General features: G+C 64.0%; 41 protein-coding genes and 2 pseudogenes (2 of these 43 cut by a window edge). 18 read left to right on the top strand and 25 right to left on the bottom strand.

What is annotated here, in order from left to right; genetic code table 11:
- Nucleotides 1-328, top strand: partial view of a SapC family protein gene (locus AC27VL_RS01220; protein ID WP_100554115.1) — the final stretch only. 428 nt of this gene lie to the left of the window's left edge; the window shows 328 of its 756 coding nt (coding positions 429-756); the start codon falls outside the window, past its left edge; the stop codon is at nucleotides 326-328.
- 1 nt (nucleotide 329) lies between these two features.
- On the opposite strand, the gene AC27VL_RS01215 is transcribed toward AC27VL_RS01220, so the two are convergent.
- The 3 genes from AC27VL_RS01215 to AC27VL_RS01205 form a co-directional block, all read right to left on the bottom strand.
- Nucleotides 330-2,657, bottom strand: a complete 2,328-nt coding sequence (locus tag AC27VL_RS01215) for an ATP-binding protein (RefSeq protein ID WP_488765346.1) — start codon at nucleotides 2,655-2,657, stop codon at nucleotides 330-332.
- The gene (locus AC27VL_RS01210; protein WP_488765345.1) at nucleotides 2,654-3,346 is read right to left on the bottom strand and encodes a response regulator; all 693 of its coding nucleotides are present in this window, start codon (nucleotides 3,344-3,346) and stop codon (nucleotides 2,654-2,656) included. The genes AC27VL_RS01215 and AC27VL_RS01210 overlap by 4 nt, the downstream gene beginning before the upstream one ends.
- Before the next feature lie 300 nt (nucleotides 3,347-3,646).
- Nucleotides 3,647-7,021, bottom strand: a complete 3,375-nt coding sequence (locus tag AC27VL_RS01205; protein ID WP_488765344.1) for an autotransporter domain-containing protein — start codon at nucleotides 7,019-7,021, stop codon at nucleotides 3,647-3,649.
- Between the two features lie 893 nt (nucleotides 7,022-7,914).
- Here AC27VL_RS01205 and AC27VL_RS01200 point away from each other — a divergent pair.
- The gene (locus AC27VL_RS01200) at nucleotides 7,915-8,739 is read left to right on the top strand and encodes an RES family NAD+ phosphorylase (RefSeq protein WP_488765343.1); all 825 of its coding nucleotides are present in this window, start codon (nucleotides 7,915-7,917) and stop codon (nucleotides 8,737-8,739) included.
- A 219-nt stretch (nucleotides 8,740-8,958) separates the two neighbouring features.
- Here the strand turns inward: AC27VL_RS01200 and AC27VL_RS01195 are convergent, their stop codons facing one another.
- Nucleotides 8,959-9,402 carry a hypothetical protein gene (locus tag AC27VL_RS01195; protein ID WP_488765342.1) on the bottom strand — a complete coding sequence of 148 codons (444 nt, stop codon included), beginning with the start codon at nucleotides 9,400-9,402 and terminating at the stop codon, nucleotides 8,959-8,961.
- 475 nt (nucleotides 9,403-9,877) lie between these two features.
- On the opposite strand from AC27VL_RS01195, the gene AC27VL_RS01190 reads away from it, so the two are divergent.
- Entirely contained in the window at nucleotides 9,878-10,234 is a 357-nt protein-coding gene (locus tag AC27VL_RS01190) for a hypothetical protein (RefSeq protein ID WP_488765341.1), read from the top strand.
- Nucleotides 10,235-10,702 carry a hypothetical protein gene (locus AC27VL_RS01185; protein WP_488765340.1) on the top strand — a complete coding sequence of 156 codons (468 nt, stop codon included), beginning with the start codon at nucleotides 10,235-10,237 and terminating at the stop codon, nucleotides 10,700-10,702.
- A 26-nt stretch (nucleotides 10,703-10,728) separates the two neighbouring features.
- Here the strand turns inward: AC27VL_RS01185 and AC27VL_RS01180 are convergent, their stop codons facing one another.
- The 9 genes and pseudogenes from AC27VL_RS01180 to AC27VL_RS01140 all read right to left on the bottom strand — a co-directional run bounded on the left by AC27VL_RS01180 (nucleotide 10,729) and on the right by AC27VL_RS01140 (nucleotide 23,465).
- Nucleotides 10,729-11,460: a hypothetical protein gene (locus tag AC27VL_RS01180; protein WP_488765339.1), complete on the bottom strand. Its 732-nt coding sequence runs from the start codon at nucleotides 11,458-11,460 to the stop codon at nucleotides 10,729-10,731.
- A 101-nt stretch (nucleotides 11,461-11,561) separates the two neighbouring features.
- A pseudogene (locus AC27VL_RS01175) lies at nucleotides 11,562-12,110 on the bottom strand (aldo/keto reductase); the annotation flags it as partial.
- A gap of 259 nt (nucleotides 12,111-12,369) precedes the next feature.
- Entirely contained in the window at nucleotides 12,370-12,690 is a 321-nt protein-coding gene (locus AC27VL_RS01170) for a hypothetical protein (protein WP_488765338.1), read from the bottom strand.
- Complete coding sequence (locus AC27VL_RS01165; RefSeq protein WP_488765337.1) at nucleotides 12,687-17,264, bottom strand: RHS repeat-associated core domain-containing protein; 4,578 nt, start codon at nucleotides 17,262-17,264, stop codon at nucleotides 12,687-12,689. Before AC27VL_RS01165 ends, AC27VL_RS01170 begins: the two co-directional genes overlap by 4 nt.
- 295 nt (nucleotides 17,265-17,559) lie before the next feature.
- Entirely contained in the window at nucleotides 17,560-18,324 is a 765-nt protein-coding gene (locus AC27VL_RS01160; RefSeq protein ID WP_488765336.1) for a hypothetical protein, read from the bottom strand.
- Between the two features lie 152 nt (nucleotides 18,325-18,476).
- Nucleotides 18,477-18,869 carry a TonB-dependent receptor domain-containing protein gene (locus AC27VL_RS01155; protein ID WP_488765335.1) on the bottom strand — a complete coding sequence of 131 codons (393 nt, stop codon included), beginning with the start codon at nucleotides 18,867-18,869 and terminating at the stop codon, nucleotides 18,477-18,479.
- Entirely contained in the window at nucleotides 18,776-19,864 is a 1,089-nt protein-coding gene (locus tag AC27VL_RS01150; RefSeq protein WP_488765334.1) for an alpha/beta hydrolase, read from the bottom strand. The genes AC27VL_RS01155 and AC27VL_RS01150 overlap by 94 nt, the downstream gene beginning before the upstream one ends.
- 327 nt (nucleotides 19,865-20,191) lie before the next feature.
- Entirely contained in the window at nucleotides 20,192-20,704 is a 513-nt protein-coding gene (locus AC27VL_RS01145; protein ID WP_488765333.1) for a hypothetical protein, read from the bottom strand.
- Between the two features lie 109 nt (nucleotides 20,705-20,813).
- Nucleotides 20,814-23,465: an excinuclease ABC subunit UvrA gene (locus tag AC27VL_RS01140; RefSeq protein WP_488765332.1), complete on the bottom strand. Its 2,652-nt coding sequence runs from the start codon at nucleotides 23,463-23,465 to the stop codon at nucleotides 20,814-20,816.
- Nucleotides 23,466-23,669: 204 nt separating this feature from the next.
- Between AC27VL_RS01140 and AC27VL_RS01135 the strand changes: the two genes are divergently transcribed.
- The 3 genes from AC27VL_RS01135 (at nucleotide 23,670) to AC27VL_RS01125 (ending at nucleotide 34,114) form a co-directional block, all read left to right on the top strand.
- Nucleotides 23,670-32,381, top strand: coding sequence for a glycoside hydrolase family 94 protein (locus AC27VL_RS01135; protein ID WP_488765331.1), 8,712 nt, complete (start codon nucleotides 23,670-23,672; stop codon nucleotides 32,379-32,381).
- A gap of 20 nt (nucleotides 32,382-32,401) precedes the next feature.
- On the top strand, nucleotides 32,402-32,638 hold the full coding sequence (locus AC27VL_RS01130; RefSeq protein WP_488765330.1) for a hypothetical protein: 237 nt from the start codon (nucleotides 32,402-32,404) through the stop codon (nucleotides 32,636-32,638).
- A gap of 228 nt (nucleotides 32,639-32,866) precedes the next feature.
- Complete coding sequence (locus tag AC27VL_RS01125) at nucleotides 32,867-34,114, top strand: arsenic transporter (protein WP_488765328.1); 1,248 nt, start codon at nucleotides 32,867-32,869, stop codon at nucleotides 34,112-34,114.
- A gap of 24 nt (nucleotides 34,115-34,138) precedes the next feature.
- Here AC27VL_RS01125 and AC27VL_RS01120 read toward each other — a convergent pair whose 3' ends face one another.
- The 3 genes and pseudogenes from AC27VL_RS01120 to AC27VL_RS01110 form a co-directional block, all read right to left on the bottom strand.
- The gene (locus AC27VL_RS01120) at nucleotides 34,139-35,488 is read right to left on the bottom strand and encodes a chloride channel protein (protein ID WP_488765327.1); all 1,350 of its coding nucleotides are present in this window, start codon (nucleotides 35,486-35,488) and stop codon (nucleotides 34,139-34,141) included.
- Nucleotides 35,489-35,719: 231 nt separating this feature from the next.
- Nucleotides 35,720-35,907 (bottom strand): annotated as a pseudogene (locus AC27VL_RS01115) (RcnB family protein); the annotation flags it as partial.
- Between the two features lie 37 nt (nucleotides 35,908-35,944).
- Nucleotides 35,945-36,907, bottom strand: coding sequence for a GlxA family transcriptional regulator (locus AC27VL_RS01110; protein ID WP_100552538.1), 963 nt, complete (start codon nucleotides 36,905-36,907; stop codon nucleotides 35,945-35,947).
- A 94-nt stretch (nucleotides 36,908-37,001) separates the two neighbouring features.
- Here AC27VL_RS01110 and AC27VL_RS01105 point away from each other — a divergent pair, with 94 nt between their 5' ends.
- The gene (locus tag AC27VL_RS01105) at nucleotides 37,002-37,457 is read left to right on the top strand and encodes a tautomerase (RefSeq protein WP_100552539.1); all 456 of its coding nucleotides are present in this window, start codon (nucleotides 37,002-37,004) and stop codon (nucleotides 37,455-37,457) included.
- Between the two features lie 41 nt (nucleotides 37,458-37,498).
- On the opposite strand, the gene AC27VL_RS01100 is transcribed toward AC27VL_RS01105, so the two are convergent.
- Nucleotides 37,499-38,038 carry an NADPH-dependent FMN reductase gene (locus AC27VL_RS01100; RefSeq protein WP_100552540.1) on the bottom strand — a complete coding sequence of 180 codons (540 nt, stop codon included), beginning with the start codon at nucleotides 38,036-38,038 and terminating at the stop codon, nucleotides 37,499-37,501.
- Nucleotides 38,039-38,161: 123 nt separating this feature from the next.
- Here AC27VL_RS01100 and AC27VL_RS01095 point away from each other — a divergent pair, with 123 nt between their 5' ends.
- The 4 genes from AC27VL_RS01095 (at nucleotide 38,162) to AC27VL_RS01080 (ending at nucleotide 42,335) form a co-directional block, all read left to right on the top strand.
- Nucleotides 38,162-38,857 carry a response regulator transcription factor gene (locus tag AC27VL_RS01095; protein WP_488765326.1) on the top strand — a complete coding sequence of 232 codons (696 nt, stop codon included), beginning with the start codon at nucleotides 38,162-38,164 and terminating at the stop codon, nucleotides 38,855-38,857.
- 9 nt (nucleotides 38,858-38,866) lie between these two features.
- Entirely contained in the window at nucleotides 38,867-40,123 is a 1,257-nt protein-coding gene (locus AC27VL_RS01090) for a sensor histidine kinase (RefSeq protein ID WP_488765325.1), read from the top strand.
- A gap of 60 nt (nucleotides 40,124-40,183) precedes the next feature.
- A complete protein-coding gene (locus AC27VL_RS01085) occupies nucleotides 40,184-40,576 on the top strand; it encodes a diacylglycerol kinase (RefSeq protein WP_488765324.1) in 393 nt (130 codons plus the stop codon).
- 67 nt (nucleotides 40,577-40,643) lie between these two features.
- Nucleotides 40,644-42,335: a phosphoethanolamine transferase gene (locus tag AC27VL_RS01080; protein ID WP_488765323.1), complete on the top strand. Its 1,692-nt coding sequence runs from the start codon at nucleotides 40,644-40,646 to the stop codon at nucleotides 42,333-42,335.
- A 13-nt stretch (nucleotides 42,336-42,348) separates the two neighbouring features.
- On the opposite strand, the gene AC27VL_RS01075 is transcribed toward AC27VL_RS01080, so the two are convergent.
- From AC27VL_RS01075 to AC27VL_RS01060, 4 genes are all read right to left on the bottom strand, one after another.
- The gene (locus tag AC27VL_RS01075; protein ID WP_100552545.1) at nucleotides 42,349-42,930 is read right to left on the bottom strand and encodes a hypothetical protein; all 582 of its coding nucleotides are present in this window, start codon (nucleotides 42,928-42,930) and stop codon (nucleotides 42,349-42,351) included.
- 70 nt (nucleotides 42,931-43,000) lie between these two features.
- Nucleotides 43,001-44,134, bottom strand: coding sequence for a serine hydrolase domain-containing protein (locus AC27VL_RS01070; RefSeq protein WP_331273758.1), 1,134 nt, complete (start codon nucleotides 44,132-44,134; stop codon nucleotides 43,001-43,003).
- A 153-nt stretch (nucleotides 44,135-44,287) separates the two neighbouring features.
- On the bottom strand, nucleotides 44,288-46,231 hold the full coding sequence (locus AC27VL_RS01065; protein ID WP_191078022.1) for a MacB family efflux pump subunit: 1,944 nt from the start codon (nucleotides 46,229-46,231) through the stop codon (nucleotides 44,288-44,290).
- 2 nt (nucleotides 46,232-46,233) lie between these two features.
- The gene (locus AC27VL_RS01060; protein WP_488765399.1) at nucleotides 46,234-47,415 is read right to left on the bottom strand and encodes an efflux RND transporter periplasmic adaptor subunit; all 1,182 of its coding nucleotides are present in this window, start codon (nucleotides 47,413-47,415) and stop codon (nucleotides 46,234-46,236) included.
- A 236-nt stretch (nucleotides 47,416-47,651) separates the two neighbouring features.
- On the opposite strand from AC27VL_RS01060, the gene AC27VL_RS01055 reads away from it, so the two are divergent.
- The 3 genes from AC27VL_RS01055 (at nucleotide 47,652) to AC27VL_RS01045 (ending at nucleotide 50,511) form a co-directional block, all read left to right on the top strand.
- A complete protein-coding gene (locus AC27VL_RS01055) occupies nucleotides 47,652-48,368 on the top strand; it encodes a response regulator (protein WP_100552548.1) in 717 nt (238 codons plus the stop codon).
- A 3-nt stretch (nucleotides 48,369-48,371) separates the two neighbouring features.
- A complete protein-coding gene (locus AC27VL_RS01050; RefSeq protein ID WP_100552549.1) occupies nucleotides 48,372-49,448 on the top strand; it encodes an ATP-binding protein in 1,077 nt (358 codons plus the stop codon).
- 130 nt (nucleotides 49,449-49,578) lie between these two features.
- On the top strand, nucleotides 49,579-50,511 hold the full coding sequence (locus AC27VL_RS01045; protein ID WP_100552550.1) for an ABC transporter six-transmembrane domain-containing protein: 933 nt from the start codon (nucleotides 49,579-49,581) through the stop codon (nucleotides 50,509-50,511).
- On the opposite strand, the gene AC27VL_RS01040 is transcribed toward AC27VL_RS01045, so the two are convergent.
- Both AC27VL_RS01040 and AC27VL_RS01035 read right to left on the bottom strand, forming a co-directional pair.
- Complete coding sequence (locus tag AC27VL_RS01040) at nucleotides 50,462-51,409, bottom strand: methylenetetrahydrofolate reductase (protein WP_488765322.1); 948 nt, start codon at nucleotides 51,407-51,409, stop codon at nucleotides 50,462-50,464. The genes AC27VL_RS01045 and AC27VL_RS01040 overlap by 50 nt on opposite strands.
- Complete coding sequence (locus tag AC27VL_RS01035) at nucleotides 51,409-52,323, bottom strand: LysR family transcriptional regulator (protein WP_100552552.1); 915 nt, start codon at nucleotides 52,321-52,323, stop codon at nucleotides 51,409-51,411. Before AC27VL_RS01035 ends, AC27VL_RS01040 begins: the two co-directional genes overlap by 1 nt.
- 175 nt (nucleotides 52,324-52,498) lie before the next feature.
- Between AC27VL_RS01035 and msuE the strand changes: the two genes are divergently transcribed.
- The 3 genes from msuE to AC27VL_RS01020 are packed head-to-tail and all read left to right on the top strand — an operon-like array spanning nucleotide 52,499 to nucleotide 55,196.
- Nucleotides 52,499-53,080: an FMN reductase gene (gene msuE, locus AC27VL_RS01030; protein ID WP_100552553.1), complete on the top strand. Its 582-nt coding sequence runs from the start codon at nucleotides 52,499-52,501 to the stop codon at nucleotides 53,078-53,080.
- A gap of 57 nt (nucleotides 53,081-53,137) precedes the next feature.
- Nucleotides 53,138-54,115, top strand: a complete 978-nt coding sequence (locus AC27VL_RS01025; protein ID WP_488765321.1) for a DUF1852 domain-containing protein — start codon at nucleotides 53,138-53,140, stop codon at nucleotides 54,113-54,115.
- Nucleotides 54,116-54,155: 40 nt separating this feature from the next.
- The gene (locus tag AC27VL_RS01020; RefSeq protein WP_100552554.1) at nucleotides 54,156-55,196 is read left to right on the top strand and encodes a methionine synthase; all 1,041 of its coding nucleotides are present in this window, start codon (nucleotides 54,156-54,158) and stop codon (nucleotides 55,194-55,196) included.
- A gap of 117 nt (nucleotides 55,197-55,313) precedes the next feature.
- On the opposite strand, the gene AC27VL_RS01015 is transcribed toward AC27VL_RS01020, so the two are convergent.
- Together AC27VL_RS01015 and AC27VL_RS01010 are read right to left on the bottom strand one after the other, a co-directional pair.
- A complete protein-coding gene (locus tag AC27VL_RS01015; RefSeq protein WP_100552555.1) occupies nucleotides 55,314-56,318 on the bottom strand; it encodes an extracellular catalytic domain type 1 short-chain-length polyhydroxyalkanoate depolymerase in 1,005 nt (334 codons plus the stop codon).
- A gap of 87 nt (nucleotides 56,319-56,405) precedes the next feature.
- A protein-coding gene (locus AC27VL_RS01010) for a GntP family permease (protein ID WP_100552556.1) crosses the window boundary here: on the bottom strand, nucleotides 56,406-57,671 show its 3' portion. Its footprint extends 138 nt past the window's final position; the window shows 1,266 of its 1,404 coding nt (coding positions 139-1,404); its start codon lies beyond the right edge, outside the window; its stop codon occupies nucleotides 56,406-56,408.

Genomic DNA, 57,671 nt, shown 5'->3' with positions numbered 1-57,671 from the left:
TGGCAAGGCCACCGACATGGTGCAGCAGGCACTCGAGTTCTGCGGCCAGTTCACCCGCGAACACGAACAGACCCAGGCGTTCTCCAAGGCGCTGGTCGACAACGGCCTGCTGGTCGAGCGCAACGCCACCGTGCGCTTGCCCGATGGTCGCGAGTTCAACCTCAACGGCTTCTTCGTGGTCGACGTGGAGAAGTTCATCGCGCTTCCGGACGCGACCGTCGTCGAATGGCACCGCAACGGCTGGCTGGCGCTGATCCACCAGCACCTGATGTCGCTGGGTCGCTTCAACGACCTGACCCGCCGCCAGGCGGGCCGCAACGCTGCCTGATTCAGGCGGCCGGCGTGGCTTCCGTACTCCGGGAGCCGCGCCAGCCTTGCATCTCGGCCAGCACCTGGCGCGCATCGCCCCATCCGGGTGGCGTGCGGTCGCCCAACTCCCAGAGTTCACCAGCAAGTGCCGCCATGCCGCCCGCGCCGAGCATCTGCAGCACCCCCTGCAGTCGATGCGCGTGATGGCGCAACCGCACGGCATCGCAATGACCGATCGCTTCATGCAGGCATTGCAGTTCATGATCGATATCTTCTTCGTAGGCGGCCACCAGTTCCTGGGCAATGCCCTCGTTGATACTGGCGGCCACAGGCTGATCGAGCGCCTGCAGCAGCGCATCGATCTGCAGCGGCTTGACCAGCACTGCATCGATGCCGGCCGCCTGGCAGCGCAGTGCATGGTCGCCGCCGGTGAAGGCGGAAAGCGCAAGCAGCCGGGCACGAGGCGCTCCTTCTGCCTCATGCAATCGCAATTGCCGGGCCAACGCATAGCCATCCATTCCCGGCAGGCCGATATCCAGCATCACCAGCGGGCAGGGCACCTCCTTCTGCAGTGCCAATGCATCGCCGGCGTTGGCAGCCTCCTGCACCGTCGCGCCCCAGCACCGCAGCTGGGCTGCAATGACCTGTCGGTTCAGCGCGTGGTCCTCGACCAGCAGGATGCGCAAGCCGTCCAGCCGGGGCAGGGGGGCCGCTGTTGAAGCGGTCTGCGCATCATCCTGCGCCGGTTGCACGGGCAGATGCAGAATGAAGCGGCTGCCACGTCCATGCACGCTATGAACATCCAGGGTGCCGCCCATGGCTTCGGCCAGCGTGCGACAGATGGACAGGCCCAACCCGCTGCCACCACGCTGCCTGCCGGCGTCGGCCTGCTGGAAGGGCTCGAACAGTCCAGCCATCTGCGCTGGCGTGATGCCGATGCCGCTGTCGATGACTTCCATCAGCAGTGCTGCGGGCTTTGCTGGCGCATCCAGCTGCAGGCGCAGCTCAATGCCGCCTACATCAGTGAACTTGACGGCATTGCCGAGCAGGTTGTCGAGCAGTTGCCGCAGGCAGTCCGGGTCCGTCGCCAGCAGCGGGAACGGCGTCTGCGGCACGCAGAGCTGCAGGGTCAGCGCTTTCTTCTGCGCCTGGGGTGCGATGGCCTGCAGTGCCTGCGTGCAGAGCGCGGGGACGTCGCAGGGCTCTCGCTTTGGCCGGAAAGTGCCGCTGGCCAGGCGGGAGAAATCCAGTGTGCGATTGAGCAGTCCGCGCAGCGCGTGGCCCGCATTTGCAGCGGCGGCCACCAGCTCGCGCTGGCTGGCCGGCAGTGGCGCCTGTCCCAGCAGGTCGATTGACGCCATGACGGCCTGGGCGGAATTGCGCACCTCATGGCTGATCATGCCTGTCATCTGTGCGTGCTTCCGATCACGGCCCTGCTGCTGGCGCAATCTGCGCACAGCCAGCAAGGGAAGCGTCAGCAGCAGGGCAGCGGCTGGCAATAGCCAGAGCGTGGCACCATCGAAACCTCCGCGGGCCTTGTGGCCGAACGCGGTTGGCAACGCCTGCTGGGCCCAGCGCTGCAGGAGCTGGGCATGTTCTTCGATGGTGATGTCATCCAGTGCTGCCTCGATGCGCTCAAGCAGTTCCTGGTCTTCGCGCCTGGCAAGCAGGTGCAGCTGGGTCGGGAAACTGGCGTCGAGCACTTGCAGGCGCAGGCTGTGGGAAAAGTAGCGCCGCGTCATCGCGCGCGCGGTGGATTCAAGGCCGATCGCTGCGTCGGCAATGCCGGCATCCACCGCAGCCAATGCCGCCCGCATGCTGGGCTGGGGCAGCACGGGCACTGCGGGATAGTGCTCGGCCAGCCACGCCGGATAGGGGCCGCCGTCAACGGCAGCGATCCGCAGCGTGCCGGCATCGGCAACTTTCCGCGGCAAGCGTTCACCGATGCGGCCGGCGAGCACGCTCGCGCCGCCATGAAAGCTGCGCGATGGCGCCAGGCTGGGGCAGGGCAGGTGCGCCCCATCGCCAGCACCCTGCACCAGCACCAGATCAGCCCGTCCCTCGCAGACGGCACTCATCGCTGCCAGGGTGCTGGGGAAGGGGACTTCAACGAAGGCCAGGCCGGAATGGCGGGCAACGAGCGCAGCATAGCCATGCGCCAGCGTCTGCAGCACTTCCGTGTCGGCAGCATCTTCGGGGGCAGGGTGCAGCGTGGGCCCTGCAGCCACCCGGACCTCGCGCCCAGCCGCCCATTCTCCGTGCTGGATATCGCCGGCGGACGTGCAAGGAAGCAGTGTCAGCAACGCCAGCAGCAGGGATTTGCGGGCGCGCTTCAACAGCGCGGTCACAGGGCCTCCAGCTGCTGCCCCATGGCGAAGATCTCCGCGTCGTTGCGCAGCCCCAGCTTGCGCAGGGCGGCAATCTTCTGCGTGCTGACGGTCTTGACGCTGCGGTGCCGGTGCAGGGCAATCTCGGAGACGGTCAGCCCGTCCAGAACCAATCGAATGACCTCGCGCTCATTCCGGCTCAGGGAATCGCAGGGCGTCAGCAACTTGCACGAGGGCGGTATCCGGCAAAGTCCTTGCGAGACGCGCACAACCGCGTCGGAGAGTTCAGCCAAAGGCTCGGATTTGCCGACAAAGCCGCTGATTCCCGCATCCAGCAGGTGGTTGATGATCGCCACCGAATTCTGCCCGGCGAAGCCAAGCAGCGTTACCCGCGGCAGCGCCTGTCGAAGATGCTGGACGAGATCGGCGCCGCTGATATCACCCGGCGCCAGGGTGATGTCGATGATCGCCACATCCGCGCGGCACTGCTGCAGGGCCAGCACGAAGGCCTGGCTGTCACTGTGGCTGGCGACGATCTCGAAGCGGCTGTCGTTGCCGAGGTGAAAGGCCGTACCGCGGCGGACGACGTCATGGTCATCGAGCAGCGCCAGGCGAAGCCGGCGCGGTGCAGGGAATCCGTTCATGCGCAGCAGTGTTGTCAGCGCCGAGTGGCGTGGCGCCCATTCTGGCGCTGCTGTCGCGTCGAGCATCGAAAACGTTCGATTTTTGAGACTTTTCCTAGAGCGGAGTTGGTAAAAGCTGGAGCTCTGTGTCGGGAATGGCGCTACGCGGGGCCGTCAGCGCAGCCTGTTGCGTCTTTGATCATCGCAATATTCGTGAAGCGCTCGTTGCCGTTTTCGCATGCGGCGCTCCTGAATCCGGGCGTGGCGGCGACCATTAACGTGACGCGTCACGCTCGACAGGCACGCCAACGACAGCGGATCCTCCATGAACTTAGAAAAGGGGCGGCCGCAAGGCCGCCCCAATGCCACTCAATGTGCGTGCTGCAATCAGAACCGCACCGACCACCGCGCGTTCGCGCCATGGTCGCGGCTTTCACTGCCGAACTGGCCGCTGTAGCCCAGTTCCAACTGCTGGCGCGGGCTCAGCCATGCCGACACGCCCAGTTCGGCGACCACCGCGCTGTCAGCAATGGGAGCGCCGCTGACTGCAAACGCGGTGCCACCGTTGACGAAGGCGAGGTTGGCCACCTGGCTGCGGTCGCCAGTGGCCCGCCGATAGCCCACCGCACCGCGCAGGTGCAGCCAGCTTTCCTGCTGGAACGAGGCCTTCAGTCCCTTGTCGAAACGCAGGCCGGCGGTGGCCACGGTGGTGCCGGTGTCGTCGACCTCGCCCCGCAGCGCCGCCGCACCTCCGTGCTCGTTGACGCGCTTCAGGTCCACTTCCACCCGCGCAACCTGCAGATACGGCTCCAACCCGCCCTCGGGCCCGCCAAAGCGATAACCGGCTTCAAGGAAGGCTTGACGCGTGCGGCCGTCATAGCGCGCGCTCAAGGTGTCGCTGAAGCCCGCGAATGCCACCTCGCGGGTGCTTTCCACTTCGTGCTTGCTCCAGGCCACGCCGCCGCGCAGGCCGAAGCCACCCCAGTTGTGGCTGGCGTAGGCGCCGAAGTGGGCGTTGTCGATCTTCGACTTGGCACGCCGACCATCCTGCTGCTTCACGTCGGTGCGGCCGGTGCCGGCCAGCAGGCCGACCTGCCATCCATCGAACTCACGGTCGATGCCGACCAGCAGGCTGTTGCTGTTGGCTTCGGTGCGTGCCGTTCCGGCATTGCCATCCAGCTTGCCGTTGCCGCCGATCGCCTGCACCCAGACCCCGGTGGCGTCGTTTCCACCGGCGCCTGGTGCGGCTACGCCGGCGCGGCGCGACAACGCCGCATCACGCACATAGCGACTGCTTTCGACCAGCGCCAGCGGCGTCGCAGCGTGCAGTTCGCCACTCAGGCCATCCAGTACGGCCGCCACCTGCTGAGGGAACAGCTGGGTCAACGGCTTGGGAAGGCCCTGGTTGATCGCGAGGGTATCGGCAGCAGCGGCCACGGCGCGCTGGTTCGGCGTACTGGCCGCGGTTGCCAGCAGGGCGCCGCGAGCCACGTCGATGCGCGTGGTATTGGAGGCGTAGGCCACACTGAACTGCAGGAAAGGCGAGAACGCGCTGAAATCGGTCTTCGCGAACTGGCCGCTCACGCCGCCATCGGCGCGCAGCACGTTGAACTGTTCGCCCAGGTAATACACTCCCGGCTCGGGTAGTGCCAGCAAGGTTCCGCCCAGCGTCGCAGTGCCGGTGACGTGCAGCTGGTCACTGCGGCTGCCCGGTGCGAGCTCGGCCGCATAGGTGCCGGTAGCGCCCTGCACGTAGTTGCCGTTGATGGTCAGCGTGCCGATGGAATTGCCTGGCGCGATGATGCCGTCCACGCGGGTGTTGCCGAGCGTGCCGATGCCCTTCAGCAGGCCGTTGGCGCCGACCGTGGTGGTGCCGCCGGTCTGCGTGCCGTTGAAGGAGACTACGCCGCCGTTGACCACCAGGTTGCTGTCCTTCAGTACGCCGCTGGCGCTGATCGTGCTGACGCCGCCGATGGTGTTCAGTGCGGTGGAAACCAGAGTGCCGTTGAGCAGGAGCTGGCCATTCTGCACCTCGACCGCTGAGGTGAGGGCGTTGCTGCCGTTCAACTCCAGCGTGCCCTCGCGCAGCACCGCACCGTTGAAACTGTTGTCGCCGCTCAGGCGCAGCCAACCGATGCCGGACTTGGTCAGCTTGCCGGGGCCTGCGATGTCGTTGGTCCAGTCGTCCCAGGCATCACCTTCCCAGACTTTCAGGCCGCCGGCCTTCTGGTTCATTGCCACGTCGGTGTCCACGCGCAGCGAGCCATAGCCCTCGATGGCCTTGCGCAGATCGACCATGCCCCAGCCATAGACATCGTCCACCCCCGGCGCGCCGAGGTCACGCGCCGTTGTCAGCAGGACGTCACGCACCTGCGCGTTGTCCAGATAGGGGAAGCGCTCAAACAACAGACCCAATGCGCCCGTGATATGCGGAGCGGCCATCGAGGTTCCGCTCTTCTTGACGTAGTCGTAGTCCGGCAGCAGGCTCCGCGTGTCAATCGTGACGTTGCCAGCGCTGTCCTTGGAAAGCGTGGCGTCAAGCTTGGTTTTGGCGCCATAGGTTGTGGAAAGAATTGCCGTGCCAGGTGCTGCCAAGCACCAGTTTGCGGCCAGCCCGCAGCGCATGGAGCGATTGCTCAGCTCCAAGGCTTCATTGACGTTCACGACAGCCAGCCAATACGGCTCAACATCCTTCTGGGCGCGCGGCAGCGTGGCGTACATGCCTGCGATCGGCGCCTGTTGTGGAGATGGATTGGGCGCGTCGGTGTTGCCTGCAGCCCATACTTGAATGAGGCCGGTCCTGCGCGAAGCGGTGGCCATCACGGCCAGCCTGTCGGCGAAAACCGTATGCGACAGATAGACGTCCATCTGCTGGGCCGTGCTCGGCTCGGTAGCAAGCCCCCAGCTGTGGTTGATGGCCCGGATCTGCTGTTGTTCGAGCTGTTCGTACAACTGGCTGAAGGCCGCTGTAGGGGCGCTGACGGATTTGGAGTTTCGCTCGAGCGTCATTCGTGGCGAAACACTGAGATGCGCCACACTGTTGGAAAACAGGCGGGCGACACTGAGGTCGGCACCGAAGGCTACGCCGTGCATGCCGGAGCCATCCCGATTGGCAGCGATCGTCCCGGACACATGGGTGCCATGTGTTCCATAGGTGACCCCTTCAAAATAGTTGTTTCGATTGAGCAAAGCGGCGTATCGAGGCTCAAGGGTCTGATAGGTGAGCTGGACCTGATCGCCATCGGTCCTGAAGCAACTGTTGGGGCCTTCGATCACTTCTGCCGGGCACAAGCTGCCATCGGCAAGAACGCCCGCCAGGCGGATGCTCCGATGGTTCTTGCCTGCGAACTCTGGATGTCCAAGGCCGGCGCCATCGTCGAAAACACCCAGCCGGACGCCTTTGGCGGTCAGGCCGCGAGCGTAGGCGAACTCGGCGCCCATGGCAGCCAAACCCCAGTCCGCTTTGAACTCATCGGTGCGCCAGCTTCCTGGATCACCAGCATTGCCAAGAATGGCAGTGCTGGCGTCCGCTGCCGGCGCAAGCGTCGCCGAGGCGGGGCCGGCAACGGATGAAACAGTAACGCTACTGATCGTCGGCTGCGCCCATCCTTCCTGCAGCTGGCGCTGCTGCTGCCAGGCATCCAATGATTCGGTGGCCATCGCGGGCAGCGCCGTTGCCAGCAGCAGCGAACTGATTACGGCAATCGCCAAGGGGTTGGGCGAAGGGGAGGGCGGCGAACGGTCGTGCAGCAGTCGAGTCATCATGCAGCTTCCTTGATTGGGTGACGGGACGAGGTGAGCGATTTGCGCCGGGCTTACGGGCCAGGTGCTGTAGAGCGTGCGGAAGCGGGGCGTTTGGACGGGGGGTGTGGGTCGCTCCAAGTGGTAACGTCGGCAAGTGCGCATCCCCCCAGTGCTCGCTGATGCGATGCACGCCAGCCTGCTGGTGCCACTGGCCTGTTGCGTTCGCCGGACCCGTGAGCAGAATCTGGGTGCTCGGTTGCAGCCCAGGCGCGCAGATTTGATGGACGGGCCGGCGTCAGTTGAGGCTCAGCAGCTGATTGCTGCCCGGCGCGATATCTGGGTGAGAAAGCTTGTGCGAGCTCGGCAGATCTATCGGGAGACGATCGCTAGCTTCAACGGCGCGGGCATGCTGATGCAGCGTTGGCCGAGGGCTGACCGCGGGGCTGGGGTTGGTGGCGAGCCAGGTAGACGAACTCCGGGCGTCAACCTGGGAGATCGGCCTGGGAAGTGGTTGCAACTCAGTAGTGGGCCTGGGCAGGAGCAAGTGGCAGCCAAGTCAGCCGGCTAAGAACATAATATACATTATGCGCAATGCAGTATCCGCCGTGGTTGGGTTCGTGGGCACCGCATGGCAATGTGTCAGTTTTCTTGGTTCTTGTCCTTTTGCTTAGGATCGTGCCCCTTGTTGATTCTATTGAGAATTTTGAGGCGCTCAGGGACACGATCCTAAGTAAGCAAGTATGTGTCCGCTGTCGCTGCCTTCGATCTTGTTCCTAATGGCGCTTCCCTCAGCTTGCCACCGGGTCTGCTGTGATTCTATGCATCAGACAGTTGGAGTACGCTCTTTCCATGGTCAAGACCAATTCCGGCAGTTCCGAATCTGAGTCACCTGAAGTGGCCGAGAGCTACTCTTGGAAATACGCGATCAAATCCCTGACCACACATGGTGCGAAATCGATCCTTATCGCCTCAACAAGAATGCCGCGCTCTTGATGAGCTGGGATAAATTCTGCCAAACCATCAAGTATGAAAGGCGGTTCTTCTTCCATGATGCTGACGAGGATGGTTACGACTCCTACGCACCCATTTCTCTGCTTCAGACAGTGGCTGACCTGGGAGACAAGGCTGGCCTGATCTCGACGCTGGACGTCGGAACCAAACTTTGGCGAGTTGGCCTGGATAAGTGCGGCAATCCTTCAGCTGCTGACTTCGGTCCGCCGCCTCCTGAGTGCTCCCTACAGAGCAATCGAATGAACCCGCCAGGGATTCCCATGATGTACCTGGCTTCAGACGTACAGACGGCGTTGCGAGAGACTAGTCAGGCAATGGCAAGAGTTGGGCGATGGAGGGTGGCTCGCTCGCTTCGCATCCTTGATCTGCGCAGCCTTCCACATGTTCCAGGCTATTTCTCTAACGCAGAAAGGAGTTATAGCCTCGGGATCCTGTTCATGCGCAGTTTCTGCCGTAGCATCATGCAGCCGATTGAGCGTGACGAGCGCATCAACATCGACTACTTACCCTCTCAGGTTGCGACTGAATTCTTTAGGCACTTCAATTTCGAGGACGGCCCCATCGACGGGATCGCATATGGCAGTACGGTTACTAGAGGTTGGAACGTGGTCTTTTTTGCAAGCAGAGCGGATGTTGGCATTGTGCCGGATGCTGGCGCAATTCAGTCGAGCGATCCATGGCTGTCCTTTGAGGGCGCCAAGCGTGCGCGGCAAGGCACTCCCTAAATAGCAGGAGCATTATCCGCCGCCTCCAGCGAACCTAAATCGGCCAGCTCCCACATAGAAGAGGTTGGCATGCACCTAGCTCTCGAATCGATTCCGGTGCACGCGTTGCTCTTGTGGGACGTCTGGGACACTCGCTCCGTCACCCTGCTCTACCGTGCGCAGTGTGGGATGATGGACAGAAATCAAGCTCTGAGATTGCGAGCACTTGGTGTCATTGAGTCAGACACCTGCCACTTTGCTTAGGAGATTGACCATGACACCCTCGCCCATGCGTTTTGCAGCGCGAACCGCTGGGTGGGCAGGCTCTCTCAGTTGCGGAAGGTAAACATGACAACCGGTCTTGAAGTTGAAGTGCTCGGTCATAAAGTACAGCTCAGCAGCAATGGTCTCCTCGTCTGCACCGACGCAATGCAGTCGCACATATCGCTCCAATGCGAGCGCCGTGAGGTCTGCACCCAGAACCTCGATCTTTCGCTGGGGATCACCTTGCCAGCAGACTTGAATCCAACCCTCATCTTCCGTGTCATCGTCCGTATTAAAAGGCAAGATGAGTGTTCCGTCATGCAGGCTGCGAGCGCACCAGAATTCGCCGTGGCGCTCCCCTAAGTAGAGGGGAGCCAGATTGGCGATGAATCCGACGATTGCAGTGCTTCTGTTGCCCAAGGATTCTTCTCCGCTTATTGATGGTTGCCCATACTGGAGTGTCGCATTAAGCTCGCTTTACGAGTGGGTTCGCAAAGAGTTCTCGTAGCCGGGAAATTTTGAACTGGATGTCTCTATCCTTTGTGCGACCTGCCTCTTGCCCCCTTCAGCGCCTATGCAATAATGCCAAAAGCGTCGTGGGATTTGGCGGATTTGACCCCAACCCCTAGCCACAGCGCACAACCGGGCGTATTCCTTGCCGTGCCACCGAAACGGGTGGCCGGGCGTCGAAAACCCGTGTCTTTGTGCTTGATTACGCTTGCCAGCCGGTACCACCATCGCGTGGTGCCGGCTGGCAATCCGTCTGCCGGCTATGGCGGACGGTGCGTGGGGGCCTTGCGCTCGCCGGCTTTGCACGAAGACCCGGTTTTCGAGCCACGCATCGTCCGCCACCTTTATCGGTGGCGGCTTCTGCCTGCACGCAAGGAGCCCTGCCATGACCAAGCCCCACTCCCCTGCCCCTCACTCGATCCACGACGCCCCCGCGAACGGCCCGGTGCTGGATCCCAACACGCTCATCGCCCTGCTGCACAGCATCGGCTCGGGCGCCGCGTCCGATGGCCAGCCCTGGCCAGAGCGCCATCAGATGCCCGGCCGACGATTGGCCTTGGCCGATGCCGATTGCTCATTGGCGGGCCTTCGCGTGGTGCTGGAGCTCCTGCTGGCCGCACAGCGTGCCCGCGAGAACGGCGAAGTGGAGCAATACGTCGGCCCGCGCGTCATGGAAGGCCTGATCATGGCTGCGCTGGGGCTCACAGCACACGCCAGCACGCGGCTGCAGCCTGAGGGCTGAGTGGCATGGCACCGCTGGGCGACCACAGCGCTGGGCCTGGCGGCGGTGGTTGCGGCGCAGGCGCAGTGGCCAGAGCCGCCCGTGCCCGAGCTGCTCGCGTTCCAGAGTGTTTCCGTCGATCGCTATCTGCGGCAGCTGCGCCGCCAGGCGATTCAGTTTGTGGAAGCCCGGCCACGACAGGGCTTCCAGTTTGTCGAACAGCACCGAAATGCCGCTTTCCAGATTCATTGCAGAGGCGTGCCGGTGCTGTCGCTGGCGATGCGGCCGCAGCATCTGCTGCTGCAGGTATCACTGGATGCGAAGCAACGGGCACCTGCCGTTCTGGAGTTTCAGGCAACCCTGCAATGGCAGCTGGAGCCGTTGGGCTATCTGGAACAGGTTCTTATGGACCTGGCGGAGCCTGTTTTGATGGATCGGGTGCTGCTGATGCTCGCTGGCGGGGTGCGTGATGGGGCGCGATGTAGTTGACGGCGTTAGCCGAGCATGGCCCAGCTCTACTGAGGAGCTGCCTGCGACGGCTCGGGTTCGTGGACGGAGCCTTCAAGCAGGGCGACGTAGGTGTCCAAGCGCGTTCGCAGACCTATCAACATCCAGCCTGCAAGGTACAGCAGCACCAGCGCGTAGATGAGGAATGCGCCAAGCAGCCCAACATCAAAGGCGCTGGTCCAATCGCCCCATTTCCATTCGCGGAACTGCAGGTAGAGGGCAATCAACAGCGGAAATGGCCCAAGACGTTGCAGGCCGCCGTACATCAAGCCCATACGCTCGATCATGCTTGTGCGTAGGTGGCTAACGTACTTGAGACGGCGCTCGCGCTCGACTCTGGGGAAGCATCGAAGGTCGGCAATCACAGCTTGCCAGTGGGCAAACTCGCCATCCATCTCCTGCGCATGGGACAGCCGTGGCTGGATGAACTGGCGGATGCAACGGCGCGCTGCAAGGAGGCCCCCTACTAGGAAGCCACCGATCTCCACTGCTAGGCAAACCCGGACCAACAGCAGCGTTGCCGTCAGGGGGAGCCATTGATCTGGCAGCTGACTGCCGAGAATACCGATGGCGGTGGCCAGCACGGCCATGCGGAATGACCACTTCTCCAGCCAACCCGCCTTGGGGTAGATACTGCGCTCGACCAGACCCTGCACCCGCTGGTAGAGCCAGTGGAACGTCAGCTCCTGCGAATGATTCTTTACCGGCGAATCAAATCCGCTCCCTGCTTGCATATCCATTGCGCCCCCTGACCCGCCGGCGCAGATGCCGACTGCGGTCATCGTAGCGGAGTGTCACCACACTTGCTCTGCGCCGGATCAGACGCCTGGCTGGGCATCCCCTACCTTCCGGTCATCTTCAATGCCGCCTCCGGCAAGCGCGCTCCGCTGATAGGTATCTGCGCCACCTCGTCGTTGATGCGCGCAAGATCGCGGTCATCCAGCACCAGATCCAGCGCGCGCAGGTTTTCATCCAGGCGATGAAGCTTGGTCGTGCCTGGAATCGGCGAGATCCACGGTCTCTGTGCCAGCAGCCAAGCCAGAACGACCTGGGCCGGCGCGGCCCCCTTCCCTGCCGCCACCGCCTTCACCACGTCCACCAATGCCATGTTGGCGCGGCGTGATTCAGCCGAGAAGCGCGGCACCACATTGCGGAAATCCGTTGCATCGAACTGCGTGTTCTCGTCGATCCTTCCGGTCAGAAAACCGGCGCCCAGCGGGCTGAAAGGTACGAAGCCAATGCTCAGCTCTTCCAGCAAGGGAAAAAGCTCTTCCTCCGGCTCACGCCAGAACAGCGAGTACTCGCTCTGCACCGCCGTCAGTGGTTGCACCGCATGCGCTCGGTGAATCATCTGCAGACCCGCTTCAGACAGGCCGAAGTGCGCAACCTTTCAATAAGGTGGGCCGTTTTCATGCATCCATTCGGCCGCTCAACTCTGGCATCAAGGGCCGGCACGCCGGCCTTCCTGGCTACCACGGCCCCTGCAATACAACTGTGACGCGACCTGCCACTCCCCTCGGTAATCCATGCACCACCTTCCTCGTCTACATAGCCATGGAGTTGCGAGCAGGGCCGGCAGCATCGCAGGATACATGCCCATCGGTGACGCTTCTGCGCCCCCGATGGACCATATGTAGCGCGCCTCATCCTCAATGCGCACTACGTTGCTGTTTGGGAAGGAAAGTCAGCTTAATGTTCTCGTAGGTCGCCTTGTCCTGCTCATTGCCCTTTTCGGCGGCGAGCTTCCCCCAGCGTAGCGCCTCGGCTGCGTTGTCGTGCAACAGGCAGTCAAGGCTGTAGTCGCGCATCTGCCTGATGGCCGAAAGATCTCCATTCTCGGCTTTGGTGCGACTGGACACCACATCAAGGGTTCGGCAGCCGGACTCTCCTGATACTGGCTCACCATCTGAACTCTGCCCACAGGCTACCAGCAACGCGACGACTACGGCGAAGGCGGTGCATCTAATCACGGCCTGACGCTCCTGTACTCACCGGGGTCACTGAGATTCATGGGGCCGTGAATGTCGCCCTTGTGGCCATAAGGAGTTGCCATTGGTCCTCGAGGGGTGTACCAGACAGACCTTGTCGGTGCATCCACCTCAGTTCGTCGGGCCCTCGAGAGTCCGGTCATTACGTTGGTCATGCCCTTTACCTCGGGGTTCGCGCCGGTATTGCAGGCCTTCAAGATGACCGGCTCCTCTGGCTTGCAGCCAGACCGACTGAGGAGATCATTGAACTTGGACATCGACGCTTCATTATTACCGAAGTAGCGCACCTTATTGGCGGTGCCGGCTCGGGTGTCAGATATGTGGGTCCACGCGCCATGCGCATAGACCACGCAGTATCCAACCATCTCCACGTCGGCCAGGGCGCCCTTGTAAATGATGGCGTCATCCTTGTTCTGCGCCCCAACCAAAACAACCTTCTTCAGGCCGAATGGGTCGATGAAGGCAAGCGGGCCGCCATCTACGTACCCATAGGTAGCGTTCCCCCCGGCAAGGCCGATGGGATCACTCTGGACGTAGCGCCCCACACTCGCATCGTAATCTCGGAGGTAATTCTGATTGAGTCCAGTCGCACTGTCGTAGCGTTGCCCTGGGAAGCGCAGGTTGAAAGTAAAAGACGCCCCGTCTCGATCCGGGTCTTCATTTGGTGCCGTACCCCCAAATGCCTCCCCTCTGATGTCCCACGTCCAAATTGCTTTGTCACGGTCAGCGCTGATTACTGCACGCGGGGTGCCGAGATGGTCGGGCTGTATGTAATTCAACGTGGAACTTGCCAAAACTCCAATCGGCAGATCCTCCAGCCAGATCACTTGCTGTATCGATTGCCCGTTCTCATCGTATTCGCCCATCCAGTGCCCTGATTCGTCGTAGAGACTATAGGTGCCGGATGAATCGATGGCGCGATATACCTGCTCCCCCCGCCAGTTGTGGCTGTACTTCATCGTCAAGACCCCCTCGCGCCAGACCTGACTCATGCGACCAGTGGCGTCGTAAGAAAAGGTGCGCTCCGTGCCATTGATCGCCGTTGTGTTGCCCGAAGCATCGTAGCGGCGTGACACGCCACCCACGCTCGACAGGCGATGACTGTCGACGGCATAGTCGTAGGTCTGGCTCTGACCATTGACTAAGGCGTTGAGTCGATTACCTGTAGCATCATAGTTGTATCCATCGATCACGACTCCAGTTGCACCATCTTTGAATGCGGTCATTCGGCCTAGAGTGTCATAGCCCAAGCTGATCGTCGGCACCGTTCCGCCGGGCGCGGTCAACGCGACAAGGTTTCCAACCTGGTCGAATGCAAAACCTACGTTGAGCCCATCGCTCCTGCCATCCTCTACGGCCAGCGGCCGGTAGTCCAAGTCCAGAGTTCGCATCACAGTGCGGCCATTGCCATAAGTCCAGCCGGCGTTCGGCCCGAACGGATAGTAGCCAGATGTCCTGAGCAGCTTCTGGCGCAAGCTGCCAGTAAGGGTGACGCCAACCTCAACAACCTGCCCCAGCGCGTTGCGCACGTAGTCGACCACTGCACCATCCGGATACGTCACGCTCTTCAGCCGACCTGCCTTGCTATAGGTGTAACGCAAGATCAGGGCCTTGCCGTTATTAGTCTGAACCTTGCGCACCACCCTCCCATTATGGTCGTAACAGAACTGGGTTGAGCCGCTAGCGTCTCCTACCTTGCTCAACCGCCCCGTCGCGAACGATTCAGCTTCCGCGCATACAGTCTGGCTAACGTCATATGTGTAGAAGGAGTCCAGTGCGGCATCAGAATAGGCGGATCTGGTCAAGCGCCCCAAAACATCATAGGTATAATCGGTCTTGATTCCGCGTGCATCAATATGAACGATGCGATCGCCTGCACTGCTGTACGCACTGCTGGACGTTCCTCCATCTGGGCTGACCTGCTTCACCAAGTCGCCGAGACCATTGTATTGGTATGTCGTCGCCAAACCCTTGGGATCAGTTACCTTGATGATGCGGTCCAAGGGGTCGTAATCATACGTGGTCCTTGCCGCCACACCGCCAATGTCTTGGATTGTCTGGCTGACACGATTTCGCGGATCGTAAGTAGCCTGCATCTTGCGTTTGAGTGCGTCAGTGATCAGCTGAGCATTGCCAACTACATCATAGCCAATGTCGGTGGCGTGGCCGCTTGCGGTCTTTTGGCTAAGAAGCTGACCCAAGGCGTTATAGACGCGGGAAAGCGAGCGCTTCATCGTGCCGCCGGCATCGACGACGTCCTCCTTGATGCGATTTCCGGCGGCGTCCAGAAGATAATTAATGCTGTTGCCTTCCCCGTCACTAATTTTGATCAGGCGATGCGCGTCGTCGTAACTGTAGTTGAGCGCCATTCCATCGGGATCGACAATAGAGGTTACATTTTCCGTTGAATCAAAAGTGATCGTAGTGACACTGTCTTCAGGTGAAGCCGATCCATCCTGAGTAGCCCGTTCTGTGAGAGACGTCAATTTGCCTCGAGGCGTATAACTCAAGTCATGAATTTTGCCGAAACCGTCCCTCAGCCTGGCAACTCGCCCGTTGCGATCATAGGTCAGCCACGTCGTCTTCTGGCCCAGCGCGTTAGTGGCCTGATATAGATCGCCGGCACGATGGCATGCACCACCGACAGTCCCGCATCCCGACTCATCAGTGGACTGGTAGTAGCTGTATACGGTGACATCCTGAACATCGGTTCTCGGACCGTCTTCCGTAAGCATAAGTCCCAACTGCGGGCACTGGCTGGCATCGACACTAGTGCAATAGCTGGTCGACCATTGGCGAACCCCTTCCGGGGCGTTGAGCATGCTTCCGCATGCGTATCCAGCTGCTGCCGGAATTGTTGTATCAACTTCGCATCGCGCAACCTCAAGGCCGACGGCGTTGTACTTCCACGAAGTGCTGGAAACAGTGACACCCTCCGAATCCATTACAACTCGGCTGAGGGGTACTCGTAATGTGGCATCCCAAGTGGTCGTCGTGGTTCTCTGCTGCGATGTCCCTGCGGCTTCAATTTGCTCCGCAAGCAGGCCGCTTGGCCCATACGCTGTACGCGTGATGTTACCTTTGAAGTCAGTGACCGAGGCTGGATACCCATTGGCATCGTAGGTCATGGCCTTATAGGGTTGGTTGCACTGGTTGCCGCAGGCCGCAGATCCACCAGCAGGCATTAGGCGGCCTTTGCCAGTGTCTACAAATCCAAGCCTAGATGCCGCCCCCAACGGCCCTTTTACCGTCACCGGCAGCGTGCCCTTCCATGTGGAGGCTGCATAGTCCAGCGTCGTCGTGTCGACTCCGCCAGCGAACTCTGCGTGATAGGCACGATTATTGTAGTTGTATTTGATCGTCTCGTAACGGGCGCCCTTCTCATCTACTATACCTGTCAAGAACGATGTGCCAGCCGCGGCCGGACTGTTGGCGGGTTCATTGTAGATGTAGCCTTTGACCGTGAAATCCGGATAAGTTACCGAGGCGAGTTGGCCTGATGCGTTGTAAGTGAACGTCTGGACTCCGCCGTCGGGCAGTAGAATCTTGGTCAATTGAGACGCTGAGTTGTATGAAAATATGAGTGAACGCCCACTCGAGTCCGCAACGCTCAGCAACATGTCTGGACCTGGTGCAGTTTCCGTAGGCGTCACTGCGTCCGAATATCTCAGCACCAGCGTCCGCTGCCCCGAGGTATCATAGACCTCCTGAAGCAGCCCGGATGAATCGTAAATCTCGGTTTGCCCGTTGGCGGCCAACTGCAGTGCGTAACCAGCGCCCGCCTCGCGATCCACTAATACGTCGGCGACGTCGGAGTCGACAGTCCAAGTACTCTCCGCACGCGTAAAAAGTTCCGAGGCACCGTCCGGCCTGGTAGCTCGAATGAAGGTCCGCTCTCCGGCTACGCCGGTATTTGATGCCAGGATTTCCAAGCGCCGATCAAACAGGTGGCGCCACTGCGGCCCCAGTGAAGAGCCTGGGGCGCGTACTGAGCTGTTGTAGAATCGCCGGAACATCAGCCCGGAAGGTGAGTCATAGTCAGTTTCCTGCCTATAGAAGTTGCCCGTTGAGGTGTTAATCGGGTCTCCCTCAAAGGGGCTGCCAGGATCGCGAGAATTGGCGTAGGCGCTGCTGTCGGCCGAACCTCGCGCGCCCGTCCCATCTGTGGCCGAACCAAGCCCGGCCGAACATCGTTTCTGACAGCCGCCAAGATTCTTCTGGGGCTGTCCGATAGATATCTCGGAAGCAAATACGTTATCGCTAGACTTCCCATTTACAAAGATCGTTGCAGCCCATCCATCAGTGCCATACCTCACCGTGACGACAGGCGGTTTGGTACACTTTGGGTCCTGCTGGCAAGGAGCCTTGATCTTCTGGACGAGAAAGTTGACAGCAGCACCCACGCTCTCGAAAGAGCCAACCCCTCGAAACGATTGAACTTTATAAGGGGGGCCATAATACGTGGCTGCATTGGCAGTTTGCACCACCCCCAGCGTGAAACAGAAGATGACAACCGTCGCGGTGATCCGGCCGCGTATAGCCCTAACCAATGCCATTGGTACACACTCCATGTGAACTGTAGTTGGTAAAACCCGGCCAAAAGGCGAATTCCGATATCAACCCCTAATGCTCGGAACAAAAATCTTCCGCGCCTTTCTGGCGGGGCTGACGGATGATACGGCAAGCGAGCAAATTGTATATGAGCGACTGCTCACAGTTGATTTCGTACGGACGCGACCTTCCACCAGCACTCGGCGCGAGCGGGACAGCATGTTGGAGCATGTGTCCAGCGCGCACCTAACAGCTTCAATCAAGATGTGCCCGATCGAGGCAGCGACAGCAAGCTCGGCACTACACGCAGAATGGCGGCGAGGCCCGAGGCGCATGCATTATTGCGGGCTTGTCCAGCTCTGGCTCTTGGATGGAGCCCTCAAGCAACGCCACATAGGTGTCCAACCGAGTGCGCAGTCCGATCAGCATCCAGCCCGCAAGGTAGAGCATCACCATCCCGAAGATCAGCAGTGCACCGAGTAGGCTGACATCGAACGCTCCCGCCCAGTCGCCCCATTTCCATCCACGGAACTGCAGGTAGAGCGCAATCAGCAGCGGGAAAGGCCCAAGACGTTGCAGTCCGCCATACATCATTCCCATGCGCTCAATCATGTTGGTGCGCAGAGTGCTGACGTACTTGAGTCGCCGCTCGCGCGCGATCCTGGGGAAGGCGCGAAGGTCGGTGACTACTGCTTGCCAGTGCGCAAAATCGCTGTCCATTTCCTTCGCATGCGACAGCCGTGGCTGGATGAACTGCCGAATTCCTCTCTGCGCCGCGAGGATGCCTCCCACGATGAAGCCGCCGATTTCCACCGCCAGGCATAGCTTGACCAACGCCAACACCACTTCGATGGGAAGCCACCGGTCTGAAAACTGGCCGCTGAGAATGCCAATGATGCCGGCCCCCAGGCCCACCCGGAACGACCACTTCTCCAGGCGGCCCGCCTTCGGGTAGATGCTGCGGTCGACAAGCCCCTGCACACGCTCGTAGAGCCAGTGGAAGGTCAGTTCCTGCTGTTCGGTCTGTACCGACGGATCAAATCCGCCCTCTGCCTGCATGTCCATTGCGCCCCTGCCCCTCCGGCATCAATGCCGACGGCATCATCGTAGCCGAGTGCTGCGATGGGTGCACCGCCACGATATCGCACAGCCTAACGTTACCCAATGACCCTTCCAGGAACGGGTGCCCTTTCGCCAGGACACCCGCCCAGACGAACTCAGAAGAACAGCGTCGCCGACACCACATAGGTTCTCGGCACTGCCGCCGAGACCGCTCCCCAGGAAGTAACTCCTGCCCAGTAGGCCTTGTTGGTCGCGTTCTGCACCGTCGCCCTGAGGGTAACGTCGTGCTTCGGCAGTCTCAGGGCGTAGCGCGCGCCCACATCAAGGCGGACTGCCGCCGGAATGCTGATCGTGTTTAACTGGTTCACGTACAGCTTGCCCGTGTAGCTCACATCGCCCAGCAGCGTAAGGTCTGGCACGAAGCCGGGATCCCATTCCACGCCAACATTTCCGGTCAGCTCGGCCACACCAATCGGGCGCTTTCCAACCAGGCCAGGCACGGCTGACGAGGTGAACTCCGCATCGCTCCAGGTAACACCGCCCAGCAATCTGAGGTTCTGACGCGCCTCACCATAGGCGTAGATCTCCGCGCCGCGGTTGCGTTGCGCCAGGCGCGCGCCATTTCCAAGCGTGCCCGCCAGCTGTCCTGTGCGGGCAGGTCAACGGGCTTTTCGGGGATGTTGTCGCCATACAGCACCAGAATGGGAATCCGGGTCAGCGCCCTGAAATCCCCGGGCGAAACCACGGCAGGTGCGACCGTATCGAACGCGCTGGGGATGAGGGCCGGCGCATCGTTCTTGGCGAAGACGATACTGCTGCCTGGCTCGAAGGCCACGATGGCGCGCACATTTGCACTCTTTATCGCCGTCATCCATCCGGACCCGCCTGCCTGCGAATGGGTGAACAGGATTGCAGGCCCTGTCTTCTGCAGTAGCGCCGCGACGCCATCGGAGACCACGTCCAGGTCGAACGGCCCCGTGTTCGGCGTGACCGAACGGAAGAACTGGTCAAGCGCGCCTTCGCCTTTCGGGAATTGGCTGCCGTCGAAGTACTTCGGCCAGCGTCCAATCCGGAACTGGTTGAACCACATCTGGTCGTCTGCCACCGGCTTCAGCGTGGACTCGACCATGCTCCGCCCAGCTTTGCCGCGCCTGGGCTGATCGATCAGGTAGGTCGTGAAGCGGCGACGCAGGAAGAGATTCTGGAAGCCCTCGCGGCCATCGGCAGTGGTTTCCCAGCTCTTTGATGACTGCCCTGCCCCGTGCCACATCACGATCGGCAGCGGACGCGCATTCACCGGCTTCTGGTAGAAGGCGTAGACGTGGTCACCGTGGTAGCTCTGGCCGGCCGGAGTGGCGGGCTTCAGTGGATCGAACGTGCCAGGTTGCTTCTTTACCGTGCCGCCCGCGAGGAAGCTTCCTTGCGATTCGATCTGCAGTGGCTCGTTGGCCATGGCAGCCGTGGCGCAGAGGGACGCCGCAATCCAGATCAGTGTGGAGGGGAAGCCAGATACCAGAGTGCGGAGGCGGGTGCGGGTCTGCATGGGTCACTCCGTGACAGATTGTCAGGAGAATCTATCCGTGCGGCCGTGCTGGAAGAAGAGCGGGAGTGCATATGACCAATGCATGGACGATATATATGTCTGCCTGCCGTGGTTCCGTGACCGGCGAGCGGCGGTCCTTCAGCGCGGTTGAAAGGGCTCGGCGATGCACACAGGATGGCGGCAAAGCCGGGTGTGCTGGCTGGGTCGGGCCCTGCTCCGCCGGCGTGGATGCCGGCGTGTGCCTCGCAGCTGATGCTCGCATCCGGCGGTGCTTTGCCGGCCAGCGGCCGGCACTACCAAAGGTGAGCCGACCGCGCGCGAGCGGGGTCAGCGTGCCGCATCACCGTTCGTACGCAACGGCGTCTCCGACCAGATCGGGAAGTACTGCCTGCAATTCCAGGCGTTCGAGAACCAACAGGCCCGTACGGCCACATAGGTTTCCGGTCTGGAACAAGCGCCACCCTTGGTGCACTTGCCCGAAAGGATCGCAGACGCGCCTGGCGCAAGCTTTGTGCTGTGGACCATCAGCACCATTCCTTCCGGCGACTCGGGGAACGGCTCTGGATCTGGCAAGCGAGTGGTGTCGAATGTCAGATACGGATTGAGATACAGGATCGGCCGCACCGTGTCGTTGCGCAGCTCAATGGCGTAGTCCCCTGTGACGGGGGCGTAGGAGCGAATCGAAAGCGTGACGCCGTCGGAGAGCTGAGGCAACGTAGTACAGCCTGCCAGCAGACATGCTGCCATGAAGGATAGACACCCCTTCATGGCGCTCGTCCGTCCAAGCGGTGGTCCTTCGGAATTGCTCTCGAGTGCCTTGGATTCGCTGCGATCACGCATGCTTGGCATCCCGTGCAGTGGCCGTTATGGGCCTGCAGCGGAGGTTAGCACCGGCTTCGGCGCACAGGTATCCCCGCTGCGGGTCAAACAACCCATCCAGATCCCCCACTCACCCACCCTGCCCCAGTTCGCGCGCAAGGAAGGGCGCCGTCCTGCTGCTTTTGGCGCGGGCCACCTGATGCGGCGTTCCCTTGGCCACGATGGTGCCACCCGCAGCGCCGGCGCCAGGCCCTAGGTCGATCACCCAGTCCGCCTGCGCGACAGCCCGCATGTCGTGCTCGATCATCACCACCGTATTTCCGGCCTCAACCAGCCGCTGCAGCTGGACCAGCAGCCTGTCCACGTCCGACGCATGCAGGCCGGTGGTCGGTTCGTCCAGCACGTAAAGCGTGCGACCACGCTGGCTGCGCTGCAGCTCTGTCGCCAGTTTGATGCGTTGTGCTTCACCGCCTGAAAGCTCCGTGGCCGGCTGGCCCAGCCGCAGGTACCCCAGTCCGATCTCCTGCAGCAACTGCAGCGGGCGGGCAATGGCATCCTCCTCGATGAAGAACGCATGCGCCTGGTCCACCGTCATCTGCAGGACCTCGGCGATGTTGCGGTCATTCCACTGCACCTTCAGCGTGGCTTCGTTGTAGCGGGCGCCGTGGCAGGTGGGGCACGGCGCGTAGACGCTGGGCATGAACAGCAGTTCGACGCTGACGAACCCTTCGCCTTCGCAGGTCTCGCATCGGCCCTTGGCCACGTTGAACGAGAAACGGCCCGCATCGAAACGCCGACGGCGCGCGGCGGGTGTGGCGGCGAACAGCTTGCGCACGTGGTCGAACAGCCCGGTATAGGTGGCCAGGTTGGAACGGGGCGTGCGGCCGATCGGCTTCTGGTCCACCTGCACGACCCGCTGGATGGCGTCCACATCGCCGGCCAACCGGCCCCGGGTCGCTTCGATCACGGTTGGCGCGTCGGAGGGCGCACTCTCGGCGCTGTCGTCCTCGGGCTCATGCCCCAGGTGCAGCAGCACCAGCTCGGGCAGCGCCTGCGCCATCAGGCTGGACTTGCCCGAGCCCGAAATGCCGGTCACTGCGGTCAGCAACCCCAGCGGCACCTGCGCATCCACACCCTGCAGGTTGTGGCGGTGGATGCCTTTCAGCTCCAGCCAGCTGTTGGCGCTGCGCTGCCGGCTGGCAGCCGCAGGTACCTGGTCGAAAAGGTACTGGCCCGTGCGCGACTCCTGGACCTTTCGCAGGCCGTCGGGCTCGCCACTGTAGAGAACGCGCCCGCCGTGCTCACCCGCCTCCGGCCCAACATCCACCAGCCACTGCGCGCGACGCATCAGCTCCAGGTCGTGTTCGACAACGAACACCGAGTTTCCACCGTCGCGCAGCCGGTCCAGCGCGTCGTACAGCGCCTGGCTGTCGGCCGGGTGCAGGCCGGCCGAGGGCTCATCGAGCACGTACAGCACGCCAAACAGCAACGAGCTGAGCTGCGTGGCCAGCCGCAGGCGCTGCAGTTCGCCGGCCGATAGCGTTGGCGTGGCGCGATCCAGCGAGAGATACCCCAGGCCCAGGCCTCGCAGCTGGTGTACACGCGCCATGACACCGCCTGCGAGCCGCTGTGCAGCCAGACGTTTCTCCTCCGACAGTGCCGAGGTCAGCCGTACGTCGGGGGCCGAAGCATGGACAGCACGACCACTCGCTGCCCGCGTGGTGCGGTCGCGGCGGGTGGCGCTTTTGCTGGTGCGTTCACCCCGGCCATGCGCGCTGAAATCGCCCTGCGCGATGGGCTCCAGCAGGTCCGCCAGTTGATCCAGCGGCAGTCGCATGAATTCACCGATATCCACACCGGCGAAGGTGACCGAAAGTGCCTCCGGCTTCAGGCGCTTTCCGTGACAGGCCGGGCACAGCTTGCCTTCCATGTAGCGGGACACCCGCTTCCTCATCAGCGCGCTCTGGGTATTGGCAAACGTGTGCAGTACGTAGCGGCGGGCGCCGGTGTAGGTGCCCATGTAGCTGGGCTCAAGTTTCCGCTTGAGCGCGGCACGGGTCTCGGCGGGTGTGAAGCCGGCATAGACCGGCACGCTGGGCGTTTCCTCGGTGAACAGGATCCACTCCCTGTCCTTCTTCGGCAGCTTCTTCCACGGTATGTCGATGTCGTAGCCGAGCGTGACCAGGATGTCGCGCAGGTTCTGGCCATGCCATGCCGGCGGCCAGGAGGCGATGGCGCGTTCACGGATGGTCAGCGACGGATCCGGAACCATCAGCGCTTCGGTCACCTCGTAGACATGCCCCAGGCCATGGCAGGTGCTGCAGGCGCCCTGCGGCGTGTTGGGTGAGAAGTCCTCGGCGTACAGCATGGGCTGATTGGCCGGGTATGCCCCTGCACGCGAATACATCATGCGCACCAGGCTGGACAGCGTGGTGACACTGCCCACAGACGAACGTGCATTGCTGGCGCCACGCTGTTGCTGCAGGGCCACTGCCGGTGGCAGCCCATCGATGGCATCCACATCGGGCACGCCCGCCTGGTCGATCAGGCGTCGTGCATACGGCGCAACCGACTCGAAGTAGCGCCGCTGCGCCTCGGCGAAGACGGTGCCGAAGGCCAACGATGACTTGCCGGAGCCCGACACGCCGGAGAACACCACCAGTGCATTGCGCGGAATGGAGACATCGACATTCTTGAGGTTGTGCTCGCGCGCGCCGCGTACCTCGACGCAACCGCTGGCGGCGGCAGCGCATGACGACTCGCCAAAGGGGGTGTTGGACATCTTCGCGATCCTGCGGGCAGTGAGCGACGCGCATCAGAGCGCGCCCGGTGATGCATTTTCGCTGCTGCGGGGTGAATGTGGCGAGGGAGTTCCGTCCTGGGGGCTCAACTCCGGCATCACGGGCCGACAGCCCGGCCTTCACGGCTACCACGGCACCTGCAATGCAACCATGCAGAACGCACCCTCCCCCCCCCTCGGTAACCCATGCCCCACCTTCGTCGTCTATTTGGCCGCTGGCTGCGCCTGCGTCGTCGCGTGCGTTGGCGCTGGCGTGAGCACCAGGCCTCGGTGCCGGCCATCGAGGCCACCGAGGGTCCACTGCGTGCCGCGCTGTACAGCGTTGAACAGATGGAGGTGTACGGCCGCGCGCTTGCGCGCCAGCATCGCGTGCGGATGCGCCCCGGCCCGGAGCGCTTGCTCGAACGCCTGCAGGCCAACGAGCGTGTGCTGGAAGACGCCAATACGCTGCTGAGCAGCGTGGTGCGGGAACAGCGGCCAGTAACCCCGGCGGGGGAATGGCTGCTCGACAATTACTACCTCATCGAAGAACAGATCCAGACCGCGCGACGCCACCTGCCGCGCGGCTACAGCCGGCAGCTGCCGTCGCTTGTCTCGGGCCCCTCTGCCGGGTTGCCGCGGGTGTATGAACTGTCGATGCAGGCCATTGCGCACGGTGACGGCCGCATTGACGCCGATACGCTGGGCCGTTTCATCGCCTCGTACCAGTCGCTTGCGCCGCTGAGCCTGGGCGAGCTGTGGGCGGTCCCCATCATGCTGCGCCTGGCCCTGCTGGAGAACCTGCGGCGCATGGCCGCACGGGTGATGCGCGATGGGACTGACCGTCGCCTGGCTTCACAATGGGCGGACAACCTCAATCAAGCCGCTTCCGAGACCCCGACCGATGTGGTCCTGGTGGTTGCGGACATGGCGCGGTCCGCGCCGCCCTTGACCGGCGCGTTCATCGCCGAGCTGACGCGGTCGCTGCATGGCCGCGGCGGTGCGTGGGCCATGCCCGTGGCCTGGCTGGAACAGTGGGCGGCAGCGGCTGGGCAGCGCATTGACGAACTGGTCGCCGCCGAGGGGCAGCAGCAGGCGGCCGACCAGGTATCCATCGGCAACAGCATTGGCAGCCTGCGCTTTCTGTCCACCATGGATTGGCGCACCTTTGTTGAAGACATGAGTGTGGTCGAGCAGCGGCTGCGCGAAGACCCGATGGCCGTCTATGCGCAGATGGATTTCTCCACCCGCGACGCGTATCGCCACGTGGTGGAGAAGATCGCCCGCGGCAGCCGCATGGCAGAGGAGCGCGTCGCCACCATCGCGCTGGACCTGGCACGGGCGGCTGCACCGCCGGAGGGACCGCGCACGCACGTGGGCTACTGGCTGGTTGGCGAAGGCGTGAACGCCACCGTTGAAGCAGTGGCCGAGGCAGCACCGCGCCACCGCAAGGCACGGCGACTGGCACATCGCGTGCCGCTTGCACTGTACCTGCTGCCCATCGTCCTGCTGGCGGTACTGGCCACCGCTGGCCTGCTGGCAACCGGCAGTGGCGCGGCACCCCTGTGGCTGGCCGCGCTGCTGGGGCTGCTGGTGTTCAGTGAGCTGGGCATCGTGCTGGTGAACTGGACCGCGACGGTGCTGGTCGCACCCAGGCCGCTGCCCAAGCTGGATTTCAGCGAGGGCATCCCTGCCGCCTGCGCCACCGTGGTCGCGGTCCCCTCGATGCTGTCCAGCGTCGACGGGATCGATGTGCTGGTCGAGGCGCTGGAAGTCCGGTTCCTGGCCAACCGCGATCCTCAACTGCGCTTCGTGCTGCTGACGGACTTTCTCGACGCGGCGGAGGCCACGGCGGCGACGGACGCCCCCCTGCTTGCGCACGCCACGGCACGGATCGAGGAGTTGAACAGGCGTTACGCGCCCGAGCGCGGCGACCGCTTCTACCTGCTGCACCGCCCCAGGCAATGGAACCCGGGCGAAGGCGTGTGGATGGGACACGAGCGCAAGCGCGGCAAGCTGGCCGCGCTCAATGCCCTGCTCCGCCTGGGCGATGCGGCCGCGTTCATGCGCATCGTCGGTGACGCAGCTGCGCTGATCGGCGTCCGCTACGTGATCACCCTGGATTCGGATACACAACTTCCGCGCGATGCGGCACGCGCGTTCGTCGCCACCTTGGCGCACCCGCTCAACCGCCCGCGCTTCGATCCCACGCTGCAACGGGTGGTGGAGGGCTACGGCATCCTGCAGCCCAGCGTCGGCACCAGCCTTGGCCGGCGCCGCACTTCGCGTTTTGCCCGGATGTTCGGCAGCGAACCTGGCATCGATCCGTACACGCGCATGGTCTCGGACGTCTACCAGGACCTGTTCGACGAGGGCTCGTTCGTCGGCAAGGGCATCTATGACGTCGAGGCCTTCGAGCATGCGCTCGAGGGTCGCCTGCCCGAGAACCGCATCCTCAGCCACGACCTGCTGGAAGGCTGCTATGCACGCGCGGGCCTGGTCAGCGATGTGCGCCTGTACGAGGACTACCCCGAGCGCTACGCCGCCGACGCCAAGCGCCGTGCACGCTGGATCCGCGGTGACTGGCAACTGTTGCCGTGGTTGATGCCTTGGACGCCGCGCCCGGGCCAGGGATGGGAACGCAACCGGCTCAGTCTGCTGTCGCGCGGCAAGTTGCTGGACAACCTGCGCCGCAGCCTGGTGCCGATCGCTACCCTGGCCTTGCTGGTGGTGGGCTGGTTATATGCCGGAAAACCTGCTGCATGGACGGCATGGGTGCTGGCACTGTGGTACGCGCCGCCGCTGATAGGCATGCTGCGCGATGCCCTGAGCGTTCCGGACGACACGCCGCTGGAAGCGCATTACATCAAGGTCGGGCGCGGTACGTTGCAGTCATTGCTGCGCGCGTCGACCCAGGTTGCGTGTCTGCCCTTCGAAGCGTTGCTGGCCAGTGACGCGGTGCTGCGCACGCTCTGGCGCATGGCCGTCACACGCCGCCACCTGCTGCAGTGGAACCCCTCCAGCGAAGTCGAGCGCCGCCTGGGCAGCGACCGCGGCGCGGAATGGCGGGTGATGGCACCGGCCTCGCTGCTGGCGCTCGCGCTGGTGGTCGTGGTGGCCAGCGTGCGTCCGCAGGCACTGCCGCTCGCCCTGCCCTTGCTGTTGGCGTGGACCTTTGCGCCCGCGTTGATGGCGTGGCTGGGCCGGCCGCCAGCCGCGAGCGTGGCCGAGCTTTCCGTAACGCAGCGGGCGTTCCTGGGCCGGCTGGCGCGGCGCACCTGGTCCTTCTTCCAGGCCTGGGTACGCGAGCAGGACCATTGGTTGCCACCGGACAACATCCAGGAGCATCCGTCGCTGGTGGTGGCGCGGCGCACCTCGCCAACCAACATCGGCCTGTCCCTGCTGGCCAATCTGTCGGCGTGGGATTTCGGCTACCTGCAGCTGGGTGCGGTCGCTGAACGTACGGCCCTCACCTTCGACACGCTGGACCAGCTGCCGCGCCATCGCGGTCACTTCCTGAATTGGTACGACACCGAAACCCTGGCGCCGCTGCCGCCGCGCTACGTTTCCACCGTGGACAGCGGCAATCTTGCTGGGCATCTGCTGACGCTGCGCCAAGGCCTGCTCGCGTTGGTGGATGCGCCGGTGCTGGCGCCGCACACGTTCGACGGCCTGGCCGATACGCTTGGCGTGCTGGAAGAGGAACGGCAGCGTCATCGCCCCGACGATGCGTTGCTGGTCGAGGCGCTTAACCAGCTTCGCCAACGTCTGGCGTCAGCGCGTGTCGATCGCCCCGTCGGAACCGCGCAGATCCTCGCCCGTCTGCAGGAGCTGGTCGACCTGGCCGACGCTGTGCTGGTGCAGTGGCCGGCAGCGGAATCACCCGAGGAAGGCGAGCTGCACTGGCCGGCCCTGTTTGCCGCCGAATGCCATGCCGCCCACGCGTCGCTGGCCGACCTCCCTGCCGATGCCGGCGCGGACGCCGAGGCAGCGGTGCCAACCCTGCGCCAGCTGGCCGCGCTGCCCGGTACGGTCGGTGCGGATGCACGCGCGCGCATCCAGCAGTTGCAGGCCTTGGCGCACCGCGCCGGGCAGTTCTCGCTGATGGAATACGGGTTCCTGTTCTACCGCACCCGCAATCTGCTCTCGATCGGCTACAACGTCGACGACCACCGCCTCGACAACAGCTTCTACGATCTGCTGGCCTCTGAAGCGCGGCTGTGTGCCTTCGTCGCCATCGCCCAGGGCCAGCTGGCGCAGGAGAGCTGGTTCGCGCTCGGCCGGATGCTCACCGAGGTCAACGGCACGCCGACGCTGTTGTCATGGAGTGGCTCGATGTTCGAGTACCTCATGCCGCAGCTGGTGATGCCCAGCTATCCGGACACGCTGCTGGACCAGACCACACGGCACGCGGTCGAGGCGCAGATCGTCTACGGCCGTACCCTCAACCTGCCGTGGGGCGTGTCCGAGTCTGGCTACAACGCCGTCGATGCCCGCCTGAACTACCAATACCGTGCGTTCGGCGTGCCGGGATTGGGGCTCAAGCGCGGCCTGGGCCAGGATCGGGTCATCGCGCCCTATGCCAGCATGATGGCGCTGATGGTGGCGCCGGAAGCGGCCTGCCAGAATCTGCAGGTGCTGGAGGGATTGGGTTTCTCCGGGCGCTTTGGCATGTACGAGGCGATCGACTACACCCCTGCCCGGCTGCCGCCGGGGCAGGATCACGTGCTGTTGCGTTCGTTCATGGCCCACCACCAGGGCATGGGCCTGCTGTCGCTGGATTACCTGTTGCGCGACCAGCCGATGCAGCGCCGCTTCCTTGCCGATGTCGAGTTCCAGGCCACCTTGCTGTTGCTGCAGGAACGCATCCCGCGCATCGGCGTCTTCCATCCACATGAGGTGGAAGCGCTGGGCGAGCACTCGGCCATGGCCGAAGACGAGACGTCCCTGCGCGTGCTGCGGGACCCGGGTGGCCCGCGCCCGGAGGTACAGCTGCTGTCCAACGGACGCTACCACGGCATGCTGACCCATGCCGGCGGCGGCTACAGTCGTCACGGCGACCTGTCACTCACCCGCTGGCGCGAGGATGGCACCACCGATGCCTGGGGGTCGTTCTGCTATCTGCGCGATGTGGACAGCGGCGAGTTCTGGTCTGCCGCCTACCAGCCCACCTGCGTGGCGGTGGACAATTACGAGGCGATTTTCTCTGACGCCAAGGCGGAATTCCGTGGTACGCGCCGCGGCTGCGAGAGCCATCTGCAGGTCGCCATCTCCGCTGAGGACGACATCGAGCTCAGGCGCCTGCGCCTGACCAACCGCAGCCGTCGCCCGCGTACGGTGGAGATCACCACCTATGCCGAAGTGGTGCTGGCACCTGCGGCGGCCGACGATGCGCATCCGGCCTTCAGCAACCTGTTCGTGCAGAGCGAGATCCTGGCGGCCAAGCAGGCCGTGCTGTGCACGCGCCGGCCCCGTTCGCACGACGAAGTGCCACCGTGGATGTTCCATCTGGTTGCGGTGCATGACGCGGAGGTGGTGTCGATCTCCTACGAAACCGACCGTGCGCGCTTCCTCGGCCGTGGCAATACACCGCGGACGCCACAGGCATTGACCACCGATACCGATCTTTCCGGCACCGACGGTTCGGTGCTCGACCCGATCGTGGCGATCCGCGTCCGCGTGGTGCTTGAGCCCGAGCAGACGGTGCAGCTGGACATGGTGTATGGCGTCGGCGCCGACCGCCCCGGTTGCGAGGTGCTGGTGGACAAATACCGTGACCGACGCCTGGCCGACCGCGTCTTCGACCTGGCGTGGACGCACAGCCAGGTGGTGCGCCGGCAGATCAACGCCAGCCAGGCCGAGGCGGCACTGTACGAGCGCCTGGCTGCCCACGTGCTGTATGCCGGTCCACTGCTGCGCGCGGGCGCCGGCGTCCTGCTGCAGAACCAACGCGGACAATCCGGGCTGTGGAGTCATGCGATCTCGGGCGACCTGCCGATCGTGCTGCTCAAGGTCACCGACGCGGACAACGTGGAACTGGTCCGGCAACTGGTGCAGGCGCACGCCTATTGGCGCCAGAAAGGGCTCAACACCGACCTGGTCATCTGGAACGACAGCAAGGCCGGCTATCGGCAGGAACTGCAGGACCAGATTCTGGGAATGGTGGCCGCCAGTTCGGAGACCGGCCTGCTCGACCGTCCTGGCGGCATTTTCGTGCGGCCGGTGCAGAACATGACCCACGAGGACCGCATTCTGTTGCAGGCGGTGGCGCGGGCGGTGATCAGCGACGAGGACGGCACCCTGGCCGCTCAGGTCGGCCGCCAACCGCTGCCTCCGCGACGGATCCCTCCGCTGACACCGCAGGCGGTGCAGGAGGAACTGGCACTGACGTCGGAGCCGACCCCGGGGCTGCCCATCATTGCCGATTCGGCCCCCGATGCCGGCTTGCCCCCGGGCGCGGAGCACGACGAGGACGTGGATGACCCGTGGCCCTTCCTTCCCTACCGCGGCGCCGGCCAATTCGACAACGGTACCGGCAGCTTCAGCGAGGACGGCCGCGAGTACGTCGTGGTGCTGCGGGAAGGCGCGCCGACGCCAGCGCCATGGGCCAATGTGATCGCGAACGCCCGCCTGGGCACGGTCGTCAGCGAGAGCGCACCGGGTTACACGTGGTTCGAGAATGCACACGAATTCCGCTTGACGCCCTGGCTCAATGATCCGGTATCCGACACGGGCGGCGAGGCGTTCTACGTGCGCGATGAGGATACCGGTCGTGTGTGGTCGCCGATGCCGCTGCCACGCAGGGGCACCGGTGCCTACCGTACGCGCCATGGATTCGGCTACACCGTCTATGAACATGTAGAGGACGGCATCGCCAGCGAGTTGTGGGTCTTCGTCGACGTCGTCGCACCGCTGAAGTTCTCGGTCCTGCGCTTGCACAACCTGTCGGGCAGGACACGGCGGCTGTCGGCCATTGGTTACGTCGAATGGGTGATGGGTGACCTGCGCGCGAAGTCGCGCATGCACGTGGTCACCGAACGCGACCACCAGACCGGGGCGCTGCTGGCGCGCAATGCCTACAGCACCGATTTCGGCGGCCGGATGGCCTTCTTCGACACCGATGCCGACGGCTGCGGCTGGACCTGTGATCGCTTGGAGTTCATCGGCCGCAATGGCAGCCTGCACGCACCGGCAGCGCTGCGGCGCGAGCGTCTGGATGCACGGGTGGGTGCGGGCCTGGATCCCTGTGCGGCGATCCAGGTGCCGCTGGAACTGGCCCCGGGCGACCGCAGTGAAACGACCTTCCGCCTTGGCGCAGGGCGCGACCGCGAGGAAACGCTGGCGTTGGCACGAAGCCGCCAAGGCGCTCAGGAGGCCATCGACGCGCTGGACGCGGTGCGCATCCACTGGCGCAATGTGCTGGCCACGGTGCAGGTGCGCACCCCGGACCCGGCGTTGGACGCATTGGCCAATGGCTGGCTGGTCTATCAGACCCTGGGCTGCCGCTACCTGGCGCGCAGTGGCTACTATCAGTCAGGCGGCGCGTTCGGCTTCCGCGACCAGCTTCAGGACGCGCTCGCCCTGGTGCACGCTCGCCCCGACCTGACCCGCGAACACCTGCTGCTGTGCGCTGCACACCAGTTCACCGATGGCGATGTGATGCACTGGTGGCATCCGCCGCAAGGTCGCGGCGTGCGCACCCGCTGCTCGGACGACTATCTCTGGTTGCCCCAAGGCGCATGCCGCTATCTGGAGGTCACCGGCGACGCCAGCGTGCTGGACGAAGTGGTCAGCTTCATCGAGGGGCGCGCGGTGACGCCGGAAGAGGAAGGGTATTACGACCTGCCTACACCGTCGACACAGCGTGACACGCTGTATGCGCACTGCGTCCGCGCCCTCGAGCGCGGTTGCCGGCTTCTTGGCGAGCGCGGTCTGCCGTTGATGGGCAGCGGCGATTGGAACGACGGCATGAACCGCGTCGGCGACCAGCAGCGCGGTGAGAGTGTGTGGCTCGGGTTCTTCCTGCATGACACGCTGCACCGCTTCATCGGGCTGGCCAATGCGCGTGGCGACGCCGTTCGTGCGCAGTGGTGCCAACAGCAGGCCGACAGCCTGCGCCAGAACCTGGAACAGCATGCCTGGGATGGGGCATGGTATCGCCGCGCCTGGTTCGACAATGGCGCCGTATTGGGCTCGTCACAGAACCAGGAATGCCGCATCGATTCGATTTCCCAGAGCTGGTCGGTGCTGTCGGGCGTTGCCGCACCTGAGCGTGCCCAGCAAGCACTGGACTCGCTGTACACGCATCTGGTGCGAAAGGACGCCAAGCTCATCCAGCTGCTTGATCCGCCCTTCGACCAGACCACGGAGGACCCTGGTTACATCCGTGGTTACGTACCGGGCGTGCGCGAGAATGGCGGCCAGTACACCCACGCGGCGGTGTGGGCGGCGATGGCATTCGCACAGCAGGGAGACGCGGTGCGTGCCTGGGAGCTGGCCGACATGATCAACCCCCTCAATCACGCGCTGGACCCGGAGGCGGTGCAGACCTACCGCGTCGAACCGTATGTGTTGGCTGCCGATGTATACGCCGTGTCACCGCATGTGGGGCGCGGCGGCTGGACGTGGTACACCGGTTCGGCCGGCTGGATGTATCGCCTGCTGGTTGAATCCCTGCTCGGTATCCGTCGTGAAGGCGATCGCCTGTCGCTTGCACCGTGCCTGCCCGATCACTGGCCGTCCTTCGAACTGAGCTACCGCTTTGGCCGCAGCTTCTACGAATTCGTGGTGACCCGCACTGCGCAGGGCCAGCCAACGTTGCATGTGGATGGCATGTTGCAGCCGGACCTCACTGTCCTGCTCCGCGACGACGGCCATCACTACCGGGTTGCGCTTGACCTGGGTGCGGCCCCGGAATGAACGTTCGCCCCGAAATACAGGTGCAGCTTGATGCGCTGGGCGAGATGCTGGTGCACTGGTTGGCGCAGGTGCGGCATCCGGCGCAGTTCTGGCCGCAGTTTGAAACGCTGGCTGCAGAGATTCTGGACCAATGTGAGCGCGTGGAAAGGGACCGGGCGCATGCGGCCATCCAGGCCATGCTCAAACGCCACGCGCAGGAGCTGCCGGCCTGGCACCAGCGTGACGAACGGCTGCCGCCGAGGAAGCCGGGAGAGTGATGGCTGGTGCTGTAACTGCAGGGTTTCGCATCTGCAGGCCCGCCGCGCGCGACGCGGTCATCACGGCGCAACACGCATAACTCCGCAACCCGGCACTGGCCGGGAGCACCTGCCGGGCTGGTGGTTCAGCCGGCAGGGTATGATGCCGCCTTTCTCGCACTTGCCGTGATCGCAGCGGGCGCGTTCCTGTTGGCTATGTGCCGGTGCAGCTGAGACCCCATTTACTCAATGCTTGCTTCCCATTCTCCCCTCATCATCTGGGCGGCCGTGGCGGTTGCCACCGTCGGCCTGCTGTTCCGGCCGTTCCGTATTCCGGAATACGTGTGGGCGCTGGGCGCTGCCGCGTTGCTTCCGCTGCTCGGGGCGGTGTCGCTCGCCACGACCTGGCACGCGGTTGCCGAAGGGCGGGATGTCTATCTGTTCCTGATCGGCATGATGGTGCTGGCCGAGCTGGCGCGGCGCGAGGGTCTGTTCGACTGGCTGGCGCTATATGCGGTGCGGCATGCTGGCGGCTCGGGGCGGCGCCTGTTCGATCTGGTGTTCCTGGTCGGCACGGTGGTGACGATATTCCTGTCCAACGACGCCACGGCGGTGGTGCTGACGCCGGCCGTCTATGCAGCATGCAAGGCGGCCCGCGCCAATCCCCTGCCCTACCTCTTCGTCTGCGCGTTCATCGCCAATGCGGCGAGCTTCGTGCTGCCCATTTCCAACCCGGCCAACCTGGTGGTGTACGGCAACCACATGCCCTCACTACTGCAGTGGCTGGCGCAGTTCGCGCTGCCTTCGCTGGCTGCGATCGGCGCCACCTATCTGGTGCTGCGCTGGGTGCACCGCCGTGAGATTGCGCAGCCGCTGGCAGCGGCGCCCGCGCATCGCCCGCTTACCGAGGGGGGGCGCCTGAGCGCGCTGGGCGTGCTGTTCACCGGCACCGTGTTGCTGGTGACCTCCGCAATGAACGGCCCACTGGGCATGGTCACCTTCTGTGCGGGCGCGTTGAGCGTAGCGGTGGTGGCGATCCGCCAGCGCCGCAGCCCGTTGCCGCTGTTGCGCCACGTGTCGTGGGGCGTGTTGCCGCTGGTGGCCGGCCTGTTCGTGCTGGTTGAAGCGGTCTCGCAGACCGGTGTCATCCAGACGGCGGCCAGCGCGCTGCAGACGCTGGGACAGACGTCGCCGCATCAGGCCGGCTGGCTGGCCGGTGCCGCAGCTGCACTGCTCAGCAACGTGGCCAACAACCTGCCGGTGGGTCTGGCGGCGGGCTCGCTGGGGCAGATGGCGGAGCTGCCGGCGCAGACGCGCGCGGCGTTGCTGATCGGCGTGGACCTGGGCCCGAACCTGTCGGTAACCGGCTCGCTGGCCACCATGCTGTGGCTGGTGGCGCTGCGCCGCGAAGGCGAGCATGTCAGCGCGCTCGACTTCCTGCGGGTCGGCGCGCTGGTGATGCCGCCCGCGCTGATCGGGGCGTTGCTGCTGCTCTGATCAGGACGCGGGCTGGAACGGCACTTAGTCCTTAGGACGAGGTGCAGCTGTGACCTTCTGGCCGCCAGCAACGGCGCTGCTGGCCAGCAGCTGTTCGGCCAGACCGCGGTAGATCGGCACCCGGCAGACCATGCCGGACACGCCCCGGGCAATCAGCACGGTAGCCAGGATCGGCAGCAGCAGATCGCCGCTGTCGGTCAGCTCCAGCGAGATCACTGCCGAGGTCAGTGGTGCCTGGGTCACGCCTGTCAGGTAAGCGCACATGCCCAGCAGCACGAACGCTTTCGGGTCCACCGCCGGCATCAACACCGCCAGGTTGTGCCCCAGCCCTGCCCCCACCGCGAGCGCTGGCGAGAACAATCCGCCGGGGATGCCCGCCACATAGGACGCCAGATTGGCGAGCAGCTTCATCAGGCCGAACTCGTGACCGACGATGGCCTGGCCCTGCACCAGACTGCGCGCCTGCTCGTAGCCGGTACCGAACGCGCCGTCGCCGAAGATCAGCGCCAGCACCACCACGATCAACCCGCAGGCCGCGGCCAGTGCCACCGGATGGTCCCGCTTGAGCCGGCCCAGCCAGCGCGGATGACCGGACATGGTCAGCAGCACGACCCGGGCGAACAGTCCGCCCAGCAGGCCGGCGACCACGCCGCACAGCACAATGGCGCCCCACGCCTGGCCCAGGGGCAGCAGCGCCGAGACGTGGCCGAAGTAGGTGTAGTTGCCCAGCAAGCCCAGGGACACCACGCCGCCAACGATGACCGCCGTGAGCAGAGTGCCCGAGAAGCGGTGCTCGAAGCGCCCGCTCAACTCTTCGATGGCGAACACGATGCCCGCCAGCGGCGTATTGAAGGCCGCGGCGATGCCGGCCGCGCCACCTGCCAGCAGGAAGTGCGACAGCTCGCGAGGATCCTTGAACCCGAACCAGCGCCCGAACAGGTACATCAGGCTGGCGCCCACGTGCACGGTGGGGCCTTCGCGGCCAACCGATGCGCCGCCGAGCAGCGACAGCGACGTCAGCAGCAGTTTGCCCACCGAAACCGCAGGCGAGAGGTTGACCCGCCGGAATTCCGGGTCGGGCTGTTCCAGCGATGCGATGACCTGCGGAATACCGCTGCCACGGGTGGGCCTGAGCGCACCGGCGGTCAGCCAGGCCAGCAGCGCGAAGATGCCCGGCGTGAGCAGCAACGCCCACCATGGGGAATGGGCAATGACACGCTGGAAGACATGGAAGGCGGCATCGCTGGCCTTGGCGAACACGATGGCAACCAGTGCTACGGCCACCGCGCCGCTCCACAATGCCGCGCGCCGGCGCCATCCTTCGGTCAGCACCATCGCTGATAGGCGAGCGCGGAGACGTTGAAGATCGAACATCGGTTGATTCTGTGAGCGCCGATGGGACCAGGGAAGTGGCGAGTGTGGCGGTTGGCGCTGCGGTATCCGGTGAAATGGCCGCCTGTTTCCCAGACACTGCTGGCGGCTGCAGGACTACATGCAGTCGACCCGTTCCTGAGCAGGAAGCCGCCCAGGCCCGCCCGGTTTCCATGACCGCAAGCCAAGGCCCCGGAGCGGTGGCGCGACACCTGGCGCCCTGCGCTGGAATCCCTAGCGGCGCAAGGCGTCGATGATCACGCCGGTCGCAATCCCCACCCACAGCCGGTCAACCTCGGCCCACGGCAAGCGATCAGCACGGCGCCACGCCTTCTTCTGCCTGCCCGGCGGTGGTGCGTCACGCTTGTGGGCCCGCCTGCATGGGGCGATGGTCCGTTGCCACGTGGATGATGCGGCGAATCTGGGCGCTCGCAAGCCGGCGCTTCGGGATGCGCGCTCTCACTTTCGAACCTGGGTGGGGTTCAGGCCCAATCGCCTCTGCAGTAGTCGCCTGAGCGTCGCAGAATCGCCGAGTCCCACCTGCGCGGTCACCTCTTCCACCGAAAGCCCGCCGCTTTCCAGCAGCACCCGCGCCCGGTTCAAGCGCACCGACTGGATCAGCTGCTGCGGCCCGTAGCCGAGTACTTTGTTCACTTGGCGGTTGAGGGTGCGTGTGGACATGTTGGCCCGCGCTGCAAGCGTGCCCACGGTGACTGGTTCCGGGAGCGTCTCTGCAATGTGGCGGGTCAACAGCGCTATCAGGCCATTCTCGGTCGCCATCATCGCCGGCGACATATACAGCGATTGGAGGCGACGCTGCTCGACCAGCAGCGCCTGGCCCAGCATGGCAGTAAGCTGCTCGCCGAAGCGCTGGCGCAGCACGTAAAGCACCAGGTCCATGTGTGCCATCGCGGCGCCGGCAGTGACCAGCGGACCATCGGCATACACCATCCGGTCAGGCTCCACACGGGTAGTGGGCGCCACGCGCCGCAGCGCAGAGGCCAACCACCACGTTGTGGTCACGCAGCGTCCCTCCAGCAATCCGGCTGCGTTGAACAGAAACACGGACGAACAGGAGCCTGCAATCGTGCCGCCCGCTCTGGCGTGGCGGCTCAGCGCAGCGACCAAGGGTGGAATGTCCGGCTGGCGCAGGCGCGCGTCGAGCTGGCAGGCATCGTCGATGTCCAGGCCCGGCAGGATCCAGCATTCATGCGCAGAGGAGCGCGCAGGCAACGTGTCCACCTGCAGGTGCAGGCCGTTGCCAAGCGGAATGCTTCCTGGCGTCACCGCGCAGACCCGCCAACGCGGCGGTGCAACCCCGACCCGGCACGCCAGCTTGGCCGCGGTGGTCAGAAGATCAAGGGTGAGGGTGACGCTGGAGGCAAAGGGGGCCTGTGGCACCACTAGGGTGAAATCATGCATTGGCTGATTCTGCGCGATTGTTGGCAAATCGGCCACTTCAGGCCCGCGCCGTAGCACGATTGAATGGGCGCTCCCTCACCCACGAGCGCTATCCATGCCCACCATCCTCATCAAGACACCCGCCGACGCACTGACCGCTCTTCAGCGCGAGCGGATGATTGCCGCGGTGAATACCGCTGCAACGCAATGCAGCGGCCTGGGGCCTGATCCCCGCCAACGCAGCCTGTGCTGGGTGATTGCCGAGGAGGTGCCGGCCGGCTTCTGGCGCTGTGGCGGCAGTGCCGACTTCCTCCATGTCATTCCGTGCCTGGTCCACGTCCTCGCACCCGCCGGCGTACTCGACGAACAGCACCGGTCCCGTTACGCGGTGGTTGTGCACCAGGCCATTCTGGAATCGCTGGCCCTGCCGGATACGCAGCGGCTGGCTGCTTCGATCATGGTGAGCGATGTCACCGATGGAACGTGGGGGCCCAACGGCCAGCTGTGGACACTGCCGCAGTTCGTGGAGGCCGCGGGGTATTCCCATCTGCAAGCACCGGTGAACCGCTGACGCCACAAGCCCTTGTCAGCAGACTGCACCAACGATCATGTTCAATCACCCTCTGGTCGCTGGCAGTAGCGGGCAAATTCCTGAAGAAAGGCCTCCGCCGGTCCGCGATTGACCGGCTCTTTTACGGCATCGGCAATGGCCTCCGGCTCCATCTTCATGAAGGGGAAGCGCAGGAACAGTTCTTCGTTGAAGCGGGAGCTGATTGTCGACAGCACAAGCCGCAGAGACGCGAGCATGTCGTCGCCGCGGTGGGATGCATGCACCAGCGCGATGGGCTTTGCAATCACAAGATCGCCCGATACGAGCCAATCGATGGCGTTCTTCAGGCCGCCCGGAATGCCTCGTGCGTACTCTGGGCTCGAAATCAGAATGCCATCGCAGGCTTCAATGCAGCGCTTGAAGTGCACAACGCTGTCATGCAAGGGCAGATCTTCAAGATCGGGAGAAAAAACGGGCAGTCCGCCGAGGCCGGCGTAGGTACTCAGTGCGATATCCGGTGGCGCGATTTCTTCCAGCGCCCTCAGCAATGCGGTGTTGGTGGACAGCCGGCGAGCGCTACCGGATAGGGCAAGGATCTTCATCCCGGCACGCTATCACAGGCACCTGCCGCCGTGTCCGGCAATGACCCGCAGCGATCCGTTGCACGTGGCAAACTAGCGGTGGTCGTTCAACGTCCATTGATCATGCACGGATGCGCATAGCCCATGACACGTCTGCTCATCATTGAAGACAACCCCGAGCTGGTTGCAAATCTCTACGCCTTCTTCGAGCCATTGGGCTACGTGCTTGACGATGCACGGGATGGTGCCACCGGCCTGCGCAGGGCAACGCAGAACGATTACGACGCCATTCTGCTCGACCTGATGCTGCCCCGCCTTGATGGCATGGCGCTGTGCCGGAAGCTGCGCGAGGAGTTCCAGAACCCGGTCCCGATCCTGATGCTGACCGCACGTGATCCGGTGGAGGATCGCGTGCAGGGGCTCGCCCTGGGTGCCGACGATTACCTGGTCAAGCCCTTTTCCCTGAAGGAGCTGGACGCACACATCAAGGCGCTGGTGCGACGCGCCGAGGGCCGGTTGGTGCAGAGCGTGCTGGCCTGGCAGGACCTGCGTGTCGACACCCGTTCGCCACAGGCGTGGCGCCAGGGGCACTCCCTTTCCCTGACTCCCACTGCACACAAGCTACTGATGTGCCTGGTGCGAGCTGCCCCCGCAGTGGTGCGCAAGCAGGAGATGGAATACCTGATCTGGGGCGACGAACCCCCGGATAGCGGCGCATTGCGCACGCACATCCATGAGCTTCGCCTGCAGGTGGACAGGCCGTTCAACCCTGCACTGATTGCAACGGTGCACAGCGTTGGCTGGCGCCTGGACACGCCGGCGCTGACGCGTGCGGAGTAGACGGCACCGATGACTGCCCGCACGCTGAGCTCGCTCTATCGAAAGATGACGCTGAGGACGCGCATCACCGTCGTGTTCGTGTTGCTGATGGCCGGTGCAATGGGCTTCATTGCGCTGGTCGAACTGGTGGACTATGACGAGGTGAGAGCCTCGGTGGTTTCGATGAGCCAGGACCGTGAGGTCCACCGGCTGCAGGCGGCGTTGGCCAATGGTGCCCAACCAGAACTGGCGAAGGGCAGCCAGCTGTATGACGCACGCTCGGTGCCTCTGGTGCTTCGCAGGTACGGGCTGGGCTATCACGGTGAAGAGGGTCCGAACGAATGGCATCTGCGGGTCTTCGAAAGCGACGGACAGCGCTACTACCTGCTGCAGGACGGTCAGCACTACGCCTACCTGGAACATCTGATCAACGCCTTTGCGGCACTGGTCATCCTTACCTGCGTGCTCTGCGCGTTCTGGATCGGTCGTCGAACCGCGGCGCATGTCATCGCGCCCATTACCCACTTGGCCGATGCCGTACAGAGCAAGCACAAACCCTTCCCCTTCCAGGACGCGCGTGACGAGATCGGGGTGCTGGCACGCGCCTTCGCCCAGCACAGCGACGAACTTGAGCAGTTCCTGCAGCGTGAGCAATGCTTCGCCGGCGATGCCAGCCATGAGCTGCGCACGCCCCTGGCGATCATCGGAGGCGCAGCCGAGACACTGGTGCACCAACTGCCCGCCGACAGCCACCTGGTGGCCAGCGCCGATCGCATCATGCGCACCACGCAGGAAATGCAGCGGCAGTTGACCTGCCTGCTGCTGCTTTCGCGTGACCCCAGGACGGTGCCGCGCAGCCTCGTTCCTCTGCGGGCGCTGATCGAGGAATGCATGGAGCGATGTGCGCCGTGGATCTCGGGAAAGCCGGTGCGCCTGATTCTGGATGCGCCGCAGGACGCGCAGGCGCTGACCAATGCCGAGCTGGCGCGGAGCGTGATCTGGAACCTGCTGCGCAACGCCTGCCAGTACACGGAAGAAGGTGAAGTGCGGCTCGAGCTGCGGGGTGCCACGCTGCGGATCGCCGACACCGGCCCGGGGCTGCCGCCCAGCATCGATGCGCAGCAGTTCAAGCGTTTCATGCCCAGCGCCCGGCAGAGCGGTGAAGGCCTGGGCCTGTCCATCGTGCAGCGTGCGGTCGAGCATATGGGGTGGCAGATGACGGTCGAGACATCGGCGCAGGGTTGCCTGTTCACCCTGCAGATGCACCCAGCCGCGGCGGGCACCTGACAGCTTCCTGACACGGCCCTGCACATCCTTGCCGGATTTCCACGTGAAGGCAGGACAGAAATGCAGCCAGGGCACCCCAATGGCAACGGCAAGTACCCGCACGGAAAGACCGGCCTGCGCCGCATCTTCCATACCCTGATCCATTCCCGCGATGGTTTCATCGCCACCTTCCGGGGCGAGGCGGCATTCCGGCAGCTGCTGTTGCTGCATGGCGTGCTGGCGGTCGTCGCCTTCCTGCTGGATGTCAGCCGAGGCGAGCGCGCCGTGATGCTGATGGTCTGCTTCATCAGCCTGATTGTGGAACTGCTGAACTCGGCCATCGAAGCGGTGGTCGACCGCATCTCGTTGGAACATCACCCGCTTTCCAAGAACGCCAAGGACATGGGCAGTGCGGCGCAGACCACTGCGCTGTTGATGGTCGCTACGGTATGGGCGGTGGTTCTGCTGGGCTGAGCATGAAAGCTGACAACTTCCTGATAAACGCATCCAGATACTGCGCGCACTTCTCGTACAACGGATTGTGCACGTGCGTCCATGCTTCAGACTTTCCCCTCATCATCCGATCGTGCTTGTGTGGTGCACCGCGTTGTTCTTCGCGACGCTGGGAAACATCGCACTCTGGAAAACACTGTGGTCTGTCATGGACATCCATGACCTGCGCAGCGCCCTGTTCTTCTTCAGCCTGCCGGCACTGTTGTTCTGCCTGTTCAATCTGTTGTTCACGCCCATCGGCGTGCTTCCTTATGTGCGCAAGCCGGTCCTGGCGATTCTGGTTGTCACCAGTGCGGCGTGCAGCTACTTCATGCTTCATTACGGCGTACTGATCGACCGCGACATGGTGCAGAACGCGCTGGAGACCAACCAGGCCGAGATGACGTCCTATCTCTCGGTGCCACTGCTGCTGACAGTGCTGCTGCTGGGCGCCCTGCCCTCGTGCGTTCTGCTGGTGATGCGCACCGGAAACAGCGGTCGGCCCCTGCGGGCGGCGCTGGTATGGCTGGGAAATGTGCTGGCGACGTTGATGGTGCTGACGGCGGTGACGTTTGCGTTCTACAAGGAGTATTCGTCGTTGCTGCGCAACAATCGCTACATCCGCGAGCAGGTGTTGCCGCTGAACGTGGTCCGCCACACCTATGGCTATCTCAAGAGCAGCTACAGCGCCAAGGCGCAACCATTGCGGGCTATCGGCGAGGATGCAATACGTATCCCCGGCAAGCGCCCACGCCTGGTGATCGTAGTGGCTGGCGAGACGGCACGATCGCAGAATTTCCAGCTCAACGGCTACCCGCGTCCGACCAATCCGTACCTGTCACAGAAAGATGTCATCAGCTTCCGCAACGTTTCCTCTTGCGGTACCGCAACGGCGGTGTCATTGCCCTGCATGTTCTCGCAGATGACACGGTCGCAGTACGACGGCGTCACCGCGGCATCGGAAGAGAACGTGCTGGATATCCTGCAACGGACTGGCGCCAGCGTGCTTTGGCGTGACAACAACAATGGCGGTTGCAAGGGCGTGTGCGATCGCGTGCCTACCGATGACATGCCTCCGCTGAAGGTGCCCGGGCTCTGCATCAACAAGGACGGTACCTGCCATGACGAGATCCTGCTGCACCAGCTGGCCGCGCGCATCGAGGCCATGCCGGGAGCGCGCATCGAGGCCATGCCGGGAGATGGACTGATCGTACTGCATCAGCTGGGCAGCCATGGGCCCACCTACTTTGAACGTTATCCAGCCGATGCCAGGGCCTTCAGTCCGACCTGCGACAGCAACCAGATACAGAAGTGCAGCAATGAAGCGCTGGTAAATACCTACGACAACACACTTGTCTACACGGACCGGCTGCTGGGCAAGGCCATCGACCTGCTGCAGACCTATGCGGACCAGCGCGACGTTGCCCTGATCTATGTCTCTGACCACGGCGAATCGCTTGGCGAGCACGGCATGTATCTGCACGGAACGCCCTACTTCATCGCGCCACGGGAGCAGACCCAGGTGCCGCTGGTGATGTGGTTCTCTGCCGGGTTCGCGGACAACGCACGCCTTGATCTTGCCTGCCTACGCCACGCTGCAGGCACAGGATCCTATAGCCACGACAACCTCTTCCACTCGTTGCTGGGATTGTTCGAAGTCAGCAGCAGGGTGTACCGGCCGGATCTGGATATCTTCAATGGCTGTCGAGTGCCCCTTGCCGGCCTTCTGGTTCACCCGTAGGAGGTGCCGGGACTCACCGGGTGAAGTACAGGCAACCGGCTACGGCGATTGGCGTCGGGTCGGCCTCTATCCGCTGGGCGACCAGTGCCATCACTTCGATGCCATCGCCTTGGGCTTCCGGTGCTGACTGCACCACGCGCATCCCTGCAGGCGTGTGCTGTGTCCCGCGTGCGTCGAGGGACAGCGCCTTGCTGAGATCCGCAGCAAGGGCTTCATCAAAGACAGCCACTACGGAGCTGCGCGAAAGTATCAACCGTTCGGACGGATGGCCGAAGACCAGAACCGGCGATGGAAGCTGCATTTCCGCCACAACGCCGGGCAAATCGCCTAGTGCCCTGCTGTAACCCTCGCCCCTGCCTGCGACCGATTCCCAGCCAGCCGACGGCTTTCCGCTGGATGCGATGCCACGCAACTGATAGGCCAATGTTCGGAATGCGGTGCGATCCGCCTTGCAGGACACGAGCGCCAGCGCACGATCAATGTCTTCCTGTTTGGGAACGTTCTTGCGGATCGATTCTGCTGCTGGCGCGGTGGGCGCCATGGAAAGTGCCAGGCCTGCGAACAGCAGAACCTTGTTCAACGTACGGGTGATCAACGCGAAATGCTCCTGCCTGGGGGTGCCAACACCATTCGGCACTACACCGGACGGACGGGAAGTACAGTCTCTATCGGGAAACTTCACTGCCAGCGGCAGCCTCCCGCGCGGCGATCTTCTCGACCAGCGTATCGATCGCCGTCTGCATGGCGCGCGCAGTCTGGTCGCCGCTCTGGTTGGTGATGACGAAGATGCCAAGATCGTACTTGGGCACGATGTAGATGTAGCACTGCGAACGCGGTACGCCACCATGATGGGCGTAGTACACGCCCTTCAGCTGATCGCCGGCGACGATGTTCCAGAAGTAGCCGATGCTGAACTCGGAATCGAATTTGACCAAGGGGCGATGCGATTCCTTTACCACGGGCCCGTTCGCCAGCTGGAATCTGAGGTACTTCACCATCTCCGGAACAGTCGCCTTTACGTTCCCGGATGCGCCCCACGGCAACTGCGGCATCGGCGTGGTCGGCGCCGGGTTGTCGCTGTGATAGCCGACTGCAAGGCGCAGCGCCTCGTCGTCGCTCAGTGTGAGTCGTAGCCCTGTCATCGCTGCGGAATCGCCAAGGTATCCGCGCAACAGCGACGCGTAGTCGCGCTTGTAGACGGTCTCCAGGATATGCGCCGTCAGCTCCGTCCCGGCACTGGAGTACGCGTAATCCTTACCGGGCGCCCGGCCAATCTCGAAAGCGTGCAGATCCTTGAAGAAATCGGCCTTGCCGTAGTGCGCGTAGATGGCGTTGAGTTCGCCTGGCGTACGATGATCGGTGAAGTCCGCCAGCACCGTGTTCGCACGCTCCGGCAACATGTTCGGCAGGCCGCTGGTGTGCGACAACAGATGGCGGATGCGGATGGGCTCACCCTTGTACTGCAGGTTCGGATAGTCCCCCTGCAGGTACTGTCGAACATCGTCGTCCAGACTCACCTTGTGTTCCAGGACGGCATTGGCCATCAGGGTGCCCGCCAGGGTCTTGCTCAACGAACCGATCTCGTAGAGCGTCGCATCGGTCGGCAGGCCTGGCCTCCCGGTTTCCATGTCGCCGCGATGACGGATGAATTCCTTGCCCCGGTACACGACGCCGATCGAGGTTGAATGAAACAACGGCTGCTGGATCAGCGTTGCGGCAACGTCGTCGATCTCCGCACCCAGCTCCTTCGTTGGAACCTTTTCGCTGGCGCAGCCTGCAACCAACAGCGCGGCGGACACCACGAGACAGCTGAGCCATCGCCTGTTTCGAAAACTCATCGAAGTCACGTGCATGCGTCGCCGCTTGAAGGGAGGTGCGGAATGGGGCCTTAAGATAGCCGATGGCCAAGGCCCACGCCTGTGCCGGTTCTCACGGCTGGGCAGGCTCGCACCCTACTCCGCCGCCAGCGCCCGGATCGGGTCCAGCTGTGCGGCACTGCGCGCCGGGAAGTAGCCGAAGCCCAGGCCTATGGCTGACGAGCACGCCAGTGCGGCCAGCACCGGCGCGGCGGTAAACAGAAACGGCACGCCCAGCGACAACAGGCTGGACAACGCACCCGCGCTGAAGGCCAGCAGCACGCCGAGGACGCCGCCGAAGAGACAGATCAGCACTGCTTCGATCAGGAACTGACGCAGGATGTCACCCTGCCGCGCGCCCACCGCCAGGCGCACACCAATCTCGCGCACGCGCTCCTTCACCGATACCAGCATGATGTTCATCACCCCTACCCCGCCCACTATCAGGGCCACGGCGGCGATGGCCGACACCAGTGCGGCCATGGTCTGGCTGGACTTCATCACCGCCTTGCGGATCTGGTCGGCGTTGTAGATGAAGAAGTCGCGGCGGCCATGCCGCAGCTGCAGTTCGGCGGCCAAGGAAGCTTCGGCTGCGGTGGTGGAGACATTGTCGCGCACGCGCACGGTGATGCTCTCCAGCCGCTGGCTGCCCAGCAGGCGCGAGGATGCCGAGGTATACGGCACATAGACAGTGGGCGTTGCACCGCTGGCAAATGCGCTGGCGCCGACCACGCCGATCACCTCTACCGGCATGCCGCCCAGCAGTACCGTGCTGCCGATCGGGCTGCCGCTGAAAAGTGCGGTGGCGGCCTTCTGGTCGACCACGCCCACTGCGCGGTGCGCATCCACTTCAGCATCGGTGAAGAAGCGCCCGGCCTTCAGGCGCAGGCCGCGTACGCGCGGCAGATCTGCGCCAACGCCCATCACCTGCGTGTTGGCGCGTCGGCTGCCCTGTAGCGCGGCCACCGAGCCGCTCAAGGACGGACTGACGCTGTCCACGTAGCTGAGTGCGGCCAGATGGTCGGCATCAGCGACCACCAGCGTTTCGATTTCCGCCGAACGCGGGTCACCGAAATCGACGCCCGGGAAGATCTCCAGTGTGCTGGCGCCAAGCTCGTTGATCTGTGATTCCACCTGGGCCTGTGCGCCTTTGCCCAATGCCACCACGGTGACCACAGCGGCCACGCCGATGATGATGCCGAGCATGGTCAGCAACGTGCGCAGGCGATGGGCCAGCATCGAGCGCACTGCCATCTGCGCAACCTCGCGCACGCCATCCAGTCGAGCACGCCGCTCGACACGCGACGACTGGCCGCGCTCGGGCGCGGATCTGGCCTGAACGGCCGCGCGACCGCCCGCGCCGCGATCGGCCACGACGTGCCCGTCGGCGATCTCGATTACCCGGGCCGCGTGGGCGGCAACCGATGCATCGTGGGTCACCAGGATGACCGTGTGGCCCTGCGCATGCAGGCGCTTCAATTCGGCCATCACCTGTTGGCCGCTGGCATGGTCCAGCGCACCGGTGGGTTCGTCGGCCAGCACGATGGCACCGCCGTTCATCAACGCTCGGGCGATGGACACGCGCTGCTGCTGGCCGCCGGACAGCTGGCTCGGCCGGTTGCCGGTACGCTCGCCCAGCCCCAGCGTTTCCAGCAGTACGCGTGCCCGCGCCGTGCGCGTCGGGACATCCACGCCTGCGTAGATCGCTGGCAACGCGACGTTCTCGGTGGCGCTCAGATTCTCCATCAGGTTGTAGCGCTGGAAGATGAAGCCAAAGTGCTCGCGACGCAGGCGCGCCAGCTCGTCCGGCGACATCTGCTCGGTGGCCGCGCCGTCTACGCAGTAGCTGCCTTGGGTGGGGCGGTCCAGGCAGCCCAGGATGTTCATCAGCGTTGACTTGCCCGAGCCCGACGGGCCGATGATGGCGATGAACTCGCCGGCATCGATGCGCAGCGATACGTCCTTCAGCACCACCACTTCACCGGCGGCAGTACGGTAGGCGCGCGATACGCCATGTAGTTCAAGCAGCGCGTGGGTCATGTTCACATCCCCAGCAGGCTGCTGGCCTGCGGTTCGCCACTACTGGGGGCCTGGCCGACCACCACATTCTCGCCAACCCGCAGGCCGGACAGGATCTGCACGGCGGTGGCAGTGCGCAGGCCGGTGGTCACCGCGCGCTCGTGGGCGCGCCCCTTGGCATCAACCACGCGCACGCTGCCGCGACTGTCGTCGCCACTGTCCGATCCGTTCAGTGCGGTCAACGGTACCTGCAGTGCGTTGTTGGCCCGGGCCAGCTGCAGCGTCACCTTGACGGTCATCGAAGGTTTCAGCTTCAGGCCAGGGTTGCCCACATCGAACAGGCCCGCGTAGTACACCGCCTTTGGTGTCTGCGCCGAGCTGCCGGTAGCGGCCGAAGCCGCGTCGGCAATCGAGGACGGCGCGGGCTCCAGCTGCTGCAGGTGCGATTCGTAGCGCCGTCCGCTCGGCCCCAGCGTCGAAAACCACAACGGCTGGCCAACTGCGATCAGTTCCACGTCAGCCTCGGCGATCTCGGCACGCACAGTCATCGTGTCCATCTGCGCCAGCATCACGATGGTCGGCGTGGTCTGCATGGAGTTCAGCGTCTGCCCAGCCTTGGTGACGATGGCAACGATGTAGCCGTCAGTTGGCGAGAGAATGCGGGTATAGCCCAGATTGATCCGGGCCGTTTCCACCTGGGTCACCGCCTGGTCGATCTGCGCCTGCAGTGCAGCCACCTCCGAGCGTGCCGCATCGCGGGCCACCCGCGCGGCCTCGAAGCCCTCCTGCGAGACCAGCCGCGATGCCACCAGCTGCGACTGGCGATCCAGCATGCGGCTGGTCTGCACATAGCGGGCCTGGCTGGCGGCATGCTGCGCGCGCAGTGCGTTGGTGGATGCTTCAGCACTGCGCAGGGCGATGCGCTGCGGTTGCGAGTCGACTTCGGCGATCAGGTCACCGGCCTGCACGCGCTGGCCCAGCACCACGTGCAAGCGTTTGACCTGCCCGGACACCTGCGCGCCCACCGCCACCAGTTCCTTCGGATTGACCCGGCCCACCGCCTGCACGGTCTTCTCCAGATCAGCCACCCTTGCCGGCGCGATGATCAGGGCGCCATCATCGCCATCGGCGAACGCCCACCAGCCGACACCGCCTGCCAGGACGGCCACGGCGGCGGCGATGATCAGAGTCTTGCGGGTTTTCATCGAGATGCCCGGCTGCTTGCGGTCACCCATCGCGACCGCCAAGGCCTCAGTCTGGGAGCCTTGGTTGGAGGTTTCCTGGAGCCAGTGTGGAGATCGCATGGAGCCAGGGCCTGCGTTCAGGTGTACCACCCGCCGCTGAACCCTCCAGTGCGGGTCCACACAATCTCGACACAATCTCGACCGGGCCTCCATCAAGGGGCGCTAGCCTCGCCGGGTTCTTCCGCCCCCTGCCTGCAATGAAGCGCGATATCCGCACCCATCAGATGCCTTTGATCCTGATTGCCGAAGATGAAGGCGAAATCGCCGATATCCTTTGCGCTTACCTTGCGCGTTCCGGAATGCGCAGTGTCAGGGCCAGCGATGGCGAGGCAGCGCTGGCGAGCCACCACCAGCTGCGCCCCGACCTGGTGCTGCTGGATGTACAGATGCCGAAGAAGGATGGCTGGCAGGTGCTGAGCGAACTGCGCCGGCGCGGCAACACCCCGGTCATCATGCTTACGGCACTCGACCAGGACCTGGACAAGCTGACCGGCCTGCGCGTGGGCGCCGATGACTATGTCGCCAAGCCCTTCAACCCCGCCGAGATCGTCGCGCGCATCCAGGCGGTGCTGCGCCGTAGCGCGCCTTCCGGGGCCGATGTGCCCAACGGCGTGATCCGCCAAGGGCCGTTCGAGATCGATCTGCGCAGCCACGATGTGACGGTCCATGTCGAAGGCCAGGGACATGCGTTGACTGTCACCCTCACTGAGTTCCGCCTGCTGGTGCACATGGCCCGTGCGCCGCGCCAGGTACATGCACGTGCCGATCTTCTGCACGCCTGCCTGCCCGAGGGCGATGCCCAGGAGCGCACGGTGGACAGCCACGTGAGCAAGCTGCGCCGCAAGCTGGAGGATGTGGGCGTGCGCGGCATTCCGGCGACCATCCGCGGCGTCGGCTACCGGCTGCTGGGCTGACGGATGACCACCAAAGGCAAAAGCATCGGCCGCCAGATCACGCTTTCGATCGTGGTGGCATCGCTGTGTTCGACGGTACTGTCGATCGCCGGCTTCTATCTGTTCTATTACCTGATGGAAGTCTTCTACCCGCGCTGGTACGACACGCCGCAGACGATGCTGCCGTCGGGGCTGGAATGGCTGTGGATCGGCCTCACTGCCACCGTGGTCATCGTATTGGCTTCGCTGATCGCTTCGCGCCTCACCTGGCGCATCATCACCCCCTTGAACTCGGTGGCCGAAAGCCTGCGCCGCGTGGCCAGCGGCGATCTGGATGCACGTGCGCGCGGCGACCACACCTCGATGACCGAAGCGGCCACGCTGGTGAGCGACTTCAATTCCATGGCCGAGCGGCTGAGCCGCATGTCGCAGAACCGGGTGTTCTGGAACGCGGCCATCGCGCACGAACTGCGTACACCGATGACTATCCTGCGCGGTCGCCTGCAGGGCATCGCCGACGGTGTGTTCGAGCCACGGCTGGAGCAGTTCACCAGCATGCTGACCCAGCTGGAAGGCCTGACCCGCATCATCGAAGACCTGCGGGTGGTGAGCCTGGCCGAAAGTGGTCATCTGGACCTGCGCCTGCAGCGCAGCGACGTCAGCGTGCAGGTGGCTGCGGTAGTGGAGGCGATGTCCGACGCCCTGGCCGAGAGTGGCTTTTCAGTGACGCTGGAGGCACGCGCCGCGCTGGCGGACTGCGATCCGGCACGCATCCGCCAGGCGGTACTGGCCTTGCTGGAAAACGCGCGCCGGCACGCTACTCCCTGCCCGCTGCGGGTGTATGTGAAGCTGGCCGAGGGGCACTGCAGCGTGACCGTGGACGACGGCGGACCCGGCGTGCCGGATGAACTGCGCGACAGCATCTTCGAGGCCTTCCAGCGCACCGATGTGTCGCGGTCGCGGCAGAGTGGCGGTTCCGGGCTCGGCCTGGCCGTGGTGCGTGCGATCGCCGTGGCCCATCACGGAACGGCACAGTGCCGGCCGAGCGGGCGTGGCGGCACTGTATTCGAGATCCGCTGGCCGGTGCACGCCCGTCGCTGAACGCCACCGGTTTCTCCACGCGATCTCCATCGTTCCTCCATCCCCGCTCCAAGGCGTTGCCGATACTGGGTGCGGCCGGGGAGAAGCCTTCGTCCATCCCCTGCCCCACCCTCGATCCACCCAGGTTCCCATGAAGCACCCACACGACCCGGCTGCTGCAGCCGGCAGCATCGGCCAGCAGAATGCGGCCGCTACGTTGAAAGCCATCCTGCGCACCTATCCCTGGCAGCTCACCGGAACCTTCTCGCTGGTGGCGCTGGAGAATGCGCTGCTGCTGGCCTATCCGCTGTTCGCCGGCTTCGCGGTGGATGCGATCATCCGTGGCAACGTCGGCCATGCCATTTCCTACGCCGGCGTGGTGCTGTTGTTCTGGCTGGTCGGCGCCGCCCGTCGCGCAGTGGATACGCGCACGTTCACCCGCATCTATGCCGATCTGGCAGTGAACGTGGTGCAGGCGCAGCGACGCATGGGCCAGGCCACCTCCACCTCGGCGGCGCGCGTGGTCTTGGCCCGCGAGTTCGTCGACTTCTTCGAGAAGCACGTGCCGATCATCGCTACGGCGCTGGTCTCCATGTTCGGCGCGGCGGCGATGCTGCTGGCGATCGAACCCCTGGTTGGCGCGGCCAGTCTCATTGCCCTGCTCGGTGCGCTGCTGTTGTTGCCCTCGTTCGCTCGCCGCAACGAGCAGTTGCACGGACGTTTGAACAACCGGCTGGAGCATGAAATCCGGCTGGTCGACCGGGTCAGCCCATCGGTGCTGCGCCGTCACTACGCCACGCTGTCGCGGCTACGCATCCTGCTGTCAGATCGCGAAGCCAGTGCCTTCGTGGTGGTCGGCGCGGCGGCCGCGGTGCTGTTCGCCTTGACCATTGGCCGCCTGGCCACAACCGATGGCGTGACCCCGGGCCACGTCTATGCGGTGATGACCTACCTGTGGACCTTTGTCGGCAGCCTCGACGATGCACCGTCGATGGTCGACCAGCTGGCCAGGCTGAAGGACATCGGCCGCCGCGTCAGCCCGGGGATGGACGATGCGGAGAGCGACGTTCGTCCTGGGTCATGAGCTCACCCGCACGCATCCGGTAGTGCTCCACCCATTCCATGGACTGTGCGATGCCACCGAAGGGAAATAGATGCGGGCTGACCTGCCCATGGGCTTCGGTCAACCCATCCACCAGGCGGTCCACGAACACATCCGGCCCAGCTCTACCCAGCAGGCGGCCCATGGAGATGCCATACCGCGACAGCATCGAGGTGCTTGCAGCTACGCCGCACATCGCCGCATAGCGTACAAGCCGCGCGATGCTGGCGGGCCCGGGAACGCCGACCAGCACCGGATGGGTGATGCCACGGGCGCGCAGTTCATTCAACCAGGTCAGCACGACATCGGCATCGAATGCGAACTGGGTGATGACAAGCGGCGCCATGCCTCGCGCTTCGATGCGTTGGCACTTGCGTTCAAGCACGCGCCACCGATCGGCGCTGGTCATCACCGGATGACCTTGCGGATGCGCGCCCACAGCCACGACCTTGATGCCGGCGCGCTCGAGGACACCGCTCTCGATGATCGATGCACTGTCGGCGAACGGTCCGGCAGGTGTGGAGAGATCCCCCGCGATCAGCAGACAGCGCTCGACACCGGCGTCGATCACGGCACGGTCGATGAAGTGCTCAAGCGCTGCCCGCGAGCCGATGCGGCGCGCGGAAAGGTGTGGCATCGGCTCGAAACCCAGTTCGCGCACTGTGCGTGCCGCAGCCAGTCGGGCAGTGTCGTCCTCGCTCGGCAGGTAGGGAATGGAGATGGTCGTGCCCCGCGCCATGCGCGCAGCCTCGGCGCGCAGCGCAGGCATGGCCTTGGCACTCACCTCCAATGAAACGGCGCTGACGAAGGCCTGCGCCCGCTGCGCGCGGTCAGCAGTCCCGTTCGAAGGCTGCCCCAAACGGCCGGTGCCACCTGACATCAGCCGGCTCCGCGCAGGTTGCCGGCGCTGGTGGAGCTGTGCCGTGCCAGCTCGACAAACGCCTGCAGGTAATCGATGCCGGTATCCGCCTCGCGCGCACCCAGATAGATCTGCTTGGGAATGCCTTTGGCGCCCAGCCGTACCGGCACCACGTCCATGCGGGCGGCGTACTCTTCCACCAGCCAGCGCGGCATGGCGGCCACGCCACGGCCACTGGCCACCATCTGCATCATGATGTCGGTGGTTTCAATGGCCTTGTGCCGCCGTGGCGTGATGCCGGCCGGTAGCAGGAACTGGTTGTAGATGTCCAGCCGCTCGAACGGCACTGGGTAGCTGATCAGCACTTCCTGGCTGAGCTGGCGGGGCTTTACGTAGTCGACCTTGGCCAGCGCGTGGCCCTTGGCCACCACCAGCACCTGCTCGTAGTCGAAGACGGGGATGAACTTCAGGCCGGGCTTCAGCAGCGGGTCGGGCGTGACCAGCAGGTCGATCTCGTAGCCGAACAGCGCGCCGATGCCGCCGAACTGGAACTTCTGCTTGACGTCCACATCCACGTCCGGCCAGGCGGCCAGATAGGGCGAGACGATCTTCAGCAGCCACTGATAGCAGGGATGGCATTCCATGCCGATGCGCAGCGCGCCGCGCTCGCCCTGCGCGAACTGGCCCAGCCGCTCTTCGGCCAGGTCCAGCTGCGGCAGCACCCGGTTGGCGACGGCAAGCAGGTACTGCCCGGCTTGGGTCAGCCGCAGGCTGCGGCCTTCGCGCAGCCAGACGTTGGTGCCGAGCTGCTGCTCCAGCTTCTTCATGCTGTGGCTCAGGGCTGACTGGGTCAGGTTCAGCACGCCGGCAGCGGCAGTGAGTGAGCCCTGCTGCTCGACCTGCTGCACGATGCTGAGATGGATCCGCTCCAACATGACGATGAATCTCACTCATGGATTGGTGAAGTAATACCATTTTACGTCATGGGAAGGGCTGGCTAGCATCGGCCCATGCCTTCGGTTACCTGCCAGCCCGGTCACCCCGCCGGCCTGCAGGACTGCGCCCCTGCAGATCATCCGAAGGAGCCCCTCCCCTGCTGAAAGCGAAGAGATGACCCGCCCCCTCCGTATCGTCGCCGTTTCCGGCGGGCTGCAGCGCCCCTCAAGGGCCGCGACCCTGGCCGAGCACCTGCTGGACCTGATCGGCGAAGGCGTGCCCTGCGATCAGCACCTGATTGAACTGGGTGAACTGGCGCCGCAGTTGGCCGGTGCGCTCTGGCGCTCGCAGTTGCCCGAGACCGTGGAGCGGCAGTTGGCCGCTGTCGAGCAGGCCGATGTGCTGGTGGTGGCCACGCCGGTCTACCGAGGTTCGTACACCGGCCTGTTCAAGCACTTCTTCGACTTCATCGACCAGGACGCGCTGGTCGATACCCCCATCCTGCTGGCCGCCACCGGCGGCAGCGAGCGCCACGCACTGATGATCGACCACCAGCTGCGACCGCTCTTCAGCTTCTTCCAGGCCCGCACCCTGCCCTTGGGCGTCTACGCAACCGACCGCGATTTCGCCGAAGGCCGTGTACACGACGAAGCGCTGATCCAGCGGGCGCGCCTGGCGGTACAGCGGGCGATGCCGTTGCTTGCCCTCTCCCATCGCGCAGCACCTGCCCCCCTTGTGGCTGCTGCCGCTCTCTGAATGCCGACTGCCATCGACCTGCATTCGGATGTCACCCCGCAAACCGGAACGCCGCCCATGACGACCAGCAACTTCACCTTCAGCATCAGCCGTATTCCTTTCAACGAGGATTACCAGCCTGCTGATGGCACGCGCATCACCACCAACTTCGCCAACCTGGCCCGCGGCGAATCCCGCCAAGAAAACCTGCGCAACACGCTCGGCATGATCAACAACCGCTTCAATGACCTCGCGCACTGGGACAACCCGAGCGCGGACCGCTATGTCGTCGAGCTGGACATCATCTCTGTGGAGATGCACATCGATGGCAGCGACGGCGGCGATACGTTCCCGTTGATCGAGGTGCTGCGGCCGACCATCGTCGACACCCTCACCGGTACGCGCACCGAAGGCATTGTCGGCAACAACTTCTCGTCGTATGTGCGCGACTACGACTTCAGCGTGGTACTCCCGGCCAGCAACGAGGGCAAGGCCACCTTCGGCATTCCCGACGGCTTTGGCGATCTGCACGGCAAGCTGTTCCAGCACTTCCTGGAGTCGGAGGCCTACCGTGCGAACTTCAGCAAGGCGCCTGTCATCTGCATCAGCGTCTCCAGCTGCAAGACCTACCACCGCACCGAGAACCACCATCCCATCCTGGGCGTGGAGTACCGGCAAGGCGAGTTCTCCCCCACCGACCAGTACTTCGACAAGATGGGGCTGAAGGTGCGCTACTTCATGCCGCCGGGCAGCGTCGCGCCGCTGGCGATCTACTTCCAGGGCGACCTGCTGGGCGATTACTCGAACCTGGAACTGATCGGCACCATCAGCACGATGGAGGCCTTCCAGAAGATCTACCGCCCCGAGATCTACAACGCCAATTCCGTGGCCGGCAAGGTCTACCAGCCCAGCCTGAAGCACCAGGACTACTCCTCCACCCGCATCGTCTACGACCGCGAGGAGCGCAGCCAGCTCGCGGTCAAGCAGGGAAAGTTCACTGAAGAGCACTTCATCAAGCCGCACCGCGCCGTGCTTGAGCAGTGGGCCGCCCGCTGATCCATCGATCTTCCATTCGCCCCCCAGGACACAAGACGCAATGTCGACGAAGAAACTGCTCCCCACCTCCACCGCAGGCAGCCTGCCCAAGCCCTCCTGGCTGGCCGAGCCCGAGAAGCTCTGGTCGCCCTGGAAGCTGCAGGATGAAGCGCTGAATGAAGGCAAGCAGGACGCCCTGCGCCTGTCCCTGCAGGAACAGCAGCATGCCGGCATCGACATTGTCAGTGATGGCGAACAGACGCGGCAGCACTTCGTCACCACCTTCATCGAACACCTCAACGGCGTCGATTTCGAGAAGCGCGAAACCGTCCGCATCCGCAACCGTTACGACGCCAGCGTGCCCACCGTGGTGAGCGCTGTCAGCCGCCCGAAGCCGGTGTTTGTGGAAGATGCGAAGTTCCTGCGCAGGCAGACCACGCAGCCGATCAAATGGGCGCTGCCGGGCCCGATGACCATGATCGACACCCTGTATGACGCGCACTACAAGAGCCGCGAAAAGCTGGCATGGGAGTTCGCGAAGATCCTCAACGAGGAAGCGAAGGAACTGGAGGCCGCCGGCGTGGACATCATCCAGTTCGATGAGCCCGCCTTCAATGTGTTCTTCGACGAAGTGAACGATTGGGGTGTAGCCGCCCTGGAGCGCGCGGTCGAAGGGCTCAAGTGCGAAACCGCGGTGCATATCTGCTATGGCTACGGCATCAAGGCCAACACCGACTGGAAGCAGACGCTCGGTTCGGAATGGCGCCAGTATGAAGAATCGTTCCCGAAGCTGCAGACCTCCAGCATCGACATCATTTCGCTGGAGTGCCACAACTCCCACGTGCCGATTGACCTGATCGAACTGGTGCGTGGCAAGAAGGTGATGGTGGGCGCCATTGATGTGGCTTCCAGCACGGTTGAAACGCCGGAAGACGTGGCCAACACCCTGCGCAAGGCCCTGCAGTTCGTGGACGCTGACAAGCTCTACCCCAGCACCAACTGCGGCATGGCGCCGCTGTCGCGTGAGGTGGCACGGGGCAAGCTGCGCGCGCTCAGTGCGGGCGCACAGATCATCCGCGAGGAGCTTCTGGCACAGGGCTGAGCGGGAGGGCGCATGCTGTCGAACGCGCCCGGCTTCCCCAGGCAAAGGCCGCGCGCCAGTGCGGGAGCCCTCCACTCCCGCACTGGCGCCGCCTCCCCTACCCTTGCGCTCCGATACTCAGCGCTGCTGATCCTTCAGGAACAGCCACGTGATCAGCGTGGCATCCGGACCCTTGGGGTCGGTGAACGGCAACCCGGACTGGCTGCCGCTCCAGGCATGCCCCATGCCCTGCACCACGTAATGCTGGACCAACGTCCTGCCACCGTAGGTGTAGGTGTCGACCGTGTAGGCACGCCCACCCGGCACCTGTCCGTGGAAAGTGTTGGTCGGCACATACTTCACCGAGTCGTTGTCCAGGCCATCGTCGGCCAGGTCATTGGTCTGCAGGAACTGGCGCACGGCCTGCTGTCCATTCACCGGGTTCACCGTGGCGTCGGCGGTGCCATGGAACACCAGCACCGGGATCGGTCGCGGTGACGGCGAACCCGAGCACTGCCAGGCCAGTCGCCCGTTGCTGTCCGGTGAGTAGATGCTGCCGGCCAACAGTGCGTAGGCGCTGCCGGAGATCGTGGTCGCACCCTTGTACATGCCACCGGAATGAATCGCGCCCGCAGCGAACACATCCGAATAGCAGGCCAGCATGATCGAGGTCATCGCCCCGCCAGCGGAAATGCCGGTGACGTACACGCGATGCGGATCGATGCTGTAGCCCGCTTTCACCTTGTCCACGATGCCGGCCAGGATCGAGGCCTCGCCACTGTCGCGCGCCTGGTTGATCGGCAACTGCCAGTTCCAGCAGCGTGCCGGATTGGAGGTTACGTTCTGCCGCGGGTAGACCACGATGAAGCCTTCGGTGTCAGCCACCTCGTTGAAGCCGGAGGCCTCGCCCATCAGGTTCGGCCCGGTCACGCAGCCGTGCAGCACCAGCAACAGGGGCAGCGGTTGCGTTTCGTCGTAGCCGGCGGGCACCCATACCTGGTACTCGCGGGCGCCGAACAGATTGCCGTACAGGCCAACATCCCAATGCCCGGGTGGGTCTGCCGCAGATGCGGTACCCGTCGTCGCCAGCCAGGTGCACAGCAGCAGCATCAACGCCTTGATTGAATCGATTCCAGATTTCATGACCAGATCCTCATGCGTGAGTCGTGGATGAAGTGGTACCGGAAATCCTCGTGGACCGACCTTCCAGAGGGTGCTGCGACGCCGCTGTCAAACCCAGCCGGTGGCGTAGTAGATGCCGATCACCACGAACACCGCGAGGGTCTTGATGACGGTCACTGCGAAAATGTCCTTGTAGGCCTGGCGATGGGTCAGCCCGGTCACCATCAGCAGGGTGATGACCGCACCGTTGTGCGGCAGGCTGTCCATGCCGCCGGATGCCATCGCCGCAACACGATGCAGCACCTCCATCGGAATGCCGGCGGCCTGTGCGTTGGCGATGAAGGTCTCCGACATTGCCGCCAAGGCGATGCTCATGCCGCCCGATGCAGAGCCGGTGACGCCGGCCAGGCCGGTTACGGTGACCGCTTCGTGCAGTAGCGGATCCTTGATGGAGCCCAGCGCGTTGGCCACCACCATGAAACCCGGCAACGCGGCGATGACCGCGCCGAAGCCATATTCCGAGGCGGTGTTCATGGCGGCCAGCACTGCACCACCGATCGCCGCCTTGGTGCCCTCTGCAAACTGGGTGACCACCGGACGCCAGGCCAGCGCCAGCACCGACAGGATGCCAACCAGCAGCGCACCCAGCACGGCCCAGATTGCAGTGATCTTCGCCACGTCCTGTACCACGGGCGCGGCGCTGCCCATGATCGACGGTACGAAGCTGTGCTCGGCGCCGTACCAGTGCGGCATGCCCAGGGTGAACAGCTTGTTGGAGACGAACACCAGCAGCAGCGGCAGCACGGCAATGCCCGCATGTGCCAGTCGAGTGCCGGCAAATAGTGTGGGCTCGTTCACCAGGGTGGCCGGATCGCCGTAGCCTTCGCCGTTGCGCAGCGCAACGCGACGGCGCCACTCGAGGTAGGCCATGCCAACCGCCAACACGAAGATGCCGCCAAGCGTGCCCAGCACGGGTGCCGCCCAGGTATCGGTACCGAAGAACGTGGTTGGAATGATGTTCTGGATCTGCGGCGTTCCCGGCAGCGCGTCCATGGTGAAGCTGAAGCCGCCCACCGCCAGCGTGGCCGGAATCAGGCGCTTGGGGATGTTGCTCTGGCGGAACATTTCCGCCGCGAACGGGTAGACCGCGAACACCACAACGAACAATGACACGCCGCCATAGGTCAGCAGGCCCGACACCAGCACGATCGACAGCATTGCCCGCTGAGGTCCGAACAACCGGATCGCAGCCCCCACGATGGAGCGGGAGAACCCGGACAGTTCGATCAGCTTGCCGAACACCGCGCCCAGCAGGAACACCGGGAAATAGAGCTTGAGGAAGCCGACCATCTTGTCCATGAACAAGCCGGTGAA

It is taken from the genome of Stenotrophomonas sp. 14P6.2.3 (assembly GCF_057799055.1).
The sequence above is the reverse complement of the archived record's forward strand: the minus strand, read 5'-3'. Positions and strand labels throughout refer to the sequence as shown.

Bases quoted from the DNA above. Each gene is read 5' to 3' on its own strand.
- AC27VL_RS01060 (WP_488765399.1), bottom strand. From the start codon at position 47,415: ATGAAAACCCGCAAGACTCTGATCATCGCCGCCGCCGTGGCCGTCCTG.
- AC27VL_RS01090 (WP_488765325.1), top strand. From the start codon at position 38,867: ATGACTGCCCGCACGCTGAGCTCGCTCTATCGAAAGATGACGCTGAGG.
- AC27VL_RS01050 (WP_100552549.1), top strand. From the start codon at position 48,372: ATGACCACCAAAGGCAAAAGCATCGGCCGCCAGATCACGCTTTCGATC.
- AC27VL_RS01035 (WP_100552552.1), bottom strand. From the start codon at position 52,323: ATGTTGGAGCGGATCCATCTCAGCATCGTGCAGCAGGTCGAGCAGCAG.
- AC27VL_RS01205 (WP_488765344.1), bottom strand. From the start codon at position 7,021: ATGACTCGACTGCTGCACGACCGTTCGCCGCCCTCCCCTTCGCCCAAC.
- AC27VL_RS01135 (WP_488765331.1), top strand. From the start codon at position 23,670: ATGCCCCACCTTCGTCGTCTATTTGGCCGCTGGCTGCGCCTGCGTCGT.
- AC27VL_RS01020 (WP_100552554.1), top strand. From the start codon at position 54,156: ATGTCGACGAAGAAACTGCTCCCCACCTCCACCGCAGGCAGCCTGCCC.
- AC27VL_RS01025 (WP_488765321.1), top strand. From the start codon at position 53,138: ATGACGACCAGCAACTTCACCTTCAGCATCAGCCGTATTCCTTTCAAC.
- AC27VL_RS01095 (WP_488765326.1), top strand. From the start codon at position 38,162: ATGACACGTCTGCTCATCATTGAAGACAACCCCGAGCTGGTTGCAAAT.
- AC27VL_RS01065 (WP_191078022.1), bottom strand. From the start codon at position 46,231: ATGACCCACGCGCTGCTTGAACTACATGGCGTATCGCGCGCCTACCGT.
- AC27VL_RS01160 (WP_488765336.1), bottom strand. From the start codon at position 18,324: ATGGACATGCAGGCAGAGGGCGGATTTGATCCGTCGGTACAGACCGAA.
- AC27VL_RS01145 (WP_488765333.1), bottom strand. From the start codon at position 20,704: ATGCGTGATCGCAGCGAATCCAAGGCACTCGAGAGCAATTCCGAAGGA.
- AC27VL_RS01210 (WP_488765345.1), bottom strand. From the start codon at position 3,346: ATGCTCGACGCGACAGCAGCGCCAGAATGGGCGCCACGCCACTCGGCG.
- AC27VL_RS01180 (WP_488765339.1), bottom strand. From the start codon at position 11,460: ATGGATATGCAAGCAGGGAGCGGATTTGATTCGCCGGTAAAGAATCAT.
- AC27VL_RS01150 (WP_488765334.1), bottom strand. From the start codon at position 19,864: ATGCAGACCCGCACCCGCCTCCGCACTCTGGTATCTGGCTTCCCCTCC.
- AC27VL_RS01120 (WP_488765327.1), bottom strand. From the start codon at position 35,488: ATGTTCGATCTTCAACGTCTCCGCGCTCGCCTATCAGCGATGGTGCTG.
- AC27VL_RS01140 (WP_488765332.1), bottom strand. From the start codon at position 23,465: ATGTCCAACACCCCCTTTGGCGAGTCGTCATGCGCTGCCGCCGCCAGC.
- AC27VL_RS01105 (WP_100552539.1), top strand. From the start codon at position 37,002: ATGCCCACCATCCTCATCAAGACACCCGCCGACGCACTGACCGCTCTT.
- AC27VL_RS01040 (WP_488765322.1), bottom strand. From the start codon at position 51,409: ATGTCAGGTGGCACCGGCCGTTTGGGGCAGCCTTCGAACGGGACTGCT.
- AC27VL_RS01190 (WP_488765341.1), top strand. From the start codon at position 9,878: ATGACCAAGCCCCACTCCCCTGCCCCTCACTCGATCCACGACGCCCCC.
- AC27VL_RS01085 (WP_488765324.1), top strand. From the start codon at position 40,184: ATGCAGCCAGGGCACCCCAATGGCAACGGCAAGTACCCGCACGGAAAG.
- AC27VL_RS01055 (WP_100552548.1), top strand. From the start codon at position 47,652: ATGAAGCGCGATATCCGCACCCATCAGATGCCTTTGATCCTGATTGCC.
- AC27VL_RS01165 (WP_488765337.1), bottom strand. From the start codon at position 17,264: ATGGCATTGGTTAGGGCTATACGCGGCCGGATCACCGCGACGGTTGTC.
- msuE (WP_100552553.1), top strand. From the start codon at position 52,499: ATGACCCGCCCCCTCCGTATCGTCGCCGTTTCCGGCGGGCTGCAGCGC.
- AC27VL_RS01100 (WP_100552540.1), bottom strand. From the start codon at position 38,038: ATGAAGATCCTTGCCCTATCCGGTAGCGCTCGCCGGCTGTCCACCAAC.
- AC27VL_RS01045 (WP_100552550.1), top strand. From the start codon at position 49,579: ATGAAGCACCCACACGACCCGGCTGCTGCAGCCGGCAGCATCGGCCAG.
- AC27VL_RS01125 (WP_488765328.1), top strand. From the start codon at position 32,867: ATGCTTGCTTCCCATTCTCCCCTCATCATCTGGGCGGCCGTGGCGGTT.
- AC27VL_RS01110 (WP_100552538.1), bottom strand. From the start codon at position 36,907: ATGCATGATTTCACCCTAGTGGTGCCACAGGCCCCCTTTGCCTCCAGC.
- AC27VL_RS01015 (WP_100552555.1), bottom strand. From the start codon at position 56,318: ATGAAATCTGGAATCGATTCAATCAAGGCGTTGATGCTGCTGCTGTGC.